At 59.5% G+C, this 57671-nt stretch carries 51 protein-coding genes and 1 tRNA gene (1 of these 52 running past the window's edge); 26 read left to right on the top strand and 26 right to left on the bottom strand.

Annotated elements, in window-relative coordinates:
* From AC27VU_RS18380 to AC27VU_RS18335, 10 genes are all read left to right on the top strand, one after another.
* A protein-coding gene (locus AC27VU_RS18380) for a SphA family protein (RefSeq protein WP_338801786.1) crosses the window boundary here: on the top strand, positions 1–255 show its final stretch. The gene continues 696 nt to the left of window position 1, outside the view; the window shows 255 of its 951 coding nt (coding positions 697–951); its start codon lies off the left edge, out of view; its stop codon occupies positions 253–255.
* Positions 256–277: 22 nt separating this feature from the next.
* Entirely contained in the window at positions 278–1258 is a 981-nt protein-coding gene (locus AC27VU_RS18375) for an AAA family ATPase (RefSeq protein WP_488724609.1), read from the top strand.
* Positions 1255–2190: a DUF58 domain-containing protein gene (locus AC27VU_RS18370; protein ID WP_262142470.1), complete on the top strand. Its 936-nt coding sequence runs from the start codon at positions 1255–1257 to the stop codon at positions 2188–2190. Before AC27VU_RS18375 ends, AC27VU_RS18370 begins: the two co-directional genes overlap by 4 nt.
* The gene (locus AC27VU_RS18365; RefSeq protein ID WP_488724608.1) at positions 2187–2786 is read left to right on the top strand and encodes a DUF4381 domain-containing protein; all 600 of its coding nucleotides are present in this window, start codon (positions 2187–2189) and stop codon (positions 2784–2786) included. Before AC27VU_RS18370 ends, AC27VU_RS18365 begins: the two co-directional genes overlap by 4 nt.
* Positions 2773–3765, top strand: coding sequence for a vWA domain-containing protein (locus tag AC27VU_RS18360; protein WP_473019531.1), 993 nt, complete (start codon positions 2773–2775; stop codon positions 3763–3765). The genes AC27VU_RS18365 and AC27VU_RS18360 overlap by 14 nt, the downstream gene beginning before the upstream one ends.
* Position 3766: 1 nt before the next feature.
* Positions 3767–5347, top strand: a complete 1581-nt coding sequence (locus tag AC27VU_RS18355; RefSeq protein ID WP_488724607.1) for a VWA domain-containing protein — start codon at positions 3767–3769, stop codon at positions 5345–5347.
* Positions 5344–6759 carry a BatD family protein gene (locus AC27VU_RS18350; RefSeq protein ID WP_488724606.1) on the top strand — a complete coding sequence of 472 codons (1416 nt, stop codon included), beginning with the start codon at positions 5344–5346 and terminating at the stop codon, positions 6757–6759. Before AC27VU_RS18355 ends, AC27VU_RS18350 begins: the two co-directional genes overlap by 4 nt.
* On the top strand, positions 6756–7778 hold the full coding sequence (locus tag AC27VU_RS18345; RefSeq protein WP_488724605.1) for an HAD family hydrolase: 1023 nt from the start codon (positions 6756–6758) through the stop codon (positions 7776–7778). The genes AC27VU_RS18350 and AC27VU_RS18345 overlap by 4 nt, the downstream gene beginning before the upstream one ends.
* A 71-nt stretch (positions 7779–7849) precedes the next feature.
* Positions 7850–9439: an arylsulfatase gene (locus AC27VU_RS18340; protein WP_262142476.1), complete on the top strand. Its 1590-nt coding sequence runs from the start codon at positions 7850–7852 to the stop codon at positions 9437–9439.
* Between the two features lie 193 nt (positions 9440–9632).
* Positions 9633–12137, top strand: a complete 2505-nt coding sequence (locus AC27VU_RS18335) for a fused MFS/spermidine synthase (protein WP_488724604.1) — start codon at positions 9633–9635, stop codon at positions 12135–12137.
* Between the two features lie 135 nt (positions 12138–12272).
* Here the strand turns inward: AC27VU_RS18335 and AC27VU_RS18330 are convergent, their stop codons facing one another.
* Positions 12273–12950, bottom strand: a complete 678-nt coding sequence (locus AC27VU_RS18330) for a DUF3313 domain-containing protein (RefSeq protein WP_488724603.1) — start codon at positions 12948–12950, stop codon at positions 12273–12275.
* Positions 12951–13165: 215 nt separating this feature from the next.
* On the opposite strand from AC27VU_RS18330, the gene AC27VU_RS18325 reads away from it, so the two are divergent.
* Entirely contained in the window at positions 13166–15535 is a 2370-nt protein-coding gene (locus tag AC27VU_RS18325) for a tetratricopeptide repeat protein (protein WP_488724602.1), read from the top strand.
* A gap of 145 nt (positions 15536–15680) precedes the next feature.
* Here AC27VU_RS18325 and AC27VU_RS18320 read toward each other — a convergent pair whose 3' ends face one another.
* The 3 genes from AC27VU_RS18320 to AC27VU_RS18310 form a co-directional block, all read right to left on the bottom strand.
* Complete coding sequence (locus tag AC27VU_RS18320) at positions 15681–16655, bottom strand: hypothetical protein (RefSeq protein ID WP_226501365.1); 975 nt, start codon at positions 16653–16655, stop codon at positions 15681–15683.
* A 284-nt stretch (positions 16656–16939) separates the two neighbouring features.
* Entirely contained in the window at positions 16940–17419 is a 480-nt protein-coding gene (locus AC27VU_RS18315; RefSeq protein WP_201137793.1) for a DUF934 domain-containing protein, read from the bottom strand.
* On the bottom strand, positions 17416–19089 hold the full coding sequence (locus AC27VU_RS18310; RefSeq protein WP_488724601.1) for a nitrite/sulfite reductase: 1674 nt from the start codon (positions 19087–19089) through the stop codon (positions 17416–17418). Before AC27VU_RS18310 ends, AC27VU_RS18315 begins: the two co-directional genes overlap by 4 nt.
* A gap of 354 nt (positions 19090–19443) precedes the next feature.
* Here AC27VU_RS18310 and ccoN point away from each other — a divergent pair, with 354 nt between their 5' ends.
* Both ccoN and AC27VU_RS18300 read left to right on the top strand, forming a co-directional pair.
* Positions 19444–20871 (top strand): cytochrome-c oxidase, cbb3-type subunit I, encoded by a 1428-nt coding sequence (gene ccoN, locus AC27VU_RS18305; RefSeq protein WP_488724600.1) that lies wholly within the window; start codon positions 19444–19446, stop codon positions 20869–20871.
* A gap of 15 nt (positions 20872–20886) precedes the next feature.
* The gene (locus AC27VU_RS18300) at positions 20887–21108 is read left to right on the top strand and encodes a cbb3-type cytochrome c oxidase subunit 3 (protein ID WP_488724599.1); all 222 of its coding nucleotides are present in this window, start codon (positions 20887–20889) and stop codon (positions 21106–21108) included.
* A 133-nt stretch (positions 21109–21241) separates the two neighbouring features.
* Here AC27VU_RS18300 and AC27VU_RS18295 read toward each other — a convergent pair whose 3' ends face one another.
* A complete protein-coding gene (locus AC27VU_RS18295; protein WP_262142634.1) occupies positions 21242–21733 on the bottom strand; it encodes a hypothetical protein in 492 nt (163 codons plus the stop codon).
* Positions 21734–21938: 205 nt separating this feature from the next.
* Here AC27VU_RS18295 and AC27VU_RS18290 point away from each other — a divergent pair, with 205 nt between their 5' ends.
* Positions 21939–22631, top strand: coding sequence for an aspartate/glutamate racemase family protein (locus AC27VU_RS18290; RefSeq protein WP_488724598.1), 693 nt, complete (start codon positions 21939–21941; stop codon positions 22629–22631).
* Positions 22632–22650: 19 nt separating this feature from the next.
* Here the strand turns inward: AC27VU_RS18290 and AC27VU_RS18285 are convergent, their stop codons facing one another.
* The 14 genes from AC27VU_RS18285 to AC27VU_RS18220 all read right to left on the bottom strand — a co-directional run bounded on the left by AC27VU_RS18285 (position 22651) and on the right by AC27VU_RS18220 (position 36894).
* On the bottom strand, positions 22651–23160 hold the full coding sequence (locus tag AC27VU_RS18285) for a GNAT family N-acetyltransferase (RefSeq protein ID WP_488724597.1): 510 nt from the start codon (positions 23158–23160) through the stop codon (positions 22651–22653).
* 192 nt (positions 23161–23352) lie between these two features.
* On the bottom strand, positions 23353–24333 hold the full coding sequence (locus AC27VU_RS18280; RefSeq protein WP_488724596.1) for a LysR family transcriptional regulator: 981 nt from the start codon (positions 24331–24333) through the stop codon (positions 23353–23355).
* A 161-nt stretch (positions 24334–24494) separates the two neighbouring features.
* On the bottom strand, positions 24495–25442 hold the full coding sequence (locus AC27VU_RS18275) for a peptidylprolyl isomerase (RefSeq protein WP_488724595.1): 948 nt from the start codon (positions 25440–25442) through the stop codon (positions 24495–24497).
* Positions 25439–25909, bottom strand: a complete 471-nt coding sequence (locus AC27VU_RS18270) for a YbjN domain-containing protein (RefSeq protein WP_003224470.1) — start codon at positions 25907–25909, stop codon at positions 25439–25441. The genes AC27VU_RS18275 and AC27VU_RS18270 overlap by 4 nt, the downstream gene beginning before the upstream one ends.
* Before the next feature lie 21 nt (positions 25910–25930).
* The gene (locus AC27VU_RS18265; RefSeq protein WP_488724594.1) at positions 25931–26560 is read right to left on the bottom strand and encodes a DNA repair protein; all 630 of its coding nucleotides are present in this window, start codon (positions 26558–26560) and stop codon (positions 25931–25933) included.
* An 18-nt stretch (positions 26561–26578) separates the two neighbouring features.
* Positions 26579–28276 carry a putative porin gene (locus tag AC27VU_RS18260; RefSeq protein WP_488724593.1) on the bottom strand — a complete coding sequence of 566 codons (1698 nt, stop codon included), beginning with the start codon at positions 28274–28276 and terminating at the stop codon, positions 26579–26581.
* A gap of 53 nt (positions 28277–28329) precedes the next feature.
* Positions 28330–29034: an energy transducer TonB family protein gene (locus AC27VU_RS18255; RefSeq protein WP_103522227.1), complete on the bottom strand. Its 705-nt coding sequence runs from the start codon at positions 29032–29034 to the stop codon at positions 28330–28332.
* Positions 29035–29037: 3 nt separating this feature from the next.
* On the bottom strand, positions 29038–29463 hold the full coding sequence (locus tag AC27VU_RS18250; protein WP_488724592.1) for an ExbD/TolR family protein: 426 nt from the start codon (positions 29461–29463) through the stop codon (positions 29038–29040).
* Positions 29464–29474: 11 nt separating this feature from the next.
* On the bottom strand, positions 29475–31274 hold the full coding sequence (locus AC27VU_RS18245; RefSeq protein ID WP_488724591.1) for a DUF2341 domain-containing protein: 1800 nt from the start codon (positions 31272–31274) through the stop codon (positions 29475–29477).
* Positions 31275–31286: 12 nt separating this feature from the next.
* Positions 31287–32885 (bottom strand): ShlB/FhaC/HecB family hemolysin secretion/activation protein, encoded by a 1599-nt coding sequence (locus tag AC27VU_RS18240; RefSeq protein WP_003224459.1) that lies wholly within the window; start codon positions 32883–32885, stop codon positions 31287–31289.
* Positions 32886–32959: 74 nt separating this feature from the next.
* Positions 32960–33571 carry a transposase gene (locus AC27VU_RS18235; RefSeq protein WP_080593238.1) on the bottom strand — a complete coding sequence of 204 codons (612 nt, stop codon included), beginning with the start codon at positions 33569–33571 and terminating at the stop codon, positions 32960–32962.
* Positions 33572–33843: 272 nt separating this feature from the next.
* Positions 33844–35052: a DSD1 family PLP-dependent enzyme gene (locus AC27VU_RS18230; protein WP_488724625.1), complete on the bottom strand. Its 1209-nt coding sequence runs from the start codon at positions 35050–35052 to the stop codon at positions 33844–33846.
* Between the two features lie 74 nt (positions 35053–35126).
* Positions 35127–36455, bottom strand: a complete 1329-nt coding sequence (locus tag AC27VU_RS18225; protein WP_226501519.1) for a D-arabinono-1,4-lactone oxidase — start codon at positions 36453–36455, stop codon at positions 35127–35129.
* Between the two features lie 76 nt (positions 36456–36531).
* Positions 36532–36894, bottom strand: coding sequence for a c-type cytochrome (locus tag AC27VU_RS18220; RefSeq protein ID WP_103522074.1), 363 nt, complete (start codon positions 36892–36894; stop codon positions 36532–36534).
* A gap of 372 nt (positions 36895–37266) precedes the next feature.
* Between AC27VU_RS18220 and AC27VU_RS18215 the strand changes: the two genes are divergently transcribed.
* The 3 genes from AC27VU_RS18215 (at position 37267) to AC27VU_RS18205 (ending at position 41947) form a co-directional block, all read left to right on the top strand.
* Positions 37267–38892 carry an NADP-dependent glyceraldehyde-3-phosphate dehydrogenase gene (locus AC27VU_RS18215; protein ID WP_003224452.1) on the top strand — a complete coding sequence of 542 codons (1626 nt, stop codon included), beginning with the start codon at positions 37267–37269 and terminating at the stop codon, positions 38890–38892.
* 46 nt (positions 38893–38938) lie between these two features.
* A complete protein-coding gene (locus AC27VU_RS18210) occupies positions 38939–39979 on the top strand; it encodes an FUSC family protein (RefSeq protein ID WP_488724624.1) in 1041 nt (346 codons plus the stop codon).
* Positions 39980–40057: 78 nt separating this feature from the next.
* Complete coding sequence (locus tag AC27VU_RS18205) at positions 40058–41947, top strand: acyltransferase family protein (RefSeq protein WP_488724590.1); 1890 nt, start codon at positions 40058–40060, stop codon at positions 41945–41947.
* On the opposite strand, the gene AC27VU_RS18200 is transcribed toward AC27VU_RS18205, so the two are convergent.
* Positions 41934–42830: a DMT family transporter gene (locus AC27VU_RS18200; protein ID WP_488724589.1), complete on the bottom strand. Its 897-nt coding sequence runs from the start codon at positions 42828–42830 to the stop codon at positions 41934–41936. The two genes, AC27VU_RS18205 and AC27VU_RS18200, sit on opposite strands and share 14 nt — an antisense overlap.
* Positions 42831–42980: 150 nt before the next feature.
* On the opposite strand from AC27VU_RS18200, the gene AC27VU_RS18195 reads away from it, so the two are divergent.
* Both AC27VU_RS18195 and AC27VU_RS18190 read left to right on the top strand, forming a co-directional pair.
* Positions 42981–43418: an Lrp/AsnC family transcriptional regulator gene (locus tag AC27VU_RS18195; RefSeq protein WP_007915449.1), complete on the top strand. Its 438-nt coding sequence runs from the start codon at positions 42981–42983 to the stop codon at positions 43416–43418.
* A 58-nt stretch (positions 43419–43476) separates the two neighbouring features.
* Positions 43477–43803, top strand: coding sequence for a YceK/YidQ family lipoprotein (locus tag AC27VU_RS18190; protein ID WP_003224443.1), 327 nt, complete (start codon positions 43477–43479; stop codon positions 43801–43803).
* 69 nt (positions 43804–43872) lie between these two features.
* On the opposite strand, the gene AC27VU_RS18185 is transcribed toward AC27VU_RS18190, so the two are convergent.
* Complete coding sequence (locus AC27VU_RS18185) at positions 43873–44544, bottom strand: Bax inhibitor-1/YccA family protein (protein WP_003224442.1); 672 nt, start codon at positions 44542–44544, stop codon at positions 43873–43875.
* A gap of 122 nt (positions 44545–44666) precedes the next feature.
* Between AC27VU_RS18185 and AC27VU_RS18180 the strand changes: the two genes are divergently transcribed.
* A tRNA-Ser gene (locus AC27VU_RS18180) sits at positions 44667–44754 on the top strand.
* A gap of 386 nt (positions 44755–45140) precedes the next feature.
* Here AC27VU_RS18180 and AC27VU_RS18175 read toward each other — a convergent pair.
* Positions 45141–46127: a zinc-dependent alcohol dehydrogenase family protein gene (locus tag AC27VU_RS18175; RefSeq protein WP_488724623.1), complete on the bottom strand. Its 987-nt coding sequence runs from the start codon at positions 46125–46127 to the stop codon at positions 45141–45143.
* A 215-nt stretch (positions 46128–46342) separates the two neighbouring features.
* Here AC27VU_RS18175 and AC27VU_RS18170 point away from each other — a divergent pair, with 215 nt between their 5' ends.
* Positions 46343–46672, top strand: coding sequence for a winged helix-turn-helix transcriptional regulator (locus AC27VU_RS18170; protein ID WP_400497950.1), 330 nt, complete (start codon positions 46343–46345; stop codon positions 46670–46672).
* 61 nt (positions 46673–46733) lie between these two features.
* On the opposite strand, the gene AC27VU_RS18165 is transcribed toward AC27VU_RS18170, so the two are convergent.
* On the bottom strand, positions 46734–47681 hold the full coding sequence (locus AC27VU_RS18165) for a LysR family transcriptional regulator (protein ID WP_103519810.1): 948 nt from the start codon (positions 47679–47681) through the stop codon (positions 46734–46736).
* Positions 47682–47768: 87 nt separating this feature from the next.
* Here AC27VU_RS18165 and AC27VU_RS18160 point away from each other — a divergent pair, with 87 nt between their 5' ends.
* Positions 47769–48941, top strand: a complete 1173-nt coding sequence (locus tag AC27VU_RS18160) for a M24 family metallopeptidase (protein WP_488724588.1) — start codon at positions 47769–47771, stop codon at positions 48939–48941.
* Positions 48942–49042: 101 nt separating this feature from the next.
* Here the strand turns inward: AC27VU_RS18160 and AC27VU_RS18155 are convergent, their stop codons facing one another.
* The gene (locus AC27VU_RS18155; RefSeq protein WP_488724587.1) at positions 49043–50158 is read right to left on the bottom strand and encodes an NADH:flavin oxidoreductase; all 1116 of its coding nucleotides are present in this window, start codon (positions 50156–50158) and stop codon (positions 49043–49045) included.
* Positions 50159–50279: 121 nt separating this feature from the next.
* Here AC27VU_RS18155 and AC27VU_RS18150 point away from each other — a divergent pair, with 121 nt between their 5' ends.
* The gene (locus tag AC27VU_RS18150) at positions 50280–51170 is read left to right on the top strand and encodes a LysR family transcriptional regulator (protein ID WP_400497947.1); all 891 of its coding nucleotides are present in this window, start codon (positions 50280–50282) and stop codon (positions 51168–51170) included.
* A 202-nt stretch (positions 51171–51372) separates the two neighbouring features.
* Here AC27VU_RS18150 and AC27VU_RS18145 read toward each other — a convergent pair whose 3' ends face one another.
* Both AC27VU_RS18145 and AC27VU_RS18140 read right to left on the bottom strand, forming a co-directional pair.
* The gene (locus AC27VU_RS18145; protein WP_103519806.1) at positions 51373–51825 is read right to left on the bottom strand and encodes a GNAT family acetyltransferase; all 453 of its coding nucleotides are present in this window, start codon (positions 51823–51825) and stop codon (positions 51373–51375) included.
* Between the two features lie 274 nt (positions 51826–52099).
* Positions 52100–53080: a hypothetical protein gene (locus AC27VU_RS18140; protein ID WP_488724586.1), complete on the bottom strand. Its 981-nt coding sequence runs from the start codon at positions 53078–53080 to the stop codon at positions 52100–52102.
* Between the two features lie 404 nt (positions 53081–53484).
* On the opposite strand from AC27VU_RS18140, the gene AC27VU_RS18135 reads away from it, so the two are divergent.
* The 3 genes from AC27VU_RS18135 (at position 53485) to AC27VU_RS18125 (ending at position 57210) form a co-directional block, all read left to right on the top strand.
* Positions 53485–53700 carry a hypothetical protein gene (locus AC27VU_RS18135; protein WP_488724585.1) on the top strand — a complete coding sequence of 72 codons (216 nt, stop codon included), beginning with the start codon at positions 53485–53487 and terminating at the stop codon, positions 53698–53700.
* Positions 53701–54040: 340 nt separating this feature from the next.
* Positions 54041–56275, top strand: a complete 2235-nt coding sequence (locus tag AC27VU_RS18130; RefSeq protein WP_488724584.1) for an nSTAND3 domain-containing NTPase — start codon at positions 54041–54043, stop codon at positions 56273–56275.
* 299 nt (positions 56276–56574) lie between these two features.
* Positions 56575–57210, top strand: coding sequence for a hypothetical protein (locus tag AC27VU_RS18125; protein ID WP_488724583.1), 636 nt, complete (start codon positions 56575–56577; stop codon positions 57208–57210).
* Positions 57211–57671: the final 461 nt, after the last annotated feature.

The following is a 57671-nucleotide window of genomic DNA, read 5'->3' as shown; positions in this document are numbered from 1 at the left end:
GGCTTCGGCAGTGGCTGGAGCGCCGGCCTGGCTGCCGGCTATATCCAGCAGGTCACCGACGACAAGGGCCAGACCGCCGACAGCCTGAATGGCTTCCGTGGCCGCTCCGTCGGCGCCGGTCCGGTGGTCGCATGGGCCGGTAAATTCGCCGACGCCCAGGCGAGCTTCAGTGCGCGCTGGGTGCCGGAGTTCGACACCAAGAACCGCCCTGAAGGCAACGGCATTGCCGTCAACATGACCCTGGCGTTTTTCTAGACCGGCCACAAAGGACTGTCCCATGACCGCACTCACCGACCTCAACGCCCTGCAAGCGAGCATCGCCGAAGCCGTACTCGGCCAGGATCAGGTCATCCGGCAGATCCTCCTCGGCCTGCTGGCCAACGGGCACTTACTGCTGGAAAGCCTGCCGGGGCTGGCCAAGACGCGCACGGTCAAGGCGCTGGCCACACACCTGGACGCGAAGATGAGTCGCATCCAGTTCACCCCGGACTTGCTGCCCTCGGACATCACCGGCGCGGAAGTGCTGCATCAGGTCGCCGGGCAAAACGAGATCCGCTTCCAGCAAGGCCCGCTGTTCGGCAATCTGATCCTCGCCGACGAGATCAACCGCGCCCCGGCCAAAGTGCAGGCCGCGCTGCTCGAAGCCATGGAAGAGCGGCAGATTACCGTGGCTGGCACAAGTCACCTGCTGCCGGAGCTGTTCATTGTGGTGGCGACACAAAACCCGATCGAACAGGAAGGCACTTATCCGTTGCCGGAAGCGCAGATGGACCGGTTCCTGATGAAGGTGCTGCTGGATTACCCCAGCACCGACAACGAAAGCCAGGTGTTGCGCCTGTTGCGCGCCGAAGAGTTTGCCCAGGGCGCGAACACCGCGCCGAGCAAGGGCTTCAGTCTTTCGCAGGCAGTGATCTTCGCCGCGCGCAAGGAAGTCAGCGCGGTGCATGTCTCACCCGCCATCGACCGCTACCTGATTGACCTGATCAACGCCACTCGCCACCCGGCCGATTACGACGCAGACCTCGGACGCTGGATCAGCATTGGCGCCAGCCCCCGGGGCGGCATCGGCCTGGACCGTTGCGCCCGGGCCGATGCGTGGTTGCAGGGCCAGGATTTCGTCTCGCCGGACAACGTGCGCGCCGTGGTGCATCCGGTGTTGCGCCATCGCCTGCAATTGAGCTACGACGCGGTCGCGGATGGCGTGACTGCCGATCAGGTGCTCGACCGTTTGCTGGATAAAGTGGCGATTCCGGCATGAACACGGATGGCCTGGTCTACGTGTCTCTGGCGCAATTGATGGCGCTGGAATTCAAGGCCCGTGACCTGAGCTTTCTGGCGCGCCAGCCCCAGGGCAGCATCCTCGCCGGCAACCATGCCTCGCGCCTGCGTGGCCGTGGTCTGAACTTCGATGAGCTGCGCCGCTATCAGCCCGGTGATGATTTACGCCACCTCGACTGGCGCGCCTCGCTGCGCACCGGCAAACCGGTGGTACGCACCTTCACCGAAGAGCGCGATCGCCCGGCGTTGGTCGTGGTCGATCAGCGCATGTCGATGTTCTTCGGCTCGCAACGCAGCTTCAAATCCGCCCTCGCCGCCGAACTCGCGGCGCTGGCGGCGTGGATGGTGTTCAACGCCGGTGACCGGGTCGGCGGTCTGGTGTTCAACGATCAACGCATCGACAGCATCGCGCCGTTACGCAGCCGCAAACGGGTTGAAGCCTTGCTCAGCCGCGTGGCACAACAGAATCAGGCGCTGAACGCGGCCAACCCCGACGCCGAAGACGAGGATCAACTGGACAAGGCCTTGCAGCGCTGCCTCGCACTGGCCGGGCATGACCATTTGATCTGCATCGTCAGCGACTTCGCAGGCGCCGGTGAGCGCACCTTGCAATTGATGCGGCAACTGCGCGCGCACAACGACGTGATCGCCCTGCAAGTCTACGACCCGCTGGCCTTGAAACTGCCGAGCAACGGACGACTGCTGATCACCCAGGGCCAATTGCAGGTGGAACTGGCCGTCGACAAACGCAGCGTGCATCAGCCATTGGGCGATTACCTCGGTGGCCGGCTCAAGGATGTCGCCACCCTGCTGCGCCGCAGTCAGGTACCGCTGATGATGTTCAGCACCGCCGAAGAGGCCCACACGCAATTGCGTGCCGAGCTTGGCAAGTCTGCCGGCCCAAGGCGATGAACCCGAATATCCCCGACATCAGCCAGCTCAAGGAGCTGAGCCTGCCGGCGCCGGTCAGTTATGCGCCGCAGACCTGGGGCTGGTGGCTGTTGCTGGCGCTGTTGGTTGTGCTGGCGCTGATTGTTGGTGTGCGACGTTATGGGCAATGGCGACGGAATCAGTATCGGCGCGAGGCGCTGGTGCGATTGGCGCAGTTGCGTGGGCGCAGTGATGACCTCAATGCCCTGCGTGAACTGCCCGAACTGCTCAAACGCGTGGCCCTTTCGATGCCAACCCAAGCCCGGAATTGGAACACACCCCCTGTGGGAGCGGGCTTGCTCGCGAAGGCGTCGGCACATCCAACATTGATGGCGCCTGACACAGCGCTTTCGCGAGCAAGCCCGCTCCCACAGGGGCCGGCGGCGCTGGGGAGAGATGAGTGGCAAGCCTTTCTGCAGCAGCACTGCAAAACCAGTCTGCCCGATGACTTCAGCGCCCAACTCGCCCAACTCGCCTACGCCCCCGACGCCACCCTGCGCGCCCTTCCCGCCGAACAGCGTCAGGCGCTGTTCGACACCTGCCAACACTGGGTGGAGCAGCACCATGTGGCAGCTTGATTACCCGTGGCTGTTGCTTCTGCTACCGCTGCCGTGGCTGACCTATCGTTACCTGCCGGCGTATCAGGAAGCGCGCAGCGCCGTGCGTGTGCCGTTTTTCGGGGCCATGAGCCGCGCGGTCGGTGAGACGCCGAGCCGGGTCGGTAATCGCCACAACCGTTGGCAACTGCTGCTGAACCTGCTGGTCTGGACGCTGATCCTGCTCGGGGCGGCCCGACCGGTATTCGTCGAAAAACCCATCGAGCGTCAGCAACCGGTACGCGACCTGATGCTCGCCATCGACATCTCGCAGTCGATGGAAACCGAAGATTTCACTAATGCCGACGGCCAGAAAATCAATCGCCTGGCGGCCGTCAAACAGGTGGTGCAAGGCTTTATCGACAAGCGCAAGGACGACCGCATCGGTCTGATCGTGTTCGGCAGCGGCGCCTATCCGCAGGCGCCGCTGACCCTCGATCACGCCAGCCTTTCGCTGTTGCTGGCTGACACGGGCATCGGCATGGCCGGGCCCAATACCGCCATCGGTGATGCTATCGGCTTGAGCCTGAAGTTGCTGGACAAGGCGCACGAACAGCAAAAGGTGCTGATCCTGCTCACCGACGGCAATGACACCAGCAGCGCGATCACCCCCGATCATGCTGCCGAGATGGCCGCCAACAAGGGCGTGGTGATCCACACCATCGGCATCGGCGACCCGACCGCCTCCGGCGAGGCGCAGGTCAATCTGCACGGGCTGCAACAAATCGCCCAGACTACCGGCGGGCAGTTTTTCCGCGCCGAAGACCGCACCGCGCTGGACCAGGTCTACAGCACCCTCGATCGCCTCACCCCGCATCAGGTGAAAACCCTCAGCCATCAGCCGCAGCGCGAGTTGTTCCATTGGCCGCTGGGCGCGGCGCTGGCCCTGTTGGCGCTGTATCACCTCGGCGCCCTGCTGCGCCCGCGACTGGCGCTTGCCCGTCAGCGGCAGGAGGCCTGAGATGGACATCAATCTCAGTGACTTGCACTTCCTGCGCCCACTGTGGCTGCTGCTCGCGCTGTGCGCTGCGCTGCTGCCGCCGATCTGGCGGCGCGGCCGCGACCTGCAGCGACGGCTGCGCGGCAATATCGCCGAACACCTGCTGCCACATCTGCTGGTCACTCCGCAGGACCGGCAGCGCCTGCGCCCGGTGCACTGGCTGTGCGCGATGTTGGTACTCGGCGCCATCGCTGCCGCCGGCCCCACCTGGGAGCAGGATCGCCCGGACTTTCTGGAGAACCGCGCCCCCCTGATCGTCGCCGTGGACCTGTCGCCATCGATGGATGCCCGTGACGTACCACCGACGCGCCTGGAAGCGGCCAAACACAAACTGCACGACCTGATCCAGCGTCGCGCCGGCGCTCGCACGGCGCTGATTGCCTATGCCGGCAGCGCACACCTGGTGTTGCCGCCGACCGACGATCCGGCGCTGCTCGACACCTTCATTCAAGCGCTGGGCACCGGGTTGATCGACAAACCCGGCAAGGACGTCGGCGCCGTCATCGAGCAGGCCCGGCGCCTGCTCAGCGCCGAGCAAACCCCGGGCAGCCTGCTGCTGATCACCGACGGTGCCGACACTGCGCAACTCGATGGCCTCGACAAGCTATTGAAAGGCAGCCAATTGCAGGTGTTGGTATTGGCGGTCGGCAACGAGGATGGCGGCATCATTCAGGGCGCCAACGGCCAGCCGGCAGTCGACAGCAACGGGCGTCCGCTGCTCGGCCATTTCGATCCGGCGGCACTCAAGCAATTGGCCGCCGCTGTCGACGCGCCGCTGGGCAGTCTCACCCTCGACGACGATGATCTGGACTGGATCGAATTGCACGCCCAACAACATTTCCAGAGTGCCAGCGCCGAACAGCAGCAATTGCACTGGAAGGACGCCGGTTACTGGCTGTGCTGGCCGCTACTCTTGCTGGCGCTGGTGGGTGTGCGCAGGGGCTGGAGCATCAACTGGGTGCCGGCGCTGGTGCTGGCCGCGGGCCTTGGCTGGCCGGCCGCACCGGTACAGGCCAGTGCACTGACCGATGCGTTTTTCACCCGCGATCAACAAGGGCGCTGGGCCGTCGAGCATGAGCATTGGCCGCAGGCGGCGGCGCTGTTTGTCGATCCGTACTGGAAAGGCGTGGCGGCCTATCACGCGGCGGACTATGACCTTGCACTGGCGACGTTCGCTCGACTGGACACGCCGCAAGCGTGGTTCTACCAGGGCAACATTTACGTGCGCCGCTTCAAGTTCGATCAGGCGATTGCCGCTTACACCCAGGCCTTGCAGCGGCAACCGCAGTTCCCCGAAGCCACGGCCAATCTGGCGCTGGCTCAGGCCTTGCTCAAGGACACCGACAGCGCCGAAAAGAACGCCCCCGAGACCAAACCGAACGAGGTGAAATTCGACAAGGCACCGGGCAAGGGCCAGAGCAAAAAGGTCGAGACCGAGCAGGCGACCTCCGATGCATTGTGGTTGCAGAACCTGACAACTTCGCCGGCGAATTTTCTCAAGCAGAAGTTCAGTTTGCAGGATCAATCGGGGGCCAAACCATGAACCGGGTTGCGGCCATCGCGAGCAGGCTCACTCCTGCAGGGGATTTGTGTGCGCCGAAAATCTTCTGTAGGAGTGAGCCTGCTCGCGATGGCGCCCACCTGATCACCGCAACCCTGCTGACCCTGCTCACCAGTTGCCTTTTCACAATCCAGGCCTCTGCCGCCGAACCCCAACTGAAAATCCAGGCCCACCTGCAACCCGCCGAAGGCGCCATGGTCGGCGGTCTGGTCGAGCTGCAAGTCGACGTGCTCACCGACACCTGGTTCACCCGCGCCGCCACCCTGCCCGAGCTGAAACTCGACGGTGCTCTGGTAACGCCGCCCGACGGTCAGGCCCAACACCTGAATCAGACCATCGACGGGCAATCCTTCAGCGGCTTGCGCTACAGCTATCTGATCACCCCGAATGTCGCACGCAGCTTCGACATTCCGGCGTTGACGGTCAGCGCGACACCGGGTCAGGCCACTACAGCGCTCAGCGCACAAAGTCAGCCTCTGCACTTCAGCGCCGTCCAGCCACCCGGTTTCGAACCCGGAGAAACGCCGCTGGTGGCCAGCGGGCTGCGCTTCAGCCAAACCGTGAGCAACTCGGCAACGCCCTTGAAAATCGGCGACAGCATCACCCGCCAACTGATCCTGGAGGCCGATGGCGCACTGGCGATGGCGCTGCCGGTTCCGCCATTGAGTGACGTAGCCGGTCTGAGTCGTTATCTGAAGACGCCACAAGTCATCCGCCTGGATGACGGTCGCGGCAACGTTCTCGGTGGTCAGCGGATCGACGCCGCCACCTACCGCATCGACAAGCCTGGCGCTTACACCCTGCCCGCCATCGAGGTGAAATGGTGGGATGTCAAAGCGCAGCAAATTCGCACCACGCAGGTGCCGGTCGTAACGTTCGAGGCCGTTGCCGGCAGCGCCCCCAAACCGGTGTTTTCAGTGACCGAAGATCTCAAGCAACTCAACCACAACAACCTGCATTTTTCCACGCGCTGGCTGCTGTGGCTGGCACTGCTCGCGGTCTGTATTGGCACGGGTTATTGGCTGCGTCCGGCGCTGATGCGCGCCCGGCGCCAATGGCAGGCGCGCAAGCAGGCGCGGCGACTGGCCTGGGAGCAATCGCCCGACTTCGCCTGGCAACAGATCAACCCGCAACTGCAAGCTCATCCGACGCAGTTGAGCGCGCTGTACCTGTGGCTGCGCCGCAGTCGGCTGGGGCTGCAACTGGTGAGTGCCGGGCCGCGCCTGCAAGGCCTGTTGCGCGGACTTTACGGACGTGATCCGCAGACTGCACAAACACTTGATCAACTGCGTGAATCGTTGACTACGCTTCACAGTCAGGCCGAACAAAAGGCGCACAAACCGGCGTCGGCCCTGCGCCCGCTCAACCCCGTTCATGAAAGGGATTTCCCATGACCAACCCGCCGCCGCAGCGTCAACGTTTCAGCCTTGCGCTGTTATTTGCGCTGGCATTGCCACTGCTGGCCCAGGCCAGCGAGCCACTGCCGTCATGGAATGACGGCCCGGCGAAGCAAAACATCATCGCGTTCGTGCAAGCGGTGACCGATCAGCACAGCAAGGACTTCGTCAAACCCGCCGAGCGTATCGCGGTGTTCGACAACGACGGCACCCTGTGGAGCGAGCAGCCGATGTATTTCGAGTTGCTGTTCGCCCTCGACGAGGTCAAGCGCAATTCGCCGCAGCACCCGGAATGGAAAACCACCCAGCCATTCAAAGCCGTGCTGGAAAATGATCATAAGGCCCTGGCCGCCGCCGGCATGGACGGGATTATCAAGATCTTCGGCGCCACCCACACCGGCATGACCACCGAGGCTTTCGACGACTACGCCAAGACCTGGCTGAGCCAGGCGCGGCATCCGAAAACCGGCAAGCCCTACACCGAAATGATCTTCCAGCCGATGCTGGAAATGCTCGACTACCTGCGCAGCCAGGACTTCAAGACCTACATCGTTTCCGGCGGCGACACCGCGTTCATGCGCGCTTTTGCCGAAAAGGTCTACGGCATCCCGCCGGAACAGGTGATCGGCACCACGTTCGTCACCGCGTTCCAGTTCAAGGATGGCAAGGCTTCCATTCTGCGTACGCAAAAACTGGCGCATAACGACGATGGCCCGGGCAAACCGGAGAGCATCGACGCAGTGATCGGCAAGCGCCCGATCCTCGCATTCGGCAACTCCGACGGCGACCTGCAGATGCTGCAGTGGACCGCCGCCGGCCCCGGCAAGCGGTTCATGGGGCTGGTGCATCACACCGACGCCAGACGCGAGTGGGCCTATGACCGAAAATCCGATATCGGGCGGCTCGACAAAGCCCTCGACGAAGCGAATTCCCGTGGCTGGACCGTGGTGGACATGGCGACCGAATGGCGCCGGATCTACCCGTTCGATCCACCGGCAACCGGGCAGGTGCAATAAGAAAAAACGTGATGCAGGACTGCAAGAAACGTAAGTCGCAACAACGACCCCCGCGATAAGGAGCAAGTCAGATGACTCGCATACGCAAGTGGCTACCGAAACTCGCCCTGGTGGCAACCTCGGTGATGGCGCTGTCGGCAACTGCCACAGCGGCTGAGAAACCCAACATTCTCGTAATCTTTGGCGACGACATCGGCCAGACCAACATCAGCGCCTATTCCATGGGCGTGGTTGGCTACAAGACCCCGAACATCGACCGGATTGCCAAAGAAGGCATGATGTTCACCGACTACTACGCGGAGAACAGCTGCACCGCCGGTCGATCCTCGTTCATCACCGGCCAAACGCCACTGCGCACGGGCCTGTCGAAAGTCGGCATTCCGGGTGCACCGGTTGGCCTGCAGAAACGCGACATCACCATCGCTCAGGCGCTCAAGGGCCTGGGCTATGCCACCGGGCAGTTCGGCAAGAACCACTTGGGCGACAAGGATGAATACCTGCCGACCAACCATGGTTTCGACGAATTCTTCGGCAACCTGTATCACCTCAACGCGGAAGAAGAGCCTGAGCGTCCGTATTGGCCGAAAGACGATGCCGAATTCGTCAAGGCCAACACCCCGCGCGGGGTGATTCACAGCTTCGCCGACGGCAAGATCGAAGACACCGGTGCCTTGACCACCAAGCGCATGGAAACCATCGACGACGAAACCACTGCCGCCGCGCAAGCGTTCATCGAGAAACAGGCCAAGGCCGACAAACCGTTTTTCGTCTGGATGAACACCACCCGCATGCACGTGTTCACCCACGTGCGTGATTCGATGAAGGGCCAGAGCGGGATGCCCGGCAACGAATACGCGGACGGCATGCTCGAGCACGACGCCGACGTCGGCAAACTGCTGAAAACCATCGACGACCTGAAAATCGCCGACAACACGATTGTCGTCTACACCACCGACAACGGCCCGAACCAGTTCTCCTGGCCGGACGCGGCGACCACGCCGTTCCGCAACGAGAAGAACTCCAACTGGGAAGGCGCGTATCGCGTTCCGGCCATGATTCGCTGGCCGGGCAAGATCAAACCGGGTGAGGTGTCCAACGAACTGTTCTCGGGTATGGACTGGTTCCCGACCCTGCTCGCCGCTGCCGGCGATGCTGACGTCAAGGAAAAACTGCTCAAGGGCTGGGCGCCGACTTCCGGCGGCACCAACTTCAAAGTGCATCTGGATGGCTTCAATCAGCTGCCCTACCTGACCGGCCAACAGCCTAAAGGCGAGCGCAAGGAGTTCTACTACTTCAACGACGACGGCGTGCTGGTGTCGATGCGCTTCGATAACTGGAAAGTGGTGTTCTGTGAGCAGCGCGAGCCGGGTGGCTTCAGAGTGTGGAGCGAACCGTTCGTATGCCTGCGCGTGCCGAAAATCCTCAACCTGAGGATGGACCCGTACGAACGTGCCGACGTGGTTTCCGATCAGTATTACGACTGGCAGACCAAAAACGTTTACCTGGCGGCGCAAGCGGTGCAGAAGTCAGCAGCGTTCCTGCAGACCTTCATCGAATACCCACCAAGCCAGAAACCGGCCAGCTTCAGCATCGACCAGATCCGTGCTGCAGTTGACGCAAAAATCGCTGAAAAAATGAAAGCGGCACCGGCTGCACAGTAAGACCGTTGCATTGCCGCCCGCCCTCATCGGCGGGCGGCCCTGTTTCCAATCTGGGATCGTATCGGCCCATTCGCGAGCAAGCCCGCTCCCACAGGGATTTTCGCTAAACCCGAGATCCACTGTGGGAGCGGGCTTGCTCGCGAAGAGGCCAGCACCGTCACAGCACTTTCTGAACTGAAATAAGGCAAACCGCATGTCCTCACGTATCGCCAGCAAGCCGTCGGCCATACCCACCACGCAAGCCGCCACCCCGGCGCGGCTGATCCCCGCCCTGCTGTTGTGCCTCTCCGGCGCTGCCGCGCTGGTCTATCAGGTGCTGTGGATCAAGCAGCTGTCGCTGGTGGTCGGCGTCGAGGTCTATGCCATCACTGCCGGCATCAGCGCGTTTTTTGCCGGGCTGGCCATCGGCGGCTGGCTGTTCGGGCGTTGGGCCGATCGCTTGCAGCAACCGGTGTTGCTCTATGCCGGGCTGGAAGTGCTGGTGGCGATACTCGGTGTTGGCGCGACGGTTGCGATGAGCCTGGCGGCGAGTCCATTTGCCTGGCTGCAAGGCCATGTCGGCATTCTCGCCTGGTTATTGCCGTTCACGCTGGTGGGGATTCCGGCGGTGTCGATGGGCGGCACGCTTCCGGTACTGGTGCGCTCGCTGGCGGCTGAACCGGGCAAGGCCGGCGGTCAGCTGTATGCGGCCAACACCCTCGGCGCGATTGTTGGCACCCTGCTCGCCGCGTTCGTGCTGATTGCCACCCTCGGTGTGCGTGGCAGTGCGTTGTTTGCGGCGATGCTCAATCTGCTGGCCGCAACCGGTGCGCTGTGGCTGCAACGTCAGCATCCGATGCCGGTTGCGGCGCCGGTCAAACATCACACCGAGAAAGCCGCAGACCGCACCGCGTTGTGGCTGTACTCCATCGCCGGCGGCGTGGCGTTGGGTTATGAAGTGGTCTGGTCACAGTCGATCGTCCAGTTCATGAGCACCCGCACCTATGCGTTTGCCGTGGTGCTCGCCACTTACCTGACCGGGCTGTTCATCGGCAGCGCCGTGCTCGCCCGTCGCGTCGAGCGCATCCGTGATCCCTGGGGCGTGTTCGGTCTGTTGATTGCCGGTGCCGGGCTGATTGCCTTGCTGGAAATCGCCCTGCTCGGGCGCTGGCTGGTAGGGGCGCAAAGTCAGGCCGAGAGCTGGGTGCTGGCCTTGGGCGCCAGCGAGCTGGCCGGCATGAGCGCACGTTTTGCAGTGGCGGCACTGAGTATCGTATTCGTGCCGACGCTGTTGCTCGGCGCGGCGTTTCCGCTGGCGCTGCGCTTGAGTGTCGGTCGTGAGCGGGTCGGTCGCGATGTCGGTGCCGTGGTCGCGTTCAACACGCTGGGCGGGATTATCGGGGTGATGCTCTGCGGTTTTCTGCTGATTCCGCTGCTGGGGCTGGTGCGCACGCTGGGCTTGCTGGCGATCATTGCTGCCGGCATCGGTTACGTGGCTGTGCGCAAGGGTCATCACGTCAAAAAAGGCCGACGTCAGGCCGTGGTTGCGTTGGGGCTGGTAGCGGTGGCGCTGGCCGTACTGACGCCGGTCGACAAATTTGCCAGCCTTTTGCCGGGTGCGCGTAACGGCACGCTGGCGTTCTATGAAGAAGGCCGTGGCGGCACCGTGGCCGTGGTCGCTCAGGGACGTGGTGAAAATACGTTCCACCGTTTGTACATTCAGGGCGTGTCCAATACCGGCGATGCCATGCCATCGCTGCGCTACATGCGCATCCAGGCGCTGCTACCACTGCTGATCCACAATGGCGAGCCGCGTTCGACGCTGGTGATCGGTTTCGGCACCGGGATCACTGCCGGCGCCATGCTGCGCTATCCGGGGCTGGAACATCGGGTGGTCGCCGAGCTGCTGCCATCGGTGGTCAGGGCAGCCCCCCTGTTCAAAGGCAACTTCAACGCCGCCAGCGATCCCGGCGTCGATGTGCGCTTGCGCGATGGCCGTCAGGAACTGCTGCGCAGCCCGCAAACCTACGACCTGATCACCCTCGAACCGCCCCCGCCGTCGGCGGCCGGTGTGGTCAATCTGTACTCGCGGGACTTCTATCAGTTGGCCGCCAGTCGGTTGGAGCAGCAAGGGATCGTCGCGCAATGGTTACCGTTGCCGACCCAGAACATCGATGACTCGCGCTCATTGGTGCGCAGCTTCCTCGACGTGTTCCCGTATGCCTCGCTGTGGACCAGCGAGTTCCACGAGATGCTGCTGGTCGGTTCGCTGCAGCCGATGGAACTGGACGCGACGAAAATCATCGAGCGCTTCCAGCAGGCCAGCGTACGCAGCACTTTGCAGGATGTCGGGATTGGCTCGGCGCCAGCGTTGCTCGCGACCTGGGTCACCGACCGCGCAGGCCTTGAGCGCTTCGCGGCAAACGCCCCGGCGGTGACTGACGATCAGCCCCGGATCGAATACGCGCCGTGGGTGCGCAGCAAGGAAATCACTCGGGTGTTGCCGGCGCTGCTGGATCTGTATGTGCCGCCGCCACTGGTGAATGCCGATACCGGGTTCACTGAGCGAATGGAGACCCACCGCCAGCGTCTGATGCAGTTCTACCGCGCGAGCCTGCATGCGTATGACGGGGATCGGGATGCCTGGGGGCGGGATATGCGTGAAGTGATGCGGTGGGATGGCGGCAACCCGTACTTCCGTTGGTTTACCGGGCAGTAATGGGGTGCCTGAAAGCCCGCTTTCGCGAGCAAGCCCGCTCCCACAGGAGATCTACAGTGGACACAGGCTGAGTGTCCGGCGCAGATATCAAGGTGGGAGCGGGCTTGCTCGCGAATGGGCCCACGCCTCGCTGGATTATTTGGAGCTGGCCTTGAGCTTCAGGTACATCTGATGCATGTCATTCGCCCAGCCATCAATCACCGGTTTGACGTCGGTGGCCTTCATCGCCTGCGTGTCATTTTCCAGTGGTTTGCCAGTGCCTTTGCGCACCACTTGCGCCACGACCTTGTTGTTGCCGCCATCGAGGAACACCGCTTCGGTGGCCAGGGTGGTTTCCTGATCGCGGATACCGCTGGCGGTGCTGACTGCTGCCGCCACCAGTGCCACCGGGATCACTTCATACGCGTGCAGGCCTTCGGTCTTGCTGCTCACGGCGGTAATCGCCGCCCGCACCACAATCACCCCTGGGCCGGGGCCGTTGGCCAATGGCAGGTCTTTGCTGATTTCACGCTTGAGCGCCTGGTCGTAATAGGAGGTGATGCCGTTGAGGGTCTGCTGCGAAATCTTCGCGGTCGGTTGCGGCTTTGGATAGAGCTGGGTCGGTTCGACGTACACGCTGGTGAACTTGCTGATATCGACCTTCGGATCAATCCAGCGCATCACTTCTGCACCGGAAGGCGATTTGGCCTCCTTGAGCTGGCTGTAGTCCTTGAGAAAGCCGGAATACTCATCGGGAGCGACGGTTTTGCTGGAGCAACCCACCACGCCCAGGGTGGCGATGCAGAGGGTGCCCATCATTACTGCTAGCTTCATGCTGTAACTCCTGTCAGAAGGCCTGAATGTATTGCGTATGGGGGAGTTACAGGTATAGCTAAAACCCCGCCGATTGCGCTGCAAAACCGCAAAATTCACGTAACTTCGGGGGCTGCTTCACAACCGACGTTTGACAGACGCCGGGCATCCGGCAAAGCTGCATCAAGCTTGAATGCACGCCAGCAGGCCAATGCACCTGGACCATGGAAGTCGTAATGCCCAAGCATAAAAATAAAGTCGTACCGCCTGATCTCGATTCGTCCCGACCGTCCCCTTCTCGTTACCTGTTCCCCCTCACCATCGGCGTGCTGCTGGCGGCAGTGGCGGGCATTGGCTGGTTTCTGTTCAGTCCCGCGCCCGCGCCGCAGAAGCCGCCGCTGATCAGCGCACCTGCAGCCGCCGCACCGGTTGCCAGCAAACCGCAGTCACTGGCGCAGAAGCCCGCGACCATGGTCGATGAGCAACAATGCCAGGGCTGTCACACCGAGCAGGTCAAGGACTGGCAAGGCTCGCATCACCAATTGGCGATGCAGGCAGCGAATGCCGAAACCCTGCTCGGCGACTTCAACAACGTCACCTTCAAGACCGAAAACGAGACCACCCGATTCTCGCGCAAGGGCGACGAATTCTGGGTCAACACCCCAGGCATCGACGGCAAGAATGCCGACTTCAAAGTCGCCTACACCTTCGGCATCGCCCCGTTGCAGCAATACCTGATCGAGGTCGGCGAAGGCCGTTTGCAGGCGCTTGGCGTGGCGTGGGATACCGAGAAACACCGCTGGTTTCACCTCTACCCCGGCCAGGGCGTGAACTTCAAGAATCCACTGCACTGGAGCAAACCCAGCCAGAACGCCAACTTCATGTGCGTCGAGTGCCACACCACCGGTTTCAAGCGCAATTTCGATGCGGCCAGCAACACCTTCAACAGTCAGTGGAACAGCCTCGGCGTCGGCTGTCAGGCTTGCCACGGTCCGGCGTCAAATCACCTGGAGTGGACGCAGAAAAAACACGACCTGATCCACAAGGGTTTCGCTGTAGACCTCAAGGACAAGAACGCCACCGTCGAAATCGAGACCTGTGCCCGCTGCCACGCGCGCCGTGCGCCGTTGGGCGATGGCTACACCGTCGGCAAACGGCTGATGGATGACTACCTGCCGAGCACCCTCACCCGCGAACTGTATGCACTGGACGGCAAGATCAAGGATGAAGTGTTCGAGCACGGCTCGTTTCTGCAGAGCAAGATGTTCGACAAGGGCGTGCGTTGCAGCAATTGCCATAACCCGCACAGTACCGAACTCAAGGCACCGGGCAACGCGGTGTGTCTGCAATGCCACAACACCGCTGGCAAGACTTCGGTCGCAGGCGTCGACGGCAAGGGCCTGCAAGCGAAAAACTACGATTCCATCGAACACACCCGCCACACCCTGGGCCAGCCCGGCTCGCAGTGCGTGGATTGCCACATGCCCGGCAAGTTTTACATGGGCAACGACTTCCGCCATGACCACAGCTTCAGCATTCCCGACCCGGAGCGCGCGCAGAAACTCGGTACGCCGGACGCTTGCCTGAGCTGTCACCAGGGCAAGGCCGGCGACAAGGTCACCGCGCAGTTCAAGTTATGGAAGGCTTCCGCCACTGCAGCGCAAGCGCCGCGCTATGACGAAAGTTTGTGGCTGATCCGCAACGGCCAGCCGGGCGCGGCGGACGCTTTGCATGAGCAATTGCAGCGCAGCAATCTGCCGGCGATTCAACGGGCGACGTTGCTGGCCGAACTGCCGCTTTACCCAAGCGATCAGTCCCTGAAGCTGGCGACGCAGGACCTGAAAAATCCCGCGCCGCAGGTACGCGAAAGTGCGGTGCGGGCGATCAGTGCCTTCCTGCCACCTGCGGAGCGCGCAGCGTTGCTGACGCCGATGCTCAATGATCCGGTGAAAGCCGTGCGCATTGTCGCGGCGCGGGATCTGCTCAGCGTTGCGCGCAACAACGGCCTCGGCGCCGCGCAGGACAATTGGGACGCGGCGATTGCCGAGTATGAGGCGGTGCAGAAAAGTCTTGCGGAACGGGCCGAGGCCAACCTGAACCTGGCGATGTTGTATCAAGCCAGTGGCCGCGCTGCCGAGGTCGATGGATTGCTGCGCACCGCACTCAAGCGCGATCCGGACTTCTACCCGGCGCTGGTGACGCTGGTGCAATGGCTGGAGGCCAATGGGCGTGGGCAAGAGGCGCAAACGCTGCTGAACGACAGCCTCAAGGCGCACCCGGAGGCTGCGTTGTTGCAGCACACCCGTGGCCTGTCATTGATCCGCGCCGGCAAGACCGCCGAAGCCATGAGCGCCCTGCACAAAGCCGCGCAACTGGAGCCGCAGAACGCGCAGTACGGTTATGTGCTGGCAGTAGCGTTGCACGACAGTGGCAAGGTAACCGAGGCGTGTGACGAGCTGGAGCGTTTGCTCAAGGCGCAACCGGCGAACCGCAATGCGCGGCTGTCGCTGATCCAGTACTACCTGGAGAACGGCCAGGAGCCGAAGGCGCAGGTGCTGTTGCAGGGGTGGAAGAAGATGAACATGGGTGATCCGGCGCTGAAGTGACCGGTAAGGAATGACGCGGATCCCTTGTGGGAGCGGGCTTGCTCGCGAATGCATTCCCTCAGCCAACATCAAGGGTGACTGATGTACCGCATTCGCGAGCAAGCCCGCTCCCACAGGGTCAGTGATTGGACTCAAACACTGAGTGTTACCAGGAAGACGTCGCCCCACTCTTCAACGCCATCTCGCGCCGGCTGTTGGCGCGCATCGCCTTGATCAGCGACACCGAACCCACCAGCAGAATCGCCGCGCCGAACAGGAAGTCGATGTTGTACAGCTGGAAGTCCTGCACCGGCCCCACCAGCAGCACCCGCACCACGGCAATCGCCACCAGCGTCGCGAGGAAGTCGATCCCCGGCTCGTCGCGATAGAACACGTGCAGCAACGGCAGGCACAGCACCAGCAGCAACAACAGCACCACGACCTTGAACGAGCCTTTACGCTCGACGCTGAACGCGCATTCGTGCGGGCCGTAGGCCTTGTAGTCCTCGTCGCGAATCATCGAGTTTTTCTCGTTGATGTACTCGACGCGGTTGTACTTCTGGATCGGCGTGAAGGTGTTGGACAGGTCCATCAGCGTGGTGATGTTCTTGAAGCGCAGGTCAATGCGCTCGCTGCCCTTGAGGTAATACAGCACCGGTTTGTAGCCGTAGCGATAGGTGTCGAACGGAAAGTCGGTGACCTGGCCCTGCACGCCAATCGGGCGAGGTTCAAGCTCGGCGTAGGCGCTTTTGGTCGGTGAGGCGAGGTTGCGGCTCAGCGGCTGAACCTTGACCTGCTCGAGAAAGATCGGCGTCACACCATACGACCATTGCAACGGTTCCAGGCGCAGGCGCAGTTCGTTGCGGCCCAGATCGTAGCGGTTGAAGGTGCGTTCGGAGACCACCAGCGAGCCACTGAGCATGAACTCGCCGCGCAGGTTGTTGGTGACGCGCAAGGTCAGCTGATCCTTACCCAACAGCGCCGCTTCGGTGGACGGTGGCGCGCCGCACCACGCGGTGCTTTCACCGGCGCCACCCAACTGGCCGTCGCGGTTTTCCTTGAACACATAGAAGTAACTGGCCCACAGCGTCAGCATCAACAGCAACGCCGTGAGGCCCAAAATCTTTTTGCCCGCACTCACTACCCAGACTCCCTTCTTCGTTCCGTCGTCCAGCCGAAAACCCGCTGGCGACGGGGACTCTACCAAAAGGCCAGCATCGACCCAAGGAAAAATCCGGGAATGCTGCGGGATGTAAGGGTTTCCCTTGCTTGTCACCGCAAAACACCTGTGGCGAGGGAGCTTGCTCCCGCTGGGTGGCGAAGCCGCCCCAAACCAGACAACGCGATTTATCTGACGGATCGCATCATGCCTGTTTGGGAGTGCTGCGCACTCCAGCGGGAGCAAGCTCCCTCGCCACAGAGTCTTCAGCGTCTACGGAACAGGGGGCGCGGCTCAATCACCGAGCGGCCGTACAGTACGCTCATGCCGGCTAGGCCCTTCAATGCATCTTCGGCCGATTTGTCCTCGCGCACCGCAAAACTGTCGAACCCGCACTGGCGCATATGGCTGAGCTGATCGCGCAACACATCGCCAATTGCGCGCAACTCGCCGGCCCAGCCAAACCGGCTGCGCAGCAGATACGCCTGACTGTAGGCGCGACCGTCGCGAAAGCTCGGGAAGTCCAGGGCAATCAATGGCAACGAGGCCAGCCACGGCACCACGCTTTCGACTTCATCATCCGGGCTCAGCCACACCGCGTGGGTCGAGGGCGATTGCAGCCAGTGCGCCAGCGGCAGGATCAGCAACCCCGCAGGCCTGCCCTGCTCCGGCTCACGAACCAGCGTCCACGGATCATCCTCGATCAGCCGCGCAACACCTTGTTCCAAGCGCAGCAAATTGTTCATGCCGACACCTCCAGCACTTTCGGGTAGACCCGTTCCTTGAACGGCTCCAGGCCAATGCGCGCCACGGTGTCGACAAACAGTTCCTCGCTTTCGCGGTAACGCACAAAAGTGCCGATGATCCGTTCGATCACCTGTGGCACTTCGGTTGCGCTGAACGACGGGCCGATGACTTTGCCCAGTGCGCTGCGCTTGCCCTGTGCGCCGCCGAGGGTGATCTGGTACCACTCGCTGCCGTTTTTATCGACACCGAGAATGCCGATATTGCCGATGTGGTGGTGGCCGCAGGCGTTCATGCAACCGGAGATGTTCAGGCTGATGTCGCCCAGATCGTGCAGGTAATCGAGGTTGTCGAAACGCGCCTGAATCGCCTGGGCAATCGGGATCGACTTGGCGTTGGCCAGCGCGCAGAAATCGCCACCCGGGCAGGCAATGATGTCGGTCAGCAGGCCGACGTTGGCGCTGCCCAGATTGCGCTCGCAGGCAAGCTGCCAGAGTTCGTACAGGTCAGACTTTCGTACATCGGGCAGGACGATGTTCTGCTCGTGGGCAATGCGAATTTCGCCAAAACCGAAGCGCTCCGACCAGTCGGCCACCGCCAGCATCTGCAACCCGGTGACATCACCAGGCGGCGCGGATAGCCCCGGTTTGGTCGACAGCACCACGCTGGTGTAACCAGGTTTCTTGTGCGGCTGCACGTTGCGCGCGACCCAACGGGCGAACGCCGGGCTTTCGGCCAGACGCGTGCCGAAGTCCAGATCGGTGTCGGTCAGGGTGTGATAGATCGGCGGCACGAACGCTCGGGCGACCCGCTCATACTCGGCCTCGGTCAACTGCGCAGGGCCGTCCTTGAGGTGCTGCCACTCCTCTTCGACTTCCTTGGCGAACGCCTCGATGCCCAGCGCCTTGACCAGAATCTTGATCCGCGCCTTGTATTTGTTGTCGCGCCGGCCATGCCGGTTGTAGACCCGCAGTACCGCCTCGACGTAGGACAGCAGATGCTGCCACGGCAAACCGTCGCGGATCTGCAAACCCAGAATCGGCGTGCGCCCCAACCCGCCACCGACGATCACCCGCAGGAGCATTTGCCCGTCACGCCCCGGGTAAAGATACAGGCCGATGTCATGCATCATGATCGCCGCACGATCATGCTTCGCGGAGCAGATGGCGATCTTGAACTTGCGCGGCAGAAACAGGAATTCCGGGTTGATCGTCGACCATTGGCGGAGGATTTCTGCCAGTGGGCGCGGGTCGATCATCTCGTCCGCCGCGACCCCGGCAAACGCTTCGGTGGTGATGTTGCGCACGCAGTTGCCGGAGGTCTGGATCGCATGCATGTTGACCTGTGCCAGGCGCTCGAGGATGTCCGGTACCTGCGCCAGTTCGATCCAGTTGAATTGCAGGTTCTGCCGTGTGGTGAAGTGGCCGTAACCGCGATCGTAATCGGCGGCGATGCTCGCCAACGTGCGCATCTGTTCGGCACTCAGGGTCCCGTAGGGAATCGCAACCCGCAGCATGTACGCGTGTTTTTGCAGGTACAGGCCGTTTTGCAGGCGCAGCGGCAGGAACTCTTCCTCGCTCAACTCTCCGGCCATGAAGCGCTCGACCTGATCGCGAAACTGCGCAACGCGCTCGAACACCAGTGCGCGGTCGTAATCGTCGTATTGATACATGCAGCAGCCACCTCATCAGGTTTGAACATAAATTCAAAACTGTGGGAGCGGGCTTGCTCGCGAAAGCGGTGTGTCAGGCAACTGACTTGTTGACTGACACACCGCTTTCGCGAGCAAGCCCGCTCCCACAGGATTTTCCCCTGACTATGGACGAGCAGCGCAGCACGCAACAGATTCACCTGAAACGATAAAAACCGTATCAGGGCGCGGCAGATGGCCGCAGGCAGCACTTCAATCTGATCCGTACAAATGAAATATTCCTGAGCCTGTTTTGTTTCCGGTGCTGTTCCTACAGTGCAGCTCGTGCCAGACCGGGTGGCCTGGCAAGACTTTGCAACCGTGGAAGAACTGACCATGAGCACAGCAACAATCGGACAGGCTTATAACTACAAGGTCGTCCGCCAATTCGTTATCGCGACGGTTTTCTGGGGTGTCGTCGGCATGGCGATGGGGGTATGGATCGCCTCGCAACTGGTGTGGCCGGACATGAACCTCGACCTGCCCTGGACCACCTTCGGCCGCTTGCGGCCACTGCACACCAGCCTGGTGATTTTCGGTTTTGCCGGCAGCGCGCAATTCGCCGCCAGTTACTACGCGGTGCAGCGCACCTGCCAGGTGCGGCTGTATTCGGACAAGCTCGCGGCCTTCACTTTCTGGGGCTGGCAATCGGTGATCGTGATCATGCTGATCACCCTGCCGATAGGCTACACCACCACCAAGGAATACGCCGAAATCGAATTCTCCGGCGCGGTGTGGATGGCGGTGGTCTGGGTCGCGTATGCCATCGTGTTTTTCACTACGGTGGTGCAGCGCAAGACCAAACACATCTACGTCGGCAACTGGTTCTTCGGTGCGTTCATTCTGGTGATTGCCATGCTGCACGTGGTCAATCACCTGTCGATCCCGGTGGACTGGTTCAAATCCTATCCGGTGTATTCCGGGGCCACCGATGCCATGGTGCAGTGGTGGTACGGGCACAACGCGGTGGGTTTCTTCCTGACCACCGGGTTCCTCGGGATGATGTATTACTTCGTGCCGAAACAGGTCAACCGCCCGGTGTATTCGTACCGGTTGTCGATCGTGCATTTCTGGGCACTGATCACCCTGTACATCTGGGCCGGCCCGCACCATTTGCACTACACCGCGCTGCCGGACTGGGCGCAGTCCCTCGGCATGGCAATGTCACTGATCCTGCTGGCGCCGAGCTGGGGCGGGATGATCAACGGCATGATGACCTTGTCCGGTGCCTGGCATAAGTTGCGCACCGACCCGATTCTGCGGTTCCTGGTGCTGTCGCTGGCGTTTTACGGCATGTCGACTTTCGAAGGCCCGATGATGGCGATCAAGACCGTCAACGCCCTCTCCCACTACACCGACTGGACCATCGGCCACGTTCACGCCGGGGCCTTGGGCTGGGTGGCGATGATCACCTTTGGCGCGACTTATCACATGGTGCCGAAAGTCTTTGGCCGCGAGCAGATGTACAGCACGCCACTGATCAACCTGCACTTCTGGCTGGCGACCATCGGCACGGTGTTGTACATCGCCTCGATGTGGGTCAACGGCATCACTCAGGGCCTGATGTGGCGGGCGATCAACGAGGACGGCACGCTGACCTACTCCTTCGTCGAAGCACTGCAGGCCAGTCATCCGGGGTTCATCGTGCGCTTTGCCGGCGGGGTGTTCTTCCTCAGCGGCATGCTGCTGATGGCCTATAACGTCTGGCGCACGGTGCGGGTCGCCGACGTGTCGCTGGCGCGCAGCCAGGCACAGATCGCCTGAGGCAGGGAGCCGACGATGTTCGACATTTTCTTGAATGTGCTGGGCGTGGTGTTTCTGTGGCTGGCGGTGGAGTACTGCCTACGCCACCAGACGGCGGAAAGCCTCGACGATGCGAGCATGGTGCCGTTTGCCGATGATCCGGAGGTGGCACGGCGAGTGGAGCTGGCGACGGGGAAACCCGTGAAGGCGGTGGCACCGGAAGAGGCGAAACCGGGCTGGGTCAACCTCGAGATGTAGGATCACCCTCAATCCACTGTGGGAGCGGGCTTGCTCGCGAAAGCGGTATGTCAGTCACCATCAATGTTGAATGGGCTGCCGCCTTCGCGAGCAAGCCCGCTCCCACAGGGGAAAATGGTTTAAGCCCTGGATATCAGCTGCGATCGCGCGGAATCAGGCTCTGCAACTGCTGCGCCAGAAAGTCCGCATCAAACACAAACGTGTCCGGATCCTTCAGGCCATTGGTCTTGCGCCATTGCCACTCGCCACTGGGCAAACCCACCAGCGAAATGCTGCCATAGCGCGCCGCCGTCAGGCCCATCACCGCCAGGGAAATCTGCCCGGCGCTGCCCATCACGTCTGGCACGAATTCCACCGGCTTGCCGGCAATCACGATGCTCAGTTTCTCGGTCTTGAAGGTCGAGGTTTCCACCGGTGTGCTCGGGCCGAACGCGACGTAAGCCTCGCGGCTCACCTCCAGCAGGTTCGGTGCCTGCACCGGTTCCAGCCATTGCTGGATCTGGCCGAACAGCTCGCTGATCCGGCTGGCCCAGGCCTGGGACTGCGTTTCGAACAGTTGCTTCTTGTGTGCTTCACTCTCGGCATAGTGACGAAGCATTTCGCCCAGTTGTTGTACGTCGTTCATCGGTACGTTCCTCGGGGAGAGCCTGCGATAGTCGATAGTGACAGATCGACGCGCCGGCGTACGTTAAACCTCGGGCGTCGGCACCGTGACACTTGGCAAAAGGATCAACGGTACAGTTGCTTTGTACTGGCATACGCCCCTGAACCGATGGACACTCGGCCCGGGCCCGACTTTTTCGCTACGGGCCATCGTTCGAGGAATTTCAATGCGCACTATCGGGCTGATCGGCGGCATGAGCTGGGAATCCAGCGCTGAATATTATCGTCTCATCAATCAACAGGTCCGCGACCGCCTCGGCCCGCTACGCTCGGCGCAAATCCTGATGTACAGCGTCGACTTCTGCCCGGTCGAACAGGCCCAGCACGCCGGGCGCTGGGACGCTGCGGCGGCGATTCTGGTGGATGCTGCACGCAGGCTCGAGGCCGGCGGCGCCGAATGCGTGGTGCTGTGTACCAACACCATGCACAAGGTCGCGGCGCAGATTCAGGCGGCTATCAGCATTCCGTTCCTGCACATTGCCGAACCGGCGGCGCAGGCGGCATTGGATATAGAGGCGCACACGGTCGGCCTGCTCGGCACGGCGTTCACCATGGAACAGGACTTTCTCAAGCAGCGCCTGATTGCGCAGGGTTTGACGGTACTGGTGCCGGACGACGCCGAGCGCAAGGACGTACACCGGATCATTTATGACGAACTGTGCGTCGGGGTGATCAGCGACGAGTCGCGCCAGATCTATCAACGGGTGATCGAAGCGCTGACCGCGCGCGGCGCTCAGGCGATCATCCTCGGCTGCACGGAAATCGGCCTGCTGCTCAAACCCGAACACAGCGCCCTGCCCCTGCTCGACACCACCGAGCTGCATGCGCAGTCGGCGGTGGCGTTCGCCTTGGACGATTGACTCCACAGAACTTTTTGGCTTATCGACGACGCAGACGGGCCATGCTCAGGGTGTCGACCCATTGCCCGTCGCGCACGGCGTAGTCACGAAACAGGCCTTCGTTCTCGAAGCCGAACTTGCGGTAGAGATTGATAGCCGCCTGGTTGTCGGCGTACACCGAGAGTTCGACCCGGTGCAGGTTCATCCAGTTGTCGGCGACGTCCAGCGCCGCCGCCAGCAGTTTCGACCCGACACCCTTGCCCTGCCATGCCACAGCGACGGCCATGCCGACACTGCCGGCGTGGGCGCGGCGGATCCGCGAATAGTTTTCCAGCCCGAGATGACCGACCACCGCGCCCTGGTGCAGCGCCACCAGTTTGACCATCCGCTCGTTCTCCGCCAGCAGCCGTTGACGCCAGATATCGGTGGACTGAAACGGCATCTGCAACACCTGCCGGGTCACGGCCGGATCGTTGTACAGCGCGGTAACGGCCTCGATGTGGGATTCGTTGAAGCGTTCGAGGGTGATAGCGGGGTTGTGGTCGGGCATGGCGGATCCTTCCTGGATCGATGTGTGGCTGATCACTCTAAACTGCCGGTTATCAATTTGGCGAGGTTTCAAACTGTGGGAGCGGGCTTGCTCGCGAAAGCGGTGTGCCAGGTGTCGCGGATATTGAATGTGCTGACGCCTTCGCGAGCAAGCCCGCTCCCACAGGGGATGGGGGGTGTTGGAAGGATTGGCTCAGGTCTGGAACCACTCCTGGCGCTCATTGAAGGTGTGCTGGATCAGCTCGACCAGGGTTTGCACCTCGGCGACGTTCAGGGATTCAGCATTCACCGCCAGCCACGCCTGTAGCTGCATCGGCTCATCAAACAGCCCCGGCAACGCCACCAGCCCCCGATCGAAACGACTCATGTACGCCGGCAGCAAACCAATGCAAGCGCTGCAACGGATCATTTCCAGCATCAGTTCATAAGACTGCATCTGCACCACACCCGCCAGACGCTGTTCGACCAGGTGATTCCACGGCCGGAAACTGTCGATCTGCCGGTCGTGTTGCCATTGCACCAGCATGAAATCGCTGAGATCTTCGGCACTCTCCGGGCGCGCGGTGACGCGGGAATAGCGCTTGGCGATGTGCGGCAGGTAATCCAGACGCGCCAGGGCCTGCGGCTGACTGGTGGTGAAGGTCGGGCCGGGGCTGGGGGTTTCGCCGTGAGCCAGCCACAGCACCACGTCAGCGCTGACTGCGCGCAAGGCCAACTCGCTGTCCAGCGCAATGATCTCGAGGCGCACGCTGGCATTGCGGCGCAGCAACGCGATCAGGTCGCGACCGAGAATGTCGTGCAGGATCGATTCGGCAACCGCCAGGCGGATCAACGGTTGCTCGACCACCGGCAGTTTGCGCTCGTGGGCCAGCGCGACCAGTTGCGCCTGCAGCTGCTGGCCTTCACGGGTCAGGCTCAGGGCGCTGCCCTGAAAGCTGAACAGCGAGTGCTGCAGTTCCTGCTCGAGCTGCGCCAGTTGTTTGCGCAGCAGAGTCGAACGCACGTTGAGACTGCGCGCCGCCTGCATGAAGCAGCCACAACGGGCACTGACCAGAAAGTATTGCGCGACATCGGCATCGATGGTCGCGGCTTGCGCCAGCCATGGCTCGCGCTCGCCCTGTGCCCAGCGATAGTCGGGGCTACCCTGTCGTCCTGCGGGTTCGGTGAATGACATCGATGACTCCCTGTCGATCTTTGTATTTTGGAAAACGCCACGGTTCTAATGTGGGAGCGGGCTTGCTCGCGAAGGGGCCATGCCAGCCAACTTGTTTGTTGAATGACCCACCGCTTTCGCGAGCAAGCCCGCTCCCACCCGGGATCTGCGGTGAATCACCATCAGTGCTTCTCTTCCAGGACCTTGTTCAGCTCAGCCCCATCAATACTCAACGTCGCGGTATTGAGCATCCCGTCCAGATACGCCTGGGCAATCTGCTCCTGACGTTGCGCACGCAAGGCCTGGGTCAGTTGATCGCGCAGTTCGTCGAGGGTCGCGGTACGTGCCGGTTGCTGTTCGGTGAGTTTGATCACATGGAAACCCGCCGCGCTCTGCACCGGCTCGGACACCGCACCAACCTTCAACTTCGCCACCGCGCCACGCACCTCCGGCACCAGTTGCTGCAACGGTTGCAGCCCGCTATCGCCGCCCCGTTCGGCGGTCAGGCGATCCTGTGAATACTGGGTCGCCAGCGCGGCAAAATCCCCCGGCGCGCCTTGGGCTTTCCTGCTCAGCTCAGACGCCTGTTTGCGCACGTTTTCCAGACTCTGGGCATCCGGCACCGCGAGGAAAATCTGGCTGACCCGATACAGCGCCGGAGTCTGCCAGTTGGCCTTGCCGGCGTCATACGCCTGCTGCAACTCGGCCGTACTCGGATAGTCCGCCGGGACTGTACTGACCGAGCGCAGGTAATCGCGAAAGACGATCTGCTCGCTGGCCGCGCGGGTTTGCCGCACCACGTCCGGACGTTGCGCCCAGCCCTGAGCGTCGGCCTGCTCCAGCACGGCTTTCTCCGCTAACCGCGTACGCAGCCAGCGCTCCAGCGCTTCACGGTTGCCGCGCAATTGCTCACGAGTCGCCGGCGGGACGGTCGCCAGCAACGCTTGCAACTCCTGCGGCGTCACTCGCTGATTGCCCAACCGCGCCACCGCCGGCCCCGCTGCAACCGCCGCCAACGGCGACGATTGCTGGGCGGCAACCGGGTCAGCACCCGGTCGCAGCACCAGCGCCACGGCTACCACCAACAGCGCCACTGCCCCGGCGCCGATCACCATGGCAGGCTTTTTCACAGCGCGACTTCCTCTTGCTCAGCGGTGGCGACTTTTGCCGTCGAAGCTTGTGCGGCCTGGCTGAAATCACGCAGGTAGACGATGAACTCCTGCAACAGGCGATCCCACAATTCCAGGTTACCGCGCAGGTGATCGTGGCTCACACCGGCCGCCAGCACCACGTCCATTTCCATCACCAGAAACTCGCCCTGCAACGACAACCGCGCAAAACGCCGGGTGGCGTTCCACTGTTCGGCCACGCCCTGTGGCAACTCACCTTGCACCCGCAGCGCACAGCTGAAAGTGAAATCGACGTAGCTGCCCTGCTCCACCGCCGGGTTGCCGAAACGCACGGCATAACCGATGCCCTGACTGGCGCTGAGCAACTGCACGATGCCGTTCTGTTCGGTCTGGTTGACGCGATAACCGGCCGCTTGCAGGACTTCGGTCAGGGATTGTGGGGACACATGGCTGATCAATTGAGTCATGACTTCTTCCTTGTTGGTAAATCAGTGTGCGAGCGCGGCTTGCGGCGCGTCGAATTGAGTCTTGTACAGCTCGTCACCGAACCCCTGAGCCAGTTCATCGAACTTGACCCGGGCGCTGCCCGCAAAGGGCTGGCGGATCTTCATCACCTCGGCCACATCGATGTTTTCGTAGGCGCTGAGGATCTGCTTGGCGACGCCATACATCTGCTGATTCTTGACTGAACATTGCTGCACTTGTGTGTCACGTTCAGCCAATTGCGCCTGAAGCTTAGACCGTTCTGCCTCTTTGGCACGGGCCATGACCAACAACTCGTCGTAGGCTTTCTTGAACTTGCCGACCTGTTCGCTGCTGGCGGCGATTTGCGCCTGCGCCTGGCTGTGCAGGTTCTGCTGCTGGCCGGCCAACTGCTCGGCGACGCCTTTGGCCTTGGCCAGTTCGGCGGTCAATTGCTTGATCTGCGCCTGCGCAGCCTTGGCCTCGTTCTGCGCCGCCAGTTGTGCGGCGCTGGCTTGGGCCTGCTGGCTCTGCAGGGTCTGCAACTGCTGGGTGGTGCTGCGCAACTGGGTGCGCAGACGCTCCTCCATGCCTTCGGCGTGCGCGCCTTGTGCGATGAAAAAACTCAGCCCCAACAGAAAAACTCGTGCGTGCATGACCGTACTCCCGGCGCCTTAGAAGCGCGTGTTGATCTCAAGCTGCAAGACGTCGATGTCGAACGGCGCGCCGTACACCGCCTCGGTGCTCAGCCAGCGGCCAGTGGCGTAGACGTTCTTCGCCAGACCGTAATTGCCGCCGAGGAAGTAGCCCTTGGCGTTGGTGCCGCCGAGGTGGAACGAGGAATCGTTGAAGCCGTCGGGCAAGGCATCCGGCTGGATGTACTTGTAGCCGGCGAACAGGTTCCAGTCGCCCTGCTTCTTCAGGTCCAGCGCGTTGCCGAGGGTGAACTGCACCATCCACGCATTGGCGCCGCTTTCGATGTCGCCGCTGCTGTTGAGGTTGTTGACGATCTGCCCCTCGGCGCGTTTGCGCATGTCGCCTTCGTCGTAACCGAGGTTGTGGATGTAGTTGCCCTGGCTGCGCAACTTGAAGTCTTGCGGCAGGTCGGCGTCCCACACCAGGTTGAGGTCGAGCAGGTTGAACTCCGACGCCAGACCGACGAATTGCGGCTGCGGCGTGGTGGTCGGGTTGGCCGGGTTCGGCGTGATGTCGCGCAGCAGGAACACGCTGTTGCCCTTCTGCATGAACGCCGCACGGGTGCCATCGGTGTCGCAGCCCGGGGCGCCGGCCCACGGTTCGCAAGGACTGGAGCGCTGCCCTTGAATGTCGTCGAAACGGTAATAAGCCAAAGCGCCTTTGAGGCGGTTGTTGCTGTTGATCGCCCACTTGGCGCCGATCTGCGCGCCGTACAGCCACTTGTTGTCGCTTTCTTCCTTGTCGAAACCGTTGCTGGTGGTGGTGTCGTTGGTGTAATCCACCGGGAACGCGCCAACGGTGCCGAACACGCCCCAGTCGCGGTTGAGCTTGTGGTCGAAGATCGCCGCTACACCGTCGAAGTTCAGGTCATTGGAATAGAGCATGTCGGTGGACATGAACGGGTTGGCGAAGCGCCCGCCGGTCAGGGTCAGCTCATCGGTGGGTTTCCAGTTCAGGTAACCCTGATCGAGCCAGATGTCCTTCTTGGCAAAACCGCCGCCGAGGTTCTGCGTGGTCGACACCGGGTTGTTGTCCGAACCGGTGCCGATACGGATGCCGGCGGTCCATTCCGGCGAAATTACCGCTTTCATGCCCAGACGCGCACGCAGGCGGAACAGGTTGGTGCGGTCTTCACGGGTGTTGAGCAGCGGCGGCAGGCTGGTGCTGCTGTTGGGGTTCACGTCGTACGGGCCGTTGTTGTTGAGCTTGGCGAAGTCGACGATTTCGTTGCTGTTGCTGCCCGAGTAGTAGCGCGATTCGTCGCGCAGGCGGATGTCGCCATCGAAGCTGATACGCGAAGCCCAGTCCGGGAAGGTGTTGGGCGCCGCCCAGTTTTCCTGCTTGGCGGTGGCCATGACCTCGGCCTTGACCTGATCACGGATCTGGTCACGCACCGCGGCCGGTAAGTACTGCACGCGCACATCGCCCGGCGCTGCGACCGGACCTGCCGCCACCGCAGTCGATGCCGCTGCCTGCTTGGCCTGGGCGGCTTCGTTCTGCGCCTGGGCGATCAGCGCGTCGGCCTTGTCCTGTTTCAAAATGCCCTGCTCGACCAGCAAGCGGATCAGATTGATCGTGGCGTTCTCCGAGGGCGCAGGCGCTGCCGCGGCCTGGCCGACCAGGGTCGCGATGACCATGCCGACCGCCAGGGACAATCGATTCACGTTGGAAATCATCTGCACACAACTCCTTTTGGCAAAGCTTGAATGCTTGGCAATGAATAAGTGGGTTAACCCGGACGCCGCCCTTGCAGGGACAGGCGCACAGGCAAAGTCATGGAGGCCGGTGGCCGTTCGCTCAGGTGCGGAGCGTTACGCAGCGCCGCCAGCACCTGGGTGTCGATCTCGGGATTGCCGCTGGACTTGACCAGCTCGACCCGGGTGATTTCGCCGACGCTGCTCAGCCACACATCGGCCTGCAGCGAGAATGCGAGGTTGCGCAGATCGGGGTTCTCGCGCAGCAAGCGCTGAAACGTGAACGCGAGGAACTGGCTGTAGGTGCCGGTGCCAAGGCGTCCACCACCCGCCCCCGCCATGCCGCCACCCTTGCCGGCGCCGATGTTGAAAGCGTCATTGCCACTCTGCGCATCGCCGTCCATTTGCATCGGGTTGGCCAGATCGTCCGCCGGTGATGGCGGCGCCTCTTCCTCGGGCTTGACCTCCTGCGGCTCGGGCGTTGGCTCAGGCTCGACGACCTTTTCTTCCACCGGGGTTTCCGGCTCCGGCGGTTTTTCCGGTGGCGGCGGCGGTGGTGGCGGCAACGGAATGATCGTCGGCACCTTCGGCGCTTCACGGCGCACGCCGCTCATGTCATTGGCCCACTGCCACAGGAACCACGCGGCGAGCGCGCCGAGCAGCAGCCCGGCGCCCCACTTCAGGTAACGCAACGGCGAACGCTTCACCGGCAGCGGCTCGATCGGGAGTTGTGCGGTCATCACTCAGCCCTGCGTCGGTTTGCCGGTCACCAGACCGACCTGAGACAGTTCGAGCCGGCGCAACAGATCCAGCACTTCAATGACCTTCTGGTACTGCACGGTCGCGTCGCCGCGCACGATCACCGGGAAGTCCGAGCTCTGCGCCTTCTCGATGCGCAGGCGTTCCTCCAGCTCGGCCAGGGTCACCGGGTAGGCGTCGAGGAACACCTGGCCGCCATCGTTGACCGAAATCGCCTTGGTCTTGGCCTCCGACAGCGACACCGAGGCGCTGGCCTTGGGCAGGTTGATCTGGATCCCGGAGACCTGCGCGGTGGCGGTGAGGATGAACATCACCAGCACCACCATCAGCACGTCGACCAATGGGGTGATGTTGATGCTGTCCACCGCTGCATCTTCGTCATCGTCGTGGGAGGCATTTACGGACGCCATGGCAGTGCTCCTCAGGCCGGTACGGAGTGGTTGGCGTGATGACCGCGCTGATGCGACGCCTCACTGAACTGGCTCTCGCCGTGCATCTCCGCCAGACGCGTGATGAACTCGTCGACGAACACGCGCATGTCGGCGCTGACTTCCTTGTTGCGGGTGATCAGGCGGTTGTAGCCAAACAGCGCCGGGATCGCGACGAACAGGCCCATGGCGGTGGCGAGCAATGCGGCGGCCATGCCCGGCGCGATGGCGTTGATGTTGACGTCGCCGGCCATGGCGGTGCCGAGGAACACCACCATGATCCCCAGCACGGTGCCGAGCAGGCCGATGTACGGGCCGCCGGCGATGGCGTTGGACAGCGTCGAGAGTTTCGAGCTGAGCGCCTGGTTCTCGCGGGTGCGCACGCCGTCCATCGAGCAGCGGATGGCTTCGATGGTTGCTGCGGATACCGAGGAGGTATCGGCGCCCTGCTCGCGGCGGGTGCGGATCTCCTTGACCGCCACCGAGTACAGGCGCCACAGCGGCGAATGCTGCAGACGCTGGGCGAGTTGCGCGTCGTCGGCGAACATCTCCAGGCGCGTACCGACCTTGGCGAATTGCTCGCGGAAATCCTCGTTGGCCTTGCTCACGCGGCTGAGGGTGCGGTTCTTGCGCAGCATGATGATCCACGACTGGAACATCATCAGCACCAGCACGGCGATGATCACCCAGGCGTCGACCGGCACCGCGTTCAGCAGGAAACCGAGGCTGCCGAAGCCGAAACCGGACTGTTCTTCATCGACGCCGTAGACCACCAGTTTCGACTCGGCGCCTTGGGAGGTCGCATCAGCCAGCAGCAACGGCGCCGGACGCGCGACTTTCGACAGGCGCAGTTCGTCGATGGCGCCCACGAATGGCTGGTACGGGCCTGCGGCCAGATCGCCGCCAATCGCCATCACCGAATTGAACGCCGGCATCGCTTGAGCGAGGGTCGCACTCTCACGACCATTGATGTACAGGCTGACTTTCGAACCTTCGGCGGTCAGCGCGACGTGCTGCCATTGGCCCGGATTCAGCGGCTGAGTGGCCACGGCGCGCTGGCCGTCGATCTCCACAAACGGCACACCCTGATTGACCCCGATCAGCAGACTGTTGGCGCCTTCACGGCGGGCCAGAATCAGTTGTTCGCCATTGGCCTGATCCAGACGCAGCCAGGCGCTGAAGGTGAAGGCGCTGCCAGCGCTGTGCTGCAACGATGGACTGGCTGGCAGCAGCAACGGCTGACCGCTGAACTGCAAGGCGCGCCCGATCACACCGTCAATCGCCGCGCCAGTGGCGCTTTGTGCGGTGTTGCCGTAAGCGGTGGTGTCCTTGGCCGGGGTGCCGGTGGCGCCGTCGAAGTGGTACAGCGCGGTGTAATTCGGATCGAAGGTCAGCTGGCCGTTGCCGGTTGCCGGAGCCTTCTGGTTGCCGTAGTACATCCAGATGTCCTGACGCTGGCCGCCCTCGACATTCGGCACATCGACCCAGATCAGCGCCATGCCCATCAGCGCATCGAAGCTTTCGATCTGGTGGTTGAGCACGGTCTTGTCATCGGCGGCGACGAAGCGCAAATCCGCGCCGTCTTCCTTGACGCCATCGAAGGTGAAGTTGCCGGTGTGCAGGCGCACCAGCAACGCGGTGCGGCCCAGCGCCTGATTGATCCCGGCGCCCTGCGGCGTGGTGTCGACGGCGATCTGTTTGCGGTAATGCCAGTCGTCCTGCCACCAGGCCTGAGCCGTGGCCGGGAGCACGAAGCCCAGGCAGATCAACAACGAAAGAATGAGGCGCTGCATGAACGTGCTCCTTTAGAAAGTGGCTTGAAGGTTGAAGTGCAGGCGCGATTCCTGCTTCGAGGTGTTCGGCCCTTCGAGTAGCGGGTAGCCCCAGTCGAGGCTGCCGGACAGCCATTTGCTGAGGCTGGCACGGGTGCCGAGGCCGACGCTGGCCAGGGCGTAACTGGCGTCCTGGTCCGGCAGTTCGTCGCGCAGGTACAGTTGCGCGCCTTCGGCAAAGGCGTAGAAGCGCCATTCCTGCATCCAGCTGCCGGCGTATTTCGCCAGCGACGGGGTGCGCAGTTCCTGACTGAGCAGCACGCCGTCATCACCCGTGCGCTCGGCCGCCAGATAGCCGCGCACCGAGGTCGCGCCGCCAGCGGAAAACTGTTCGTTGGAGACCAGTGGCCCCGACGCCAGCTGGAACGCGCCTTTGCTCGCGCTCTGCCAGTCGTTGTCGAAGGTCCAGGTGAAGTTGCTGTCGCCCTTGAGCACGGCGAAACTCGGGTTGGCGCGGTAGCGTTTGTAGTCGAAATCTTCGTCGGAACTGCCGTAACCAAAAATGCTGCGGGTGGCTGCGACCAGGCTCAGGCCGAGTCCAAGCTGACTTTTTTCGGTGTAGCGGAAGCCGTTGTAGGCGAAGGTGAACGGCGCGTATTTCAGCGGCACCTTGTCGCTCTCGCCGGACAGGGTCAGGCGTTCGTCGAAGTCCTTGAAGTCGATACCGGCCGACAGCGAGTTCGACCAACTGCCACTGGACGGCAGCGTGTAGATCGCCGACACCCCGTAGGAATGGCCCTTGCCCAGCACGTTGCTGCCGCCGATGGTGGCGACATTGCTGTCGGACTGATAACCGGAGAACTGCACACTCCAGCGCTCGGTCAATGGCGCGGTGTAGGAGCCCGACCAGACCTTGGCGTTGTCGGTGTCTTGCGGCGCGGTGAAGAATGTCAGGTTGATGCTGTGGCCGAGCTGCCACAGGTTGTTGTAGCCGAGGCTGGTCACGGCGCGGAGCTTTTCGGTGTCGGCGCTGTAGTCGTTGTTGAGGCCGATGCTGCCGGTCCAGGGGTTCTGGTCTTCGACCTGCAAATCGACGTCCATGGTGCCGGGGCGTTGGCCTTCGCGCACCAGCGGCATGACCTGGCGGCCCGGGGTTTTATTGAGCTGCGCCAGTTCGCCCTGAACCTTGGCGAAGTCCGGCACCTCGCCTTCTTTCAGGGCCGGGACGTTGTCGCGGATGTCCAGCGGCGAATAGTGTTTGGCGCCGACCACGCGCACGCGGCCGACCTTGGTTTCGCTGACTTGCAGATAGACGATGCCATCCGCCACCGCTTGCTCCGGCAGTTCGACGAACACCGATTGGTAGCCGCGCTCCTGATAGGCCTTCTGCAAGGCATCGCGGGCGCCTTCGATGTCGCTCATGGCTTTCTGCGGGCCGAGAAACGGGTACACCGCCTCTTCGATGGCCCGCGCGTCGAGCACGGTGTTGCCGCGCACGAAGTATTCGTTGACGTCCACCAGACGTTGCGGCGCAGCGGCTTCGGCAGCCTCTTCGGCGAATGCCGGTTGCGCGCCGGCCGTCACCAGCAGCCAGCCCCACAGCGCCAGCCGTGACGTGAAAATCTGATCCACACTACCCCCTGAATTCGCGATGACCTGTTGGCGCTGTTGCACGCCTTGTGTGTTGCATCCAATGGCTGGCGCGGCTAATTGCTGACGTGCGCGGCACCGCTGTGCTTGCCGAGCCAGGTATGCAACAGCGCGAAGTTCAAGGAGAACTCGGGCATTTGCAGCAAGGCACCGCAGAACACTTCGCCGATGATTTTCTGAATGAGCTGCACCGCACGCGGGTTGTTGAGGAGCGTGGCGATGTCGCGACTGAGGACGTTGAAGCTCCAGACTTTCTGGTTCAGGCCGAGACCGACGAACCAGCGGAACAGCAGGTTGTAATTGAGCTGTTCATACAGTTGCTGCTCGCTGGGCACCGAATACAGCAGTTGCAGGAGCAGAATGTGCATGACGGTTTGCGCGGGGATGAGCATGCCCGGCTCGGCATTGAGTTCGTGCAGCAGGTCTTGATGGGCATCGAGCAAGTCGTCGATCTGCGGGCGCAGCAAGACCAGCGAATGGCCTGGCGGAATGTAGCTGGAGACCTCTTTCAAGGCGCCCTGCCAGTCATCCTGCGACACGATCCAGACCCACGGCGCACCGTAGCGATACACCGAAACCGGCTTCTTGCGCGCCGCTTCGACGATCTTCGACAGGCGCTGATCGAGTTCCTGCATGCCCACTTTCGAGTAGCGTTCCATAGTCCCCATTGCCTCACTCCCGGCGTCCCGCCTCGGCTTGTGAAAAGCGCCCCGTTGGGCCCCTCAAGCGCGTTACATAGGCATGACCGGACTGGCTATGTGCTACCGAACTTTTGTCATAAAAGCTTCATTACAGAATTGGAGTGAGATCGATCGGGCACCACAAAAACCTGTGGGAGCGAGCTTGCTCGCGAAGGCGGTGTATAAGCCAAACAGAAGGTGACTGAAAGGACGCCTTCGCGAGCAAGCTCGCTCCCACAAGGATCGGCTTGGCTTTTGAGTCAGGTATACACTGGCCAGGTGTCGACAATCTTGCCGCCACGCACCGCCAGCAAGTCACCGAATTGCAGAAGGACGGCTTCAGTCTGGGTCGGGCGCAGGAACACTTGATCTTCGATGGTCAGGCCCACGGCGTTGGAGCCGTTGACCATCTCCTGATTCGAGCTGCGTCCGTACACACCATTGCTCTGTAACCCCGGCGGCGATTCGAACTCGGCCATCCAGTTGCCGCCGTAGATGAAATAGGTCTGGCGCTGATTGGTGTCCCACCAGGAGAACAGCCGCGACTTGTCATCCAGCGCCGGAATGTTGACCGCCCCTGTACTCTTCAACACAGGCGTGGCGATGTAGGTCGCCGGCACGTGATCGACCAGCGACGGCAGGTCGTAGTGCGTCGGTTTGAGCATCGCCGTACCCACCGAAACCTCAGTGCTCAGCTGCTCGTTTTCATGGATGCGATAACTCGGGCTGCCGGCGGTGTTCAGGCACAGGTTTTCATTCCACAACGTCGGATACTGCTGGCGGGTGAAATCGACGCAGCGCTGATAAATCACCATGACCTTGGCGAACAGTTCCTCGGGCGAACCGAGAATCCCCGGTACGCCCATGCCCACGAACGGGTCGTAACCCATGAACCCGGCGAACTGCAGATGCTGCGGATTGGCGCTGATCAGCGTGAGCATCTGCCCCAACACATTCACATCACTGACCCCGCCGCGATGCAGGCCGACATCCAGTTCGATGTTGATGCGCATCCGCGTGCCCAGCCCCTGCGCCAACGCGAGGTATTGCTGCAAGCGCTCAGGCCCGTCGAGCAGCCATTGCAGTTGCCTGGAAGGATCGAACGAGCCTTTGTGGTTTTGATAAAACAGCTCGGCTGAACGCACCGGCAACGGCTTGCCGAGCAGAATGTCGGACTGCGGAAACGTGACCGCATCGTGATTGAGAAACGGCTGGTGAAACGACATGAGTTTTTGCGTCCCGGCCCGTTGCGCGATGTAGCTCAACAGCCCCGGCGACGGCAGGGACTTTTCCACCAGACGCAATTGCTTGCCGCCGCGTTTGGCCGACTGCATCACCACGTCGATGTTGTGATCGAGGCGATCCAGATCGATCAACAGCACCGGGCGCATCGGGCCTTTGTCTTTCAGTTCATTATTCAGCGCGCGGAAATATTCACTGTACGGCGCACCTCGATCACCCGGTCGCAGCCAGGCGCCCACGCCCACCAGTAAAGCGCCGACACCCAACGTGCCCAGCATGAAATTGCGTCGATTGAGCGCCATCAGCTCACCCCCAGAATTGACGACAGATGCGCATTGAGAAAGCGTCCGCTCGGATCCAGCGCCTGACGCACCTCGACAAACTCGCGCCAGCGCGGATACAGCGGCTGTAACGTGCGGGCGTTGAGCGTGTGCAACTTGCCCCAGTGCGGGCGACCGTTGTACTTCCAGAAAATCGGCTCGACCGCCGCGAAAAAGTTGTGGTGATCCATCTGATAGTGCTGATGCACCGAGATCGAACAGCTGTCGCGACCCTCGAACATGCTCAGCGGAATATCGTCGGCTTTCACGTAGCGATACTCGATGGGAAACCAGGTGCGCAGGTCTTTGTCGCGAATCAGTTTGAGGATCTCGCGCAGGCAAGCCGGGCCGTGTTCGGCAGGCACCGAGTATTCCATTTCGTTGAAGCGCACGGTGCGCACGTTGGCGTAGATGTCGAACGAGTCACCGACCCGATCATCGAAATTCGCCAGGTGCCGCAAGCTGTTGAGCAGCGTGCTGCGCAGCTCGGGGAAGTCGCTGCCATATTTGTCGATCTTCTCGATCAGGGTCACGAACTCGTTGCCGCCCTCCTCTTCGGGCGGGATCGGCGGCGTGGCCGGGTCGCTGGTTTCGTTGAGGGCGATAGACAAGGCGTAATCGGAATGGGTGACCACGAGCATTTCCCAGTGCTGATTTTCGCGGGTGTTTTTGTCGAGGTCTTCCAGCAACTCTTCGGTCCTGGCGATCCATTGACGCTCGCGCAGGCGATAGGCCGGGCGATTTTGCAGGCGGATTTTCGTCGCCACGCCCAGTGCGCCGAGGGACACCCGCGCAGCGTTGAACACCTCGGGATGGCGCTGGCTGTCACAGTCCAGCACCTCACCATTGGCCGTCACCAATTGCATGCCGCAGACGTGGGCGGAATAGGACTGAAAGGTTTTGCCGGTGCCGTGGGTCGAGGTGGAAATCGCCCCGGCGAGGGTCTGATAGTCGATGTCGGCCATGTTTTGCAGCGCCTGGCCGACGTCCTTCAGCGGCACGCCCATGCGCGACATCGGCGTGCCGGCAGCGAATTCGGCCTGCAGGGTTTTCGGGTCGTGATCGAGCAGCCCGGTGAAATAGCTCAGCGACAGCAGCGTGCCGTCGGTGGGCACCAGCGCACTGAACGAATGCGCCGAACCGACCGGGCGGATTTTGCCCTGGGCCTGGCGAATCGCAGCGCTCAGTTCATCGAGATTCTTCGGCGCCAACCGCGCCGCCGGCAGGCAACTCTGCCCGCCCGACCAGTTGCGCCATGGAATCAGTCGCGGTGCGCGCATCAATTGCCCCAGCGCGGGATTGGCCGCCAGCGCACTGAATGCGCCGACGATGCTTGCCCGCTGCAACAACTGCCGGCGTGTCAGATCCATGCTCATGCGCGCACCCTTATTGTGGGAGGGGCTGGTCGGCCATGAAGCCGATCAGTTGCAGGAATTGTTCTTCCGAACACTCGACGCACTGGCCCATCGGCGGCATACCGTTGTAGCCGTTGATGGCGTGGTCGAGCAGCGTGTCGGCGCCCTGCTGGATACGCGGTTCCCAGGCTTTACGGTCACCGGTCAATGGTGCGTTGGCGGCCGGATTGGCGTGACACAGCTGGCAGCTGTTGGCGTAGATCTGCGCCAGTGCCGGGTCGGAGGGGGTGGCGTTGCTCGCAACGCGATGGGTGGCTGGAGGTTTGGCGTCATCGCCGCAGCCAGGCAGCGCAATCGCCAGCGCCAGCAAAAAGGTCAATCGCAATGCCCGCATAACGATCCTCGCGTGGGATGCCGTTTATTGTTGTGAGCCCACCTTAAGGCAGCGGCGCCAGCGGGTTGAGGGCATTGCGGGACAGTGAGGGGAACTTCGGGGGCCAGCAGAAAATGTTCAAACCATACAATTCAACTGTGGGAGCGGGCTTGCTCGCGAATGCGGTGTGTCAGCCATGAGGATGTCAGTTGAAAGGACGCATTCGCGAGCAAGCCCGCTCCCACATTGGATTTCATAAACCAGTCAGAGCTCTGTTCCGCATCTCTGCGTGACATTCGCGTGACATTGGCGGGTTTAAATGTCGGCGCATTCAGGCGTATAACCTGTAAAGACTTTTTGATCTGTATACGGACATCAACACGGGGTAGCGACATGACCACAGCAAACATCCTTGGCAATCTGTTCCCTTCTGTCAGCGACATCCCGGAAAAATACCGCCTCGACGGTCAGGTCGAGCAACGCGAATACCTCGTCGATGGCGAACTGCGGCGCTGGGACGGCCCGCTCGCACAAGTGCGTAGCCCGGTCTATATCCATGGCGAAAGCGGCGATGAACAAGTGATCCTCGGCAGCACGCCACTGCTCGACGCCGACACCGCCCTCACCGCCCTCGACGCCGCCGTGCGCGCCTACGATCGCGGTCAGGGCCAGTGGCCGACCATGCGCGTGGCCGAACGGATCCAGCACGTCGAAGCGTTCCTCGGGCGTATGCGCCAGCAGCGCGAAGCCGTGGTCAAGCTGCTGATGTGGGAGATCGGCAAGAACCTCAAGGACTCGGAAAAAGAGTTCGACCGCACCTGCGACTACATCGTCGACACCATCAACGCGCTGAAGGAACTCGACCGCCGCTCCAGCCGTTTCGAACTGGAGCAGGACACCCTCGGCCAGATCCGCCGCGTGCCGCTCGGTGTCGCACTGTGCATGGGCCCTTACAACTATCCGCTGAACGAAACCTTCACCACGCTGATTCCGGCGCTGATCATGGGCAACACCGTGGTGTTCAAACCGGCCAAGCTCGGCGTGCTGCTGATCCGCCCACTGCTCGAGGCGTTCCGCGACAGCTTCCCGACTGGCGTGATCAACGTGATCTACGGCAGCGGCCGCGAGACGGTCAGCGCGCTGATGGCCAGCGGCAAGATCGACATCTTCGCCTTCATCGGCACCAACAAGGCCGCCAGCGACCTGAAGAAACTTCACCCGAAACCGCACCGTTTGCGCGCCGCGCTGGGTCTGGATGCGAAGAACCCCGGCATCGTCCTGCCGGAAGTCGATCTGGACAACGCAGTCAGCGAAGCGGTCACCGGTTCGCTGTCGTTCAACGGCCAGCGCTGCACCGCGCTGAAGATCCTGTTTGTGCACGAGGACGTGGTCGACGCCTTCATCGAAAAATTCAACGCCAAACTCGCCACGCTCAAGCCGGGCATGCCGTGGGACAGCGGCGTGGCACTGACGCCGCTGCCGGAGTCGGGCAAGGTCGACTACCTGCACGGTCTGGTGGCCGATGCGCAGAGCAAGGGTGCACAAGTGGTCAACCCGAACGGCGGCGAGAGTCGTGAGTCGTTCTTTTACCCAGCCGTGCTGTACCCGGTGACGCCGCAGATGCGCGTGTACAACGAAGAACAATTCGGCCCGGTGGTGCCAATCGTTCCGTATCGTCATCTCGATACCGTGATCGATTACGTGCTGGAGTCGGATTTCGGCCAGCAACTGAGTCTGTTCGGCACCAACCCGGTGGCGATCGGCCGACTCGTCGACACTTTCGCCAACCAGGTCGGGCGGATCAACCTCAACGCCCAGTGCCAGCGCGGGCCGGACACCTACCCGTTCAACGGGCGCAAGAACTCCGCCGAGGGCACGCTGTCGGTACACGATGCGCTGCGGGTGTTTTCAATCCGCACACTGGTAGCGACCAAGTTCCAGGACAGCAACAAGGATCTGATCAGCGAAATCATTCGCGGCCGCGATTCGAGCTTCCTGACCACCGACTACATCTTCTGACGAGGACTTTGCACTGAGCACCTTCAGCACCCACCGACTGCCACCGCTGCTGCGGCGAATCCTGCGTCCGCTGCTGGACCCCTACCGCCGCTACCAGCACGCCCGAGTGATTCACGCGGTGCGGGTAGCACTGGGGCTGCTGGCGACCATTCTGCTGACCACCGGCATCAACCTGCCCCACGGCGAGTGGGCTTCGGTGACCATGCTGGTGGTGATCGGCGGTCTGCAACACCACGGCAACATCGGCAAGAAAGCCGCCGAACGCGCCACCGGCACCTTGATCGGTGCCGGCGTCGGTCTGCTGCTGGTGGCCCAACAGGCATGGCTGGGCATGCCGTGGCTGACCTACTTTGCGATGGCCGTGGTCTGCGGATTCTTCTCCTATCACGCCATCGGCAAGGGCGGTTACACCGCCCTGCTTTCGGCAATTACCGTCTTCATCGTCGCCGGACATGGCGACAACCCGATCACCGACGGCTTGTGGCGCGGGGTCGACATCCTGATCGGCATCGCCCTGGCCCTGGCGTTTTCCTTCGCCCTGCCGCTGTACGCGGTGTATTCGTGGCGCTACAACCTCGCCGATGCCTTGCGCGACTGCGCCACGTTGTACGGACGAATCATCAGCGGCCAACCGGTCAGCGCCGATGAACATCTGAAGCTGATGGGCCGGGTGACCACAGTGATGGTGCAACTGCGCTCGCTGATGCCTTCGGTGTCCAAGGAAGTGAAAATCTCCATGACCGAGCTGGACGCGATTCAACGCAACCTGCGAATGTGCGTCAGTACCCTGGAAATCCTCGGCAACACCCGCCCCGATGCCAACGACCCTGAAGCCATGGCGCACCTGCAATCGGCGCTGCGGGCCGAGCACCGGGTGATCCGCGTGCAACTGATCGGCATGGCCCGGGCCTTGAAATCCGGGGCGGCACAACGCCTGGCGCGCCCGCTGGAGCTACCGGACGCCAGCCTCGACACACCGGTCTACAGCACGCTGGACGGTTACCGCTTGCTGACCCGGCAACTGGCGGCGAACATCGGCGAACTGCGCCAGCGCCTGGCAATCACCGCGCCACGCTGGAACATCTGAAACAGTGGAAAAATCCATGTAACAAAGCTGACACCCTCACTACAATGCGCCCACAACGGATGTGACATGGACGCATAAATGCAATTCAGGAAAAGTATCAACGCCCTCAGGGCGCTGGCTGTGCTCGCGGTCGTGCTGTTTCATTTCAAGGTGCCAGGGTTTGAGGGCGGATTCGTCGGGGTAGACGTGTTCTTCGTCATTTCCGGGTTCCTGATGACCGGCATCATCGTCAATGGCGTGCAACAACAGAACTTTTCCCTCCTCGGTTTCTACGCCTCCCGCGCCCGACGCATCATTCCTGCCTTGCTGACCCTGTGCGTCGCGTTGCTGGTCTTTGGCTACGTCTATCTGCCGCTGGACGATTTGCGCGAAACCATCCGCACGATCAAGAGCAGCCTGCTGTTCAGTTCGAACTTCAGCTTCGCCCAAAGCGGTAATTACTTCGCTGCGCCGCTGCATGAAAACTGGTTGCTGCACACCTGGTCGCTGTCGGTCGAGTGGCAGTTCTACATGCTCTATCCCGTGTTGATCATGGGATTGCACAGATTCTTCGGTACCGGCAAGACCCGCTTGGCCCTGGTCGCCCTGGCACTGATCTCACTCGCGGCATCCGTCGTTGTGACACGCCTCAACCCGACGTTTGCGTTCTACATGCTGCCCACCCGCGCGTGGGAAATGATCGCTGGCGGGCTGGTCTTTCTGTTTCCCCTGCGGCTCAGCCAGCGCGGCGGCGCGATTTGTGAAGGGCTCGGACTGTTGGCGATTGGCATCAGCGTGCTGTTTTTCTCTGAAGCTGATGTGTGGCCGGGCTACATTGCACTGGTGCCGGTACTGGGGACGATGCTGGTGATTCACGGCAACACCCGGTCCGCGTTCAGCAGCCATCCTGCGCTGCAATTTGTCGGGAGCATTTCCTACTCGGTGTACCTGTGGCATTGGCCGCTGGTGGTGCTGCTGTACCTGTGCGGACTGTTGAACAGTTGGCCGCACGTGATCGGCGCAATGATCGCGTCGTTCGCAATGGGCGCCCTGTCCTACTACCTGGTTGAATCCAAGGTGAAGAGCGGTACGACCGCCACACGAACGGTGATCAAGTTCGCGTCGCTGACAGTGGGCGTGGTTGCCGTGTCGGCGGTGACGTCTTCGCTGGTCAAGGACCACCCCGACTGGCGCCCGGCGCTGGTCGAGCTCGGCCAGCCGGAATACACCAGCAAGCTGTATCCACAGGAGTGCTACCCGAACGAATTCGGGGCGGCGGATTGCAAACTGGGTACCGGCGAGGTTTCGGTGATTCTGTATGGCGACAGTCATGCGCAATCGACTGCAGCGGCGGTGCAAATGGAAAACCCGCAGGCGGCGCTGTCCTGGTCCCGGGGCGGTTGCCCGACCCTGGCCCACTTCGCCATGCACGACAAGACCGTCGAAAGCCAGTGCCGGGGCTTCAATCAGGAGAAGCTGCAACAACTGAAAACCGCGTACGCCGGGATCCCGGTGGTGCTGTTCAGCCGCGCGGCGCTGTACGCGGACTCGGATCGGGAAAACAGCTACCGGATTTCCTTTCCCGAGCGGCAGGCCTCGTTTGCCGACGCGTATACCGAAGAGTACGTCAGCACGGTGTGTTCGATCGCTGAAAACCATCCGGTGTATATCGTCAAACCGATCCCGGAAATGCCCTTCAGCGTCTACAAGGGCCTGAATCTGAACCAGCGATTGTTCCGGCAAACCACGGATATTTCCCTGCCATTACAGACATATGAGAAGCGCAACCGCATCGCCATCGCGACGATCGAAGCCGCCGCCAGCCGCTGCAACGCGACGGTGATCGACCCGACGCCGTACCTGTGCCCCAACGGCAACTGCATGGGGTCCAGGGACGGCGTGCCGTTGTACTTCGATGACAACCATCTGGTGGATGCCGGCAATCAGCAGCTAAAAGGCCTGTTCAAGGATCTGATCAAACCGATTTGAGCTGACGCCGGGTTTTCAGGCCCCAGCCCTGTTGCATGCCGGCGGCGGCCAGCAGAATTGCCGCCACACCGAGCCATTGCAGGGTTTCCAGGCGATGGCCGAAGGCGAACCAGTCGACGAAAATCGCCGCAATCGGGTAGATGAAGGACAGCGCGCCGGTCAGTGCCGTTGGCAGTTTCTGGATCGCACCGTACAGCAGCACATACATCAGGCCCGTGTGGACGATTCCCAGCGTCACCAGACTGGCCCATGCTCCGCTGGTTTGCGGCAGGCCGTTGAAGTGCGCGAACGGCGCGAGCAGCAGCACCCCGGTGCAGACCTGGATCAGGGCGATCAGATGCGGCGGCGTGCCGGTCAAACGCTTGATGATCAGCGCCGCTATCGCGTAGAGCAACGCCGCGCCCAATGCCAGCGCAATCCCCAGCAGATACTCGCCACCGCCCTCACCCTGCCCGCCATGGGCGCTGACGATCGCCAACATGCCGAGAAAGGAAATCGCCAGCCAGAACAGTTTCTGCAGGGTGATTTTCTCGCCGAGAAACAGCGCCGCCAAGCCGACCAGCATGAACGGCTGCACGTTGTAGACCGCCGTCCCGATGGCAATCGAGGCCCGGGAATACGAGCCAAACAACAACACCCAGTTGCCGACAATCGCCACACCGCTGAGTACCGCGAGGAGGAACGTGGTGCGGGTCAGAATACCCGGGCGCAAGAAGCCGAACGCCGCACAAATCAACAGCAAGGTGCCGGCGCCGAACACGCAACGCCAAAACACCACGTCCAGCACCGGCTGCCCGGATACCAGCACGAACCAGCCGATGGTTCCGGAAATCAGCATCGCGGCGGTCATCTCGAACGAGCCGCGACGGGTTGTTGTGTCCATCATTAATCTCCCTTGGCGTTTGACGAAAGCGTGGCAAAAGTATGCCAAGCCGACCGCGCACGCCTCCAGCGTAAAAAGCAGGCTAAACTGGATTTCTGCCTTCTTTATCGCGGGTGGTTTCCTTCAAATGCCTAATCCCGGAGTTGCCCCATGACCGACGATATCGACCAGATCCTCATCAGCGCCCTGATGGAAGACTCGCGCCGCTCGCTCAAGGCGTTGGCGCAGATCAGCGGCCTGTCGTCGCCCAGCGTGGCCGAGCGGTTACGCCGGCTGGAAGAGCGTGGCGTGCTCAAGGGCTATACGGTCGAAATCGATCCCAAATGCTTCGGTTATCAACTGCAGGCGATCGTCCGGGTGCGACCGCTGCCGGGGCAATTGCAGGAAGTGGAACGGCAGATCCTGTCGATCCCGGAGTTCACCGAGTGCGACAAGGTCACCGGCGAAGATTGTTTTATCGCGCGCCTGCACGTGCGCTCGATGGAGCAACTGGACACCCTGCTCGACCGGCTCAATACACTGGCTGAAACCAACACCGCGATAGTCAAGAAAACCCCGGTCAAACGTCGATTGCCGCCGATGGCATGAGTGCGTTTTGCGCGTATTCGGCGTAGATTGAGGTTTTTCCGACGAAGGATTGGCGGCGATGAATATTCAGGCAGTGATGCTGATGGCATTGGTGCTCAGCGGGTGCGGCACGGTGCAGACCGTTGTGAGCAGTGACCAGAAGACCGCTGAGCGTCTCAGGAACGAGAAAACCTACTGCGGTGCGGTACCGCGGATCTACAGCGGCGTGACATACGACTTCTGCCTGATGCATGCCGAACTGAAGGATGGCGTTGATGCGTTCGACTACAAGAACGCCAACCCCGGCGTGCTGATCGATGCCGCCGCATCCGGCGTACTCGACACCCTGTTGTTGCCCTACACCCTCTACAAGCAGCAGGCGGACGGCAGCATTGTGATCAACTGATCGCGCTTGTATTTTCGCAGACAACAAAAAACCCGCCGAAGCGGGTTTTTCGTTATTTCACAACAGCGATCAGTCGTCGCGGCTCATGATGCCGAAGATCTGCAACAAGCTGATGAACAGGTTGTAGATCGATACATACAGGCTGATGGTCGCCATGATGTAGTTGCGCTCGCCACCGTGGATGATCGCGCTGGTCTGGAACAGAATGCAGACCGACGAGAACAGCACGAAGCCGGCGCTGATCGCCAGTTGCAAACCGCTGATCTGGAAGAACATGCCCGCCAGCGTTGCGCCCAGCAACACGAAGAAACCGGCGGTGATGAAACCACCGAGGAAGCTCATGTCCTTGCGGGTGATCAGCACGTAGGCCGACAGACCACCAAACACCAGCGCAGTCATCGCAAATGCCGAGCTGACCACTTCAGCGCCGCCCTGCATGCCCAGGTAACGGTTGAGGATCGGGCCAAGCAGGAAACCCATGAAACCGGTCAGCGCAAATGCAGACACCAGGCCCCACGCGGAATCACGGAGTTTGTTGGTAAGGAAGAACAGCCCGTAAAAGCCAATCAGCACCACGAAAATATTCGGGTAGCCGACGCGCATCTGCTGAGCCACGAAAGCCATCACACCGCTGAATGCGAGGGTGAGCGCCAGTAAGCCGTAAGTGTTGCGCAGGACGCGGCTAACCTCTAGCTGCTCAGCCTGCACGCTGTTGTGAACTGCGTAATCCTGTTCGCGCATGGCGACACTCCTGTTGGTTTGAAACGTTCAGTCGCAAAGATCATAACAGACGCTCTGTAACAAGCCATGCACAGAGTTTGACAGTGTGTTTCATTCAGGTATTATGGCGCCCGCAACGCAACGGAGGTGTGGCCGAGTGGTTTAAGGCAACGGTCTTGAAAACCGTCGACTGTAACAGGTCCATGAGTTCGAATCCCATCGCCTCCGCCATCTTATGTACGACAAAGCCCTGATTATTCAGGGCTTTGTCGTTTCTGGGTTTCGAGATTTCTGCGTCCATCTCTGCCCATCGTTTCCGCATCTTTTGGGTCATTTCCGCAACCCTTCTCTCCGACATCACTGGTTCGACGTCGACCCACCTGGGCATGCGGGTGTCTTCAACGGACAGCTTTCGGCCAAAAGCGGACAACTAGGAGTGGCTACGAAATCCGGGGCGACTCAGTCAGCCTGAAGAAATCAAGCGTTTGAATTAGAGCTCGGCAATGTGCGCCCTACTTCACCAGATGTTGTTTGAGCAGACCTAGTTTGGGATCAACGGCTGGCGTTTGTGAGCGAATCTGGCTCAAGGGTAGCCATCTGGCCTACATGTTAGGAGTTCAAGACCCTACGTTGACCACCACCTTACCTACAGCCTGACCGGATTCAACCAGTGAGTGTGCATTTTGGGCCTCCTCTAGCGAATAGACGTGCTCATCTACCAAAGGCTTGAGTTTGCCCTCCTCCGCCAAGCGGGTTGCGAATTCCAGGATTTCACCATGATGTGCGCGGCCATTCCCACTGAGCATAGGTAGAAGGACGAACACTCCTGAAAGGGTTACGCACCGGAGTGAGCCTGCCGCCAGGTTATGCACACCAAAAGCCGCGCAGCTGACAACATGTCCATAAGGTTTAACGCTAACCAGAGCATCATCTAGGCTCGACCCGCCCACGGTGTCATATGCCAAATCGAAGCCAACCCCGTCCGCGTATTCACTCACGATCTGTTCGATGGTTGTGCTGCGGTAGTCAATGGGGGTCGCGCCATATGCTTTAACGATATCAGCCTTTTGCGCAGAAGCTGTTGCGAAGACGTGTGCTCCGTGAGCGATTGCGATCTGGACTGCGACGTGCCCAACGCCACCTGCGCCACCTTGCACAAATACCCGCTGCCCCCGCTGGACATTTGCACGATCTACGAGGCCTTCCCAGGCGGTGAGGAATACAAGTGGCAGAGCAGCAGCTTCACGCATGCTCAGATTTTCTGGTTTGAGCGCCAGTAGGTCTGCATCTACCGCTGAATATTCAGCCAATGTGCCGGGAAGCCCACGTACGCCCCCGGTCAGCCCGTAGACCTCATCCCCTATTTTGAAGCGACTAACCCCTTCACCGACGAGCTCAACCACACCGGCTAAATCCGTGCCGAGAATCGCGGGCAATTCAGGCATTGCATACGGGGCGACGCCAGCTCTGATCTTGGTATCAATTGGATTTAGGCCGCTGGCAACGACGCGGACGAGAACTTGGCCGGGGCCAGCGGTAGGCTTTACTACGGATGTAAGGTGTAGCGTCCCATCGGTGTAATCTTTTAGAACCTGGGCATGCATAGTCAGCGGCGTGGACACGAGAGTGCCTCCTTGAGATGGGCAGGACTGAAAGGAAAGTATCAGTTAAGATTGGGGGAATAGGTCTATTCTGTCTACTAGGCACTATTTAGTAACGTAGGCACCAAAAGGTAACCATGAACATCCCTACTTCTCGAAATCCAGGTCACCCCCTAGTGGTCTACGAGACCTGCCCTCCCCGCAGGATCCACTTTCTCATGGCTCCCAAGTGGTCTTCGATGGTGATTTACGTGCTGAGCTTCGGGCCGCTGCGCACCGGCCAGCTCCAACGTTCCATGCCCGGTATCTCAAAGAAAATGCTGACACAGACCCTACGCGAACTTGAAAGAGACCAACTGATCGTCCGTAAAGTCTTCCAAGTTATTCCCCCCATGGTTGAGTATTCGCTTACTGAAAATGGGGTCAGGTTTGTGGAGCCCTTGATGGCTCTATACGATTGGGCCGAACAAAACTCCGACCTGCTGGACGAAATTGAAAAGCACAGAGCAGCAGAGAGTTGCAACAATCTAGCAACGGCAGTCGACTGAAAGCCTTGGCTCTGGATGAGATACTTAAGGAGCTTTCGCACTATAGAACCTGGTCAGCAGGCTAGGGGCATTTGGCTTTGAGGTAATCCACGAAGACCCTCAACTTGGCGGGCATGTGCGTTCGGTGGGGATAGTACAAATAGAAAGGCTCCCCGACCGGACTGAAGGGTTCCAACACTGCGCGCAGCTTTCCTTCGGCAAGCTCTTTCTCGGCAAACTGGCGAAATACGTAGGCTAGCCCCACACCCTTGCACGCAGCAGAAACCACCGCGCGCATTTCGTCGTATATGACATTGCCAGTCACGTTGACCTGCTGATTTCTGTCATTAACCCAGAATACCCATTCGTAAAATTGCCCTCGCGTATGAAGTCGCTGACGAATGCAGGTATGGGCTATCAGTAGCTGGGGCTCCTTAGGCTCGCCGTGTTGACGGAAGTAGTCTGGAGAACCAACGACAATGCGATGTTGGGGCAGCCCCAGAGGCACGCCGATCATATCTTGCTGGACGGTATGCCCCAACCGCACGCCGACATCGAATCCCCCTCCCACAATATCGCTGAGAATGTTGTCGATGGAAACTTCCACGCTCAGCGCCGGATACAACCGCAAGAACTCGGTGAGATGAGGCTCGATCAAGGAGACGAACGCGACGTGGGAGGAATTGATGCGTAGTTCCCCGCTCGGCTGATCGTAGTCTGATCGGATCTGATCGATGGCGCTGTCCACGGAAGCCAGCGCAGGCTCGACAGTCTTGAGTAACTGACTTCCGGCATCGGTCAGGGAAACGCTGCGCGTGGTGCGATTAAAGAGCCTGGCGCCCAGCGCTGCCTCCACCTGCTTTATCGTTTTGGAGACCGCCGTAGAGCTGACACCCAACTCGGAGGCAGCACGGGCAAAGCTCAAATTGCGGGCCACCGTCACGAACACCGAAAGTCCAGGGAGAAGTGCCGGGTTATGACCGCTCGATGTGGATTGCAAATTCGCCTCGATTATCAACTTTAAGTTCATAACCTATAACGAACTTACTGCCTTATCGTCAACAAACCTCGCCATTAAGCTCGGTGCTTCATTTAAGCATTCCAAGAGGATGACACCTTGCTTACGAATCGCACTCCCCGGTCTGAGTTTGAAAATCGTTGGAAGCGCGCCCAAGCTGTTGCCAAGGCCAACGGCGTTGAGGCACTGGTTATCTGGGGTAAAGGTGGCGGCACCGTCGACACAGCTAACGACCTGATCTACCTCTCCAACTATTGCCCTGTGTTTCCCTATGCTCCGGATCTACCGGGTCTCTGGGCGGGACTTTCTCACGGCGCCGTCATCATCCCTGCGACAGGCGAACCCATTTTAGTCACCGAGTCACCGGCGATTCGTCGGGACGTGATTGCCGTTGAGGACGTGCGCTCGGCAAATGGCTTCGTTCCCGACAAAGTTGCGGCAACGCTAAAGGAAATGGGCCTCGGCAGTTCCCGCGTAGGCCTGGTCGCCGGGCCTTGGTTGGTTGCGTCTGTCTACAAACGCCTGCTCAGCGCTGCGGTGGGCGTACAGTTCATAGAGCTCGATTACGCTATTGAAGGGCTGCGCACCCATAAGTCAGCTTTCGAGTTCGAACTGCTTCGCGAAGCCGCCGAGGTGGGCAATGCCTCCATGGAGGCGATGATGAAAAGTGCAGCCACCGTTGGCACCACTGAAGCCGATGCTGTTGCGGCTGCCTACAACATTGCTATTCGTCGGGGCGCGGCAATGATCGACGCGGCCTGCTCCTCAGGCCCCCATTCATCCTTCTACGCACATGGCATGGCTCCGCAATGGACGACACGCGAGCTTGAAGCGGGCGACCTCTTCCACTGTGACATGTACGGGGCAGCCGTCGAAGGCTACACTTGGGACTTTTCGCGATCTGTCGTCGCAGGCGGTAAATGGACAGCTGAACAGAATGAAGTGTACGACGGCGCAATTGCGGCCATTGAGGCAGGCGTTGACGCGTGCAAGCCGGGGGTGTCGGCACAAGCGCTGTATGACGTCGTTCTGCAGGTACTTCAGAGCAGAGAGATTTATTGCGGATACCCGCTGCACGGGCATTCCTACGGTATTGGCTGGGAATCGCCTTGGTTGGTGCCTGGCAACGAAACGAAGATTGAGGCCGGCATGGCAATTGCCATCGAATGCATGGCTGGACGAAAAGACGTTGGCTTCGTGAAGTTCGAGCATAACGTGCTGGTGCACGCTGATCGCGTAGAACTGATTTCAACTTGCCCAGCCCGCCTGTAACGCCATATTCCTGACACGGATTAAATAGCAGCTGCAATGCCCGCCCTGATGATGGGACGGGCATTCGCGCCGCTATTCCTAAGTCTACGAGTTAGTCGCGGCTATTCGCACAACTCTACGTCCAATTCACGTTCCTTGATGTTGGCGATGGGCTGAAGGATGGAACCATCGAACTCACGAAGCTCTGCGCCTGCCTCGATCAGCAAAGGATAGTCAGGATTGCCGAGCGCGCCGCGCCCCAGCGCCACAAGATCAGCCCCCGAACGTATTACCTCGGCTGCACGATCTGGATCATGAAGGCCGCCGTTCGCGATGATCGACACGCCCGGAGCATACTTCCTGGCCATAGCGACGAGACTGTCTTGAGAACCCTCGAATGCAGGCTGCCACGCCTCATATTCAGTGACATGAATAAAATCGACATCAGCATCAGCCAGAGTGCTGAAGATGATTTGAGCGTCGCTTTCACCACCGAGCCACTTGTTCTTGAAATCGTTGACCTTGCCCTGAGAAATACGTATGCCCACCGGCACTTTCGCTCCGACACGTTCCTTCACCGCAGCGACCACCTCGACGAGAAGACTCATGCGCTGACGGATATCACCGCCCCAGCAGTCATTGCGCAAGTTGGTGTGGGCCGTTAAAAACTGGTCGAGTAGGTACCCGTTCGCTCCGTGGATTTCGATACCATCAAATCCTGCCACCTCGACCGCACGTGCTGCCGTATCCACGAAGCCTTGAATGGCCTCCGCGATCTCAGCTTCAGTCATTTCGACAGGCATACGGTAAGAGCCTGTGCCATGGTAAACAGTCATCTGCTTGCCCACGGGCTGAACGGCAGAGGGGGCAATGTTGTGATGGCGATAGATATTGCCCTGACTCAGCGCACCGGCGTGCATGATCTGCGCAAAAACGAGAGTGCCCTGCGCCTGCAGATCCTGGTTGAGCATCGACCATTCTGCTGCCTGCTCCTCATCTGCTAATCCCGGTTGGTTGGGGTACCCCTGCGAAAATGCCTTATCGGTGTACAAACCTTCGGTGATGATTAGACCGAACCCGCCTTTGGCGAACCGTAGGTAATAGTCACGCATAGTTTGTGTGACCAGGCCGTCCTCCGTCGCAGTTACCCGCGTCATCGGTGCTACCGATAGGCGGTTCCGGAAATGCGCGCCTTTGATATCGTAGGCCGATAAGATGACTTGCTTTGTTTCGCTCATAATTGCCTCGTAAAGTCGTTTAACACACTATGGAACCGGCTGTTTCAAGCATCCTATCGAGCGAAATCGGCGAGACAAAGGCTCTTGCCAGTGAAGCGGGCTTAACAAAGAAGGATATAAAATGCTGACGTCCGACCTTCGAGTATTTCAGGCAGTCGCGTCTGCCGGCAGTCTTTCCGCTGCTGCGCGTCAACTGGATGTGCAGCCTATGCAGGTGTCACGGCGAGTGGCCGCACTGGAGGAAGAATTGGGCACGCGCTTGTTCCATCGCACCACCCGATCAGTTTCGCTCACCTCTGAAGGCCAGCTCTTCCTACCGTATGCATCAACGATAATTGATGCGGAAGACAGTGCGAAAAGCGAACTGGGCCCAGCGTCCGCCAAAGCGAAAGGCGTCCTGCGCATGACCGCACCGAGCGTATTTGGCCAATCAATAGTGGTGCCTATGCTCTCTCGCTTATTGGAAGCCCATCCTGATCTGAGCGTTGACCTAGATCTCTCGGACAAAGTGATCGACATCGTCGGACAAGGGCTGGATCTAGCCCTTCGCCTTGCACCGTTGGGAGATTCCGAACTGGTCGCCAAGCGAGTTACTTCAAACCCCCGCGTGATATGTGCATCGCCTGACTACCTACGCCGCAATGGCCGACCTACGAAGTTGACTGAGCTGGCGGCTCACCACTGCATTCAGCTTCAAGCCATTCCGCGCTGGCCGTTCATCATTGATGGAGAGCTCACTCGCAAGCGTGTAAACGGTCGTGTCAACACCAGCAGCGTAGACGCGGTAAGAAGCGCAGCGATCCAAGGTCTCGGCCTCGCCATGCTGACCTCATGGGACATCATCCGCCAAGTGCGCGACGGCAAGCTTGAAATCGTTGAGTTACAGGATGCCGAAATGGAGGATCTCTCGGTCTGGGCCGTGACGCCTAGCCGACGTTTTACGCCTATGCGGGTCAAAATATTCTTAGGCGCGCTGGAGGATGAGCTGGATATGATCAGAAAATCAGGCTGACGCACATTTACCTGCAACCGACGCCTCTGCGGTGCCCGAATTCAGCTGGAGAATTGCATTCCACTTACCCGCTCATTTGCATTCGACTTGACCAGTCGTTTGCATCAAGTGTGACCAACACAGCGGAGGGGGCGTTGACCGGCAGAACGATTTAGCCAATCTGTTACGTCGACCGGTTGAATCCACAGCCAAAAGCGGACGCTTACCAAGCCTGCTCTCCAGGCATCTCGATATTCGACTCGATCTTTTTGCCCATACTGATTCGCGGCTCGGTCGAGTACCCCAGAGATTCGTAGAAGTTTTTGACACTTTCATTTGAGCTGACGATTTGCAGGTTGATTTTCATGCAGCCTCGCGCGGTCAGAGCATCCTCTGCATGACGGACTAGATTCTTCCCTATGCCTTTTCTGCGGTGCGACGGGTGCACCGCCACCGAGTACAACCATCCACGATGGCCGTCGTATCCGGCGAGAACGGTGCCAACAACTTCTAGTCCTGACAGGGCCACAAAGAAAAGGCCATCCGCTGCGGCTAGTTTTTTGTCGATAGCCAGGCTGGGGGTGTTATGCGCGGCTTCGTAACCGAATACGGTTTCCCAGAGTTCCACGACGCAACGACGATGGTGTTCATTTGAGTAGTCGGCAATAGCATCCATGGTGTAGCCCTCGAATTGAAGGGGCTCACGCTAGCGCCTTGGCGTGGGAAATGTCCACTGTCTCTCTTTGGTCGAAAGTAGCCGTTCGTGAGAGTCAGCTATCGGCCAGAAGCAGACGCCTACGAACGGCTACTTCCGACTCGATGCGTAAACTCAGCGTTGTCTGCGTCATGCTAGGTCTTTAGCATGAATTTCCAATAAACAGTATAAGCAACATAAAGAATGCTAGTTATAGCTCCCCTTTCCTCTAGGCCGCCCTAATAATTTATGTGGCTTATATAAGAATCTTCTGCTCTGGCTCTATATCTTTTTTCTTTAAAAAGAAGACAATTCCCTGCTGAGGCAAAATACCGCCGTCTACTCGATAAATTTTCTGTATGGTGCTGTCGATTGTTAGCTTTGAAGGTGATGACATGACAGGCGCGATGTCAAACTCATAATCTTCCGGGTACGTTGCAATTATATCTAGCCCAATAAGTGGTAATTTTGTACCCTGATAATCTGTAATGTCACCTTTATAGATCTGTTGATATACAGTTTTGTATTCGACAAAGCTGCCGGGCGGAATGGTAATGGTATATTCAACTGACGTCTTTCTTCCATCACTTACAATGCTGATATTATTTTTAATTGATTTTGATTGATCGTAATGAACAAGATGCTTGCCATCTATAGAGGTGCACTCGGCCAGCAAAATATTGTATGGGCTTCCGCCAAGTGGATCCAAGTCCAGTCTAACAGGATCACTGACAACTGCCTGACTCAGATTGTGCAATTCATACCTGACGGTATGCGTACAGCGTATGCCCTCGTCGCACTTTTCAAAATTATAGACCCACTTGGCCTCCTTTCTAATTACTTTATTCTCTATAATATCTTGCCTAATTACTTTAAATATCTCCTCCGGTATTATTGTTTTAAACAGCGTATCAAATACATTTATATTTATTGCGTCATTTAGCTTGTTTAATTCTGCTTCTTTTTCGGTGCGCTGGGCAAGCTCTAGTTTATTGACGATAAAAACCGTAACAAAAACAGCTGCGGCCAGACCATAAAGAAAATTCTTTGCGAGATTTATTACCTGAACACTCCATGGATATGAAATTTCTTGAAAACTCTCCGTACTGCCGTTTGGCCTTGATATCGTTTTAGCCACCATCTCGAAAGGGGTATTGGAAGACCAAATGTCTAGGGCAAAAGCTAATAGCGTGATCGCTAAAACAATTCCGAAGTATGCTATATGTTTCTTGTTCATGAACCCTCACGCTAAATTTAAGTATTTTACAATTTTAGATTTCTGACAAGTCGCGCCAATTGCACTAACTCAATAGGAATTTAATCGGCTTAAGGCGATTTAGATTAGCAACATTTTATGATGTCGAAAAGAAATTAACCAACTATTGAAACGACACCGGCCAGGTTGATAGTCACCGAGCGCAGAGGCCGAGTGTCCGTTTTAGGCCGGTAATTTCTGATATGAGCGGCCGCAGGCTGGCTCCAATGATGGACTGGGCGTAGCCGCCTGCATGCCCCTAGCCCCGCCTGGCTATGCCCTAACAAACACAATGCTTTGTAGCAATTTCTAAGCATCCAGCACGTACCGCCCACGAAGGGCACTACCGGTACTATGCTTTTACTTTTACAAAAGGAGTCGATGCTGTGGCTGACGAATATTCGTTATCGGATGTGCTGGAAAGGATCTACCAGAATCAGCTCGGCCTGGAAGCAGCTTTGATGGAGCTGACGCTTCATGTTGAACAGCAAGGTTGCACTGAAGTCGGAGACAACGTCCGCGGGGCCTTGTGGGCGATTGGCGAAAACGCCGGATACATCAAGCAAGGACTGGCCAAGCTCAAGCGAAAGAGTGGGGGCTAACCCTCACCCACCCAGGTCTGCGTTCGGCCAAAAGCGGTCAGTCACGAATTACTGCCTCCGCCCCTTAGCTGTCATTGGTAATCCGCTGCTGGCGACCCATAGCTGCTTTCTCGGCAATCGCGCTCAGAAGGCCTTGATCGTGCCTGAGCGAAATGCTGCTCAATTCTTTCTGTCGAGCATGCTCCAACACTGCAAGGCTTTAAATCAAAAGAGTACATTTGTGCTCAAAGATTATGGACAACGATCTATGGCTCCTTTCCAACAACTAGATCCCAGCCACCATCCTCACCCTGCATAGCTAAATGCTATCTTATCCCTCTGTCATGGAGTGGATGCCCGAGTGAACGACTACGATTTTTCGCGTCTCAACGACAAAGAGTTCGAGGTGCTGTGCACCGACCTAATCGGCGCCGAAGAGGGCGTTCGTTTTGAACGTTTCAAACCCGGCAAAGATGGTGGCGTCGATGGCCGTTATTTCAGCCCGAATGGTGGTGAGTGGATCCTGCAGGCCAAGCACTGGGCCGCTACGCCCCTCGCTCAACTTGTAGCCCATTTGAGGTCGTCGGAAGCGCCCAAGGTTACTGCGCTAAAGCCTGAGCGCTATATCCTGGTGGTCTCGCATTCGCTCTCAAGGTTGAACAAGAAAGAGCTGGTCAAGGCCCTGAATACATCTTGCCGCGTCGAGGTCTATGGTAAGGAGGATCTGAACGATTTGCTTGCTAGGCATCGTAGGGTTGAGCAAAGACACTTCAAACTCTGGATCAGTAGCGCTACGGTGCTTGTCCACTTGCTTAACAATGCCATCATGGGTCGAAGCGATGCGATGATGCGCGAGATCGTTGAAAAGTCGAAAATTTTCGTTCAAACCCGTAATTACGAATGGGCTGTAGATAAGCTCAATCAGCTCGGAACGGTCATCATCACTGGTCAAGCAGGGATCGGAAAAACCACACTGGCCGAGCAGCTCATCTTGTTCTATGCCAAAAATGGCTTCGAGTTTCTCTCCATCAGTCATGACGTTCATGAAGCTGAACAAGCTTACGTGCCTGAGAGGCCGCAACTGTTCTATTTCGACGACTTCTTAGGGAAAAACTACCTAGAGGCCCTGACCGGACATGAGGGTAGCCTGATCGTCAATTTTATCAAAAGGGTCCATCGCGACCGGGCGACTAAAAAATTCGTACTGACATCCCGATCCACAATTCTTAACCAAGGCCGGATCCTGAATGATGCCTTTGAGCATAACAACGTCGATCGGAACGTAATGGAATTAAAGCTTCAATCGCTATCAAACCTCGACAAAGCACACATCCTGTACAACCACATATGGCACTCTGGTCTGAGCCCGGAATATGTTGAGTCGTTCTACATCGAAAAGCGATATCATAAGATTATCCGCCACCACAATTTCAACCCCCGCATCATACAGTTCATCACTGACCCACAGCGTTTAGGCGATGTTCCCCCAGTATCGTACTGGGATCACATTAACGATCTTCTAGATAACCCGACGAAAATCTGGGAACACCCATTTGACGCTCAGCTCGATGATTTCGGTCGATTACTGGTGCTATTGGTTGCATTTAATGGGGACGACATCCTAGAAGAAGATTTGGCCAAGGCCTATGCTACAGGCCTACGCATGCCCGAGCATGCAAACTTCAAGGGAAAGCGTGAGTTTACCTTTGTAGTTAGGCATCTATCAAATTCCTTAATTACTCGAGTAATGTCTGCGGAGAAGCGCTACTACAAATTATTCAACCCTTCCGTTGGTGACTATTTAATTCATCGCTATGCGAATGACGTCATGGTGCTCAAAACAGTTTGCAGTTGCCTACGCAGCCTCAGCGCCCTCACCATGCTGCGGGATATGACGTCAAACAAGCTGATCTCATCTAGCATAAAACAAGATATATTCAAATCGCTTTTTGAACATGAGAAGTCTCTAGGCTTTGAAGGCAGTCAGCCGGAATATCTTGCGAAAATATATCAGAATATCTGGGTTGCCTTGAGCACATCTTCAGCAAAAACGCTTCTCAAGCAAACTATCAATGTAATCTTATGCAACCCCATCTCTATAGGCTATCTAAATTGCTTAGAAACCCTAGCGGACGCTATTGAGGATGAAGTAGTTCCAGCGACATCGCTAATAGACTTTGTCATGCAAATAATTAATTTTGGAGTTAAAGAAAGTGAACTCGGCGCGCTGGGCAACTTAGTTAACTCGCTAGAAGTAAACGACATCACCGAAGCATCAGAGCCTTTCTCAGAGTTAGCCCAGAGCTACATGTGCGACTCGCTTGATGAGATATTTGAAGAACATATTGTGTTCAGTGATGGGTACGATTTGACTGCGGCCAACAGAACTCTCACTAATATGATTGATGAGAAGTTTACGAGCTGGCATATATCACCTTCAAACGCAATGATTGATGAAATAGTGGATGCCTATGACGTACCGTACCGCATGAAAAGGTATTTCGAGGAAGAGGAGCACAATTATGTGTCTCCTCGAGCTGAGCAGAACAGGCTCGAAACGCTAGATATCGATGATCTGTTCAGCAGGGAACAGTAGTTTCGGCGGTCTGGCTGGTGGTGTCTTTCGGGTACCTCTGAGAGATTCCCGGGGCTGGGATCGGGGCATAAGAGGTCGCTCGGAGGGCTGGAGCAGTCAAAGATTTTATCGAAGGCTGCACCTCCAGCTTCGTATGTATTTCCCTTAATCTTGTAGACACAAATGACGAGCAGCTTGGGTTGTGGTTTCAACCGGTCATGATTGACCGCTTCTGGCCGAAAGCGGTCGCTTAAAAATCTACTATACTGGCGTTGATTCAGGCCAAGCTTGGAATTTTGCTTTTCACAAGGGAGGTACTCATGACACTGGTGGAAAGCTCTGAGTTCATTCGTCACAAGCGTTCACTTGACGTACTTGCGAGACAGCGTCCCGGCTATGTTTACTTAATATCAAGGTTTGATGATGACGACAGTACAATTTGCACATTCGGAAGTATGGGATATATAGTTAATCCAATAAAGACTGGGGTTGGAGGCGTTGCGCTCGTCACATTAGCAGGCATGAAACAGCAGCAAAGGGTTCAGCCTACCGATGTCTTACGAGGCCCTTTCATAAGGGGTAGCCAAACCGTTCTCGGCAATCTAAGGGTCATCGAGAATCCGCAACAAGGTGGCGGCCATGCGGAAGAACTGTTTCTGAGGAAACTCCCTCAAATGTTTGATGAATATGGCGCTGCAAGTAAGATTGATATTTTTATTTCCAAAATTCCTTGCGCCTCAGCATCCTCAAATTGGATCTTGCCCACTGCAAACGGTGATCTGCTGCTTCCTTCTGGTTGCGCTAACAAGCTAGCTACCGTCATTCGATCGAATGACGGCATTACTTGGCGAATATGGTGGGAGCACGGTTATCCGAATCAAGCCACTCATACTGAGAGCATTGGCGCATTGTCACAGCTAAGAGGTTTGGCAATTGTTCAGCAATACTTTGGATAATGTGGAACATCCCCTCTGCCGTCCACGCCTCTTTCCCCACTAAATGCTATCAGTCTAGATACAGGATGAAGTTGCAGGAAAGGCGCAGAGCTTAGCCAATGACCGATATTGGCCATCAGCGGTCGGTTGCGAACGTCCACTTTTGGCCGGAAACTGACGATCAGGAGCGGCAGCTAATGGCCGATAGCTGCCAGCTTCCTCCTCACATTCAGATGCTGTAAGACACATCGGTGCGACTGGCATATCGCCATACTGCGCAACTTCTTGCGCACTTGTCCGGCCCAAAAACCCTGGTCATCGCGCTGCAGGCCTTGAGGCACGTGGCCCGCAGCCGAGTGCGCAACTTCTTGCGCAGTACTGCGCAAGAAGTTGCGCACTTTCCACCTCGATTCAGCAAAAAACATCGGTCATAACGCAGGCTGGAGCCGCTTTACCCCCGGCTGCCGGGACCTTCGACAAAC

It is taken from the genome of Pseudomonas sp. 14P5.3.2, from assembly GCF_057799175.1.
Note: the sequence above shows the minus strand (reverse complement) of the source record. Positions and strands in the feature narration are given on the sequence as shown.

Excerpts from the sequence above, each read along its gene's own strand:
- AC27VU_RS18375 (WP_488724609.1), top strand. The coding sequence starts at position 278 with ATGACCGCACTCACCGACCTCAACGCCCTGCAAGCGAGCATCGCCGAA.
- AC27VU_RS18370 (WP_262142470.1), top strand. The coding sequence starts at position 1,255 with ATGAACACGGATGGCCTGGTCTACGTGTCTCTGGCGCAATTGATGGCG.
- AC27VU_RS18365 (WP_488724608.1), top strand. The coding sequence starts at position 2,187 with ATGAACCCGAATATCCCCGACATCAGCCAGCTCAAGGAGCTGAGCCTG.
- AC27VU_RS18360 (WP_473019531.1), top strand. The coding sequence starts at position 2,773 with ATGTGGCAGCTTGATTACCCGTGGCTGTTGCTTCTGCTACCGCTGCCG.
- AC27VU_RS18355 (WP_488724607.1), top strand. The coding sequence starts at position 3,767 with ATGGACATCAATCTCAGTGACTTGCACTTCCTGCGCCCACTGTGGCTG.
- AC27VU_RS18350 (WP_488724606.1), top strand. The coding sequence starts at position 5,344 with ATGAACCGGGTTGCGGCCATCGCGAGCAGGCTCACTCCTGCAGGGGAT.
- AC27VU_RS18345 (WP_488724605.1), top strand. The coding sequence starts at position 6,756 with ATGACCAACCCGCCGCCGCAGCGTCAACGTTTCAGCCTTGCGCTGTTA.
- AC27VU_RS18340 (WP_262142476.1), top strand. The coding sequence starts at position 7,850 with ATGACTCGCATACGCAAGTGGCTACCGAAACTCGCCCTGGTGGCAACC.
- AC27VU_RS18335 (WP_488724604.1), top strand. The coding sequence starts at position 9,633 with ATGTCCTCACGTATCGCCAGCAAGCCGTCGGCCATACCCACCACGCAA.
- AC27VU_RS18330 (WP_488724603.1), bottom strand. The coding sequence starts at position 12,950 with ATGAAGCTAGCAGTAATGATGGGCACCCTCTGCATCGCCACCCTGGGC.
- AC27VU_RS18325 (WP_488724602.1), top strand. The coding sequence starts at position 13,166 with ATGCCCAAGCATAAAAATAAAGTCGTACCGCCTGATCTCGATTCGTCC.
- AC27VU_RS18315 (WP_201137793.1), bottom strand. The coding sequence starts at position 17,419 with ATGAACAATTTGCTGCGCTTGGAACAAGGTGTTGCGCGGCTGATCGAG.
- AC27VU_RS18310 (WP_488724601.1), bottom strand. The coding sequence starts at position 19,089 with ATGTATCAATACGACGATTACGACCGCGCACTGGTGTTCGAGCGCGTT.
- ccoN (WP_488724600.1), top strand. The coding sequence starts at position 19,444 with ATGAGCACAGCAACAATCGGACAGGCTTATAACTACAAGGTCGTCCGC.
- AC27VU_RS18300 (WP_488724599.1), top strand. The coding sequence starts at position 20,887 with ATGTTCGACATTTTCTTGAATGTGCTGGGCGTGGTGTTTCTGTGGCTG.
- AC27VU_RS18295 (WP_262142634.1), bottom strand. The coding sequence starts at position 21,733 with ATGAACGACGTACAACAACTGGGCGAAATGCTTCGTCACTATGCCGAG.
- AC27VU_RS18290 (WP_488724598.1), top strand. The coding sequence starts at position 21,939 with ATGCGCACTATCGGGCTGATCGGCGGCATGAGCTGGGAATCCAGCGCT.
- AC27VU_RS18285 (WP_488724597.1), bottom strand. The coding sequence starts at position 23,160 with ATGCCCGACCACAACCCCGCTATCACCCTCGAACGCTTCAACGAATCC.
- AC27VU_RS18280 (WP_488724596.1), bottom strand. The coding sequence starts at position 24,333 with ATGTCATTCACCGAACCCGCAGGACGACAGGGTAGCCCCGACTATCGC.
- AC27VU_RS18270 (WP_003224470.1), bottom strand. The coding sequence starts at position 25,909 with ATGACTCAATTGATCAGCCATGTGTCCCCACAATCCCTGACCGAAGTC.
- AC27VU_RS18265 (WP_488724594.1), bottom strand. The coding sequence starts at position 26,560 with ATGCACGCACGAGTTTTTCTGTTGGGGCTGAGTTTTTTCATCGCACAA.
- AC27VU_RS18260 (WP_488724593.1), bottom strand. The coding sequence starts at position 28,276 with ATGATTTCCAACGTGAATCGATTGTCCCTGGCGGTCGGCATGGTCATC.
- AC27VU_RS18255 (WP_103522227.1), bottom strand. The coding sequence starts at position 29,034 with ATGACCGCACAACTCCCGATCGAGCCGCTGCCGGTGAAGCGTTCGCCG.
- AC27VU_RS18250 (WP_488724592.1), bottom strand. The coding sequence starts at position 29,463 with ATGGCGTCCGTAAATGCCTCCCACGACGATGACGAAGATGCAGCGGTG.
- AC27VU_RS18245 (WP_488724591.1), bottom strand. The coding sequence starts at position 31,274 with ATGCAGCGCCTCATTCTTTCGTTGTTGATCTGCCTGGGCTTCGTGCTC.
- AC27VU_RS18235 (WP_080593238.1), bottom strand. The coding sequence starts at position 33,571 with ATGGGGACTATGGAACGCTACTCGAAAGTGGGCATGCAGGAACTCGAT.
- AC27VU_RS18220 (WP_103522074.1), bottom strand. The coding sequence starts at position 36,894 with ATGCGGGCATTGCGATTGACCTTTTTGCTGGCGCTGGCGATTGCGCTG.
- AC27VU_RS18215 (WP_003224452.1), top strand. The coding sequence starts at position 37,267 with ATGACCACAGCAAACATCCTTGGCAATCTGTTCCCTTCTGTCAGCGAC.
- AC27VU_RS18205 (WP_488724590.1), top strand. The coding sequence starts at position 40,058 with ATGCAATTCAGGAAAAGTATCAACGCCCTCAGGGCGCTGGCTGTGCTC.
- AC27VU_RS18200 (WP_488724589.1), bottom strand. The coding sequence starts at position 42,830 with ATGGACACAACAACCCGTCGCGGCTCGTTCGAGATGACCGCCGCGATG.
- AC27VU_RS18195 (WP_007915449.1), top strand. The coding sequence starts at position 42,981 with ATGACCGACGATATCGACCAGATCCTCATCAGCGCCCTGATGGAAGAC.
- AC27VU_RS18190 (WP_003224443.1), top strand. The coding sequence starts at position 43,477 with ATGAATATTCAGGCAGTGATGCTGATGGCATTGGTGCTCAGCGGGTGC.
- AC27VU_RS18185 (WP_003224442.1), bottom strand. The coding sequence starts at position 44,544 with ATGCGCGAACAGGATTACGCAGTTCACAACAGCGTGCAGGCTGAGCAG.
- AC27VU_RS18175 (WP_488724623.1), bottom strand. The coding sequence starts at position 46,127 with ATGCATGCCCAGGTTCTAAAAGATTACACCGATGGGACGCTACACCTT.
- AC27VU_RS18170 (WP_400497950.1), top strand. The coding sequence starts at position 46,343 with ATGGCTCCCAAGTGGTCTTCGATGGTGATTTACGTGCTGAGCTTCGGG.
- AC27VU_RS18165 (WP_103519810.1), bottom strand. The coding sequence starts at position 47,681 with ATGAACTTAAAGTTGATAATCGAGGCGAATTTGCAATCCACATCGAGC.
- AC27VU_RS18155 (WP_488724587.1), bottom strand. The coding sequence starts at position 50,158 with ATGAGCGAAACAAAGCAAGTCATCTTATCGGCCTACGATATCAAAGGC.
- AC27VU_RS18150 (WP_400497947.1), top strand. The coding sequence starts at position 50,280 with ATGCTGACGTCCGACCTTCGAGTATTTCAGGCAGTCGCGTCTGCCGGC.
- AC27VU_RS18145 (WP_103519806.1), bottom strand. The coding sequence starts at position 51,825 with ATGGATGCTATTGCCGACTACTCAAATGAACACCATCGTCGTTGCGTC.
- AC27VU_RS18140 (WP_488724586.1), bottom strand. The coding sequence starts at position 53,080 with ATGAACAAGAAACATATAGCATACTTCGGAATTGTTTTAGCGATCACG.
- AC27VU_RS18125 (WP_488724583.1), top strand. The coding sequence starts at position 56,575 with ATGACACTGGTGGAAAGCTCTGAGTTCATTCGTCACAAGCGTTCACTT.